Source organism: Arcobacter rhizosphaerae (assembly GCF_049472155.1).
Classification (GTDB): Bacteria; Campylobacterota; Campylobacteria; order Campylobacterales; family Arcobacteraceae; genus Arcobacter_B.
The window spans coordinates 1-57,671 of record NZ_JBMOVW010000003.1 but is presented as its reverse complement, the minus strand read 5'-3'; the positions used below and the strand labels follow the sequence as shown (position 1 = coordinate 57,671).

Sequence of the window (57,671 nt, the reverse complement as noted above, 5' to 3'; positions counted from 1 at the left end):
TGCTAAAAAGTTCAGATAGACCACTGCTTAAAACAGCTGCAATAGTAGCACATGAACATCATGAAAAGTGGGATGGTTCAGGATACCCAAGAAAACTAAAAGGTGAAGAAATTCATATTTATGGAAGAATCACCGCTGTAGCAGATGTATTTGATGCACTAGGAAGTAATAGAGTTTATAAAAAAGCTTGGGATGATGAAGAAATATTCAAACTATTTAAAGAAGAAAAAGGAAAGCACTTTGACCCAAAACTTATAGATATATTCTTTGAGAATTTAGATGAGTTTTTAGCAATAAGAGATAGATTTAAAGATGAACTTTAAGACTTATTCATTTTATCTAAAATCTCATTTATAAACTTAGTGGCTTTTTTCTTTTGTAAATATGTGAAAAGTATCACTAAAACTACACCTATCCCATAAGTAAGTAAAATAGCTAAGATAATCAAAATAGTAAGTATCAAAGTATCATGTAACTGCCCTTCAAGATGAAATGAAGTTGCTTTTTTTTGTTTGTCTAAAGTGATTTTACAGTTGTACTTCAAAAGTGTATCAAGATGAAGTTTCTGTATTTCAAGTGAGCTTTTAACTAGTTTTGTTTTATACTCTTTGTCTTGAATAAGTGAAGTCTTTAACTCTTCTAAAAACTCTTGTTTTGAAAGTGTAGAGGGTAACTCTTTTTTTATACTTATATCAAATAGTCCCATAAATAGCCTTGTTTTATTTTTAGTATAGCAAAACAAGATAGTAAGAACTCAAAAAAACTGAACATAAAATATACAGCTGTATAAAATATGAAAGCGTGAAAACTTTAAGTTTATTATGTAGTTATTTAAAATAAATTTAAGTTTAAACACTTATATGTTATAGTTTACTTAAATTAATATTAACTATATACATAATAAGCTTAAGGGATAAATATGATAAAAACTAGACTTGAAATAAGAATTATTGAAATATTAAAAGATGAAAATAAACCCCTTAGCTTAAAAGAAATATCAAGTAAAATTAAATTAAGAATAAACCAAAGAACAGTTTTAAATGAACTTAATAAACTTATAAAAAATAATAGAGTAGAAAAAGAGGGCAACACTAATAGTGCTAGATATTTTCTTGATGATGTATTAAGATACTACAAAAAATATGAATTCATTTATGTTCATAAAAAAGATGAGGTTGCAGGATATTTTATAAATATGAAAGAGTATTTTAGATTTATTTACTCAACTGATTTTTTAATCAATCTAAGTGAACCTATTGCAACAATAGATTTAACTACAGATAGCATTGATTTTAAAGAACTACCACCAATATTTGAAGAAAATATTCCTGAGGGTATCAATAGAGAAATATTAGAAATAAACTCTAAAATATCAAATGAATTTGAACTACTACTAAAATTAGAAGATAATGTAGGGGATTTAAGATTTTCTAAAACAGAAGATAATATAGACTCTAAACTGAAAAATGGACAATCATATTTAAGTTTATTAGATGAAGTATTAGGTTCTAATAATAAGATAGAAGTTTTAAATGGTTTTGATATTGAGCTAGATGATAAAACTTTATTCCCTGAAAATTATGATTTAACGAAACTAGCAATAAAAAAGTCAGATGGTATTTCTGGGTTTCAATATAAAAAGTTAGTACATATAGATTTTGAACAAAAAAAAGTTATTGTAGATGAAAACTATTCAAAAGATTATATTTTAAAGCCATATAGTAAATTAAAAGCTGATCATAATAATGAACACTACTTCCCTCATATTTCTATCAATGAACATTTATTTATGTCATTTGCTAAAAATGAATTGGGCTTTAGAGTTCCATATAGTGCAGTAATAAAAAGAGATAAGGATGAAGAGTATCACTATGTAGTAAAAAGATTTGATAGATATAATACTTATAAATTTAACAAAGCTACATTTGCACCATTTTTAGGATTAACAAGTGAAAAAAAATATGATACTTCTTCTGAAAAGTTATTTAAAAGAATTGCTCTTGAGTTAAAAAGCAATAAAGAAAAAATGGAACTTTTAAAGCATTATGTTTACTCAGTAATAATCGTACATGAAGATATGCATACAAAAAATCTAAGTTTGATTTTTGAAAAAGAAAAAGTTTTCTTTGCTCCTTTATATGATATTACATGTACTGGAATATATGATACATCTAAAGGGTATGATTCTCATATCTCAATAAATGGTAAGCAAACAAATATAAGACCCAATGATTTTAGACAATTGTGTAAGATACTTGATATAAAGTTTAGTGATTTTAAGAATGAAGCTCAAGAAATTGCACTGAAATATGCCGAAAAATTACCTGAATATTTTGATGAGTTAGATAAGATAGACTTTTATAAGTCAAAGATAAAAAAGAAAATAGGTCAAGAAGCTGACTGGATTAGAATAGGTGAACCTTTATCTTTTGTTGATGTATTGAGAGACTTTCATCAAAATCAAGTTGAGAGGTTGAAACAGCTTAATTGGATTGATGTTTAGATTAGTAAAAAAATAAAGCAAAACTAAATAACACTTTTACTACCATATAAATAATATAAAATAATGAAAGTAAAATATGGAACTAGTGTATCTGTGGGTAGAAGAGTATAAAAATATAAATAGACAAGGGTTTAATTTCTCTCCTAGGTTTAGGTGTGAGTTTAAAGCAGAGTATGAAGAAGATGAAGATGGAAATGAAGTTTTAAAAGATGATTGTGAACTTACAATAGAAGAAAATGAAGATTATGTGAGTATCTTTCCTGAAAATATTAATATAACTGCTATTGTTGGTGAAAATGGAAGTGGGAAGAGTAATATCACTGAAGCAATTATTAGTATAGTTGATATTTTGAAAAACTATAATATAAATTATGAAAAAGAAAAGTTATTTTTAATCTACTTTTTTAACAGCAAATTTTTTATAAAAAATATTAACATGGAATTAAAAAAAACTAATCAAAAAATAGAAGATTTATCTTTAGAAAAAAATAAATGTTTTTCTATTTTTTTTAATTATACATTAGATGTAATTAGAAATAAAAAAACAAACTTCAATAATTTGTATCATAGAAGAGATAATTATGAAATACCTATAGTACTGATACCTAATAAAACAAATAAAATAATTGATATTAATAATATGGATTATCATACTCAAAATGCAATTATTGACTTTGCAATCAGAAATAATATAGATTTTTCTGAAATAAAAGAGTATTTTATGCCTAATAAAATTAAAATTTCACTTGATAAAGAAAAGATTATAGTTAAAAAAAATGAAATAGAAGTTGTTAGATTTTATGGTAGAATTTATGAAAATATTAATAACTTGAATTTACAAAAAGAAGAGTTAAAAAAAGTAAAATGTGTTATTAGTAAATCATTTAATGACACTAATACCACTTCAACTTTTATAATAACTAGTTTAAAATATGATATAAATGATTATTTAAAAAAAGAGAGAAAAGATTTATTAGAAAAGAATATTGAAAATTACTTAATACAAGATTGGAAAGATATTACTAAATTGTATTTGATAAGTAAGTTAGAATTAATAAGTAGAATTGGAGAAGATTCAAAAGTAGAAAATAGAATAAAATTATTATTAGAAAATGATGAAGAATTTATAAATGAGATTATAAAAAAAGGAAAGCTAAATAATCAAAAAGCAAATGTTGCATTTAAGTTCTTTAAAAAAATTCACAATGAAAATAAATTACCTTTTGAATTCAATAATAGTTATATAAATATAAAAAAAAATAAAGATTATGTTAGATTATTACCAGCTTTCATGAAAGCTGAAATATTTAATGAAAAAAATGTTAATTTTGAATCTTTAAGTTTTGGACAAAAATTTATGATGAGATTTTCATATAACTTAATTTATCAGCTAAATAAAATAAAAGAAATAAAAGATAATGAAAAACATCAAAAATATACAAATATTAGTTTATTATTAGATGAGATAGAGCTTGGGTTACATCCTAATTGGCAAAAAAGTTTTATTAGTTTTCTTGTAAAAATATTGAATAAATTTGAAGATATTTTTAATTTTAATATTATTGTAACTTCTCATTCTCCTTTTATTCTTTCAGATATTCCAAAAGAAAATGTAATATTTTTAGAAAAAGATGAAAAAACTGGAAATTGTATAAATGCAACTGAAAATATGAAAGATTTTAATACTTTTGGAGCAAATATACATACTTTACTTTCTCATGGGTTTTTTATGAAAGATGGACTTATGGGTGAGTTTGCGAAAAGTAAGATTGAGCGAATAAAAAGGTTTTATGATTTTACAACTAAATATAAAGATAGGATATTTTCAAAAGAAAAAATTCATTTAAGAATTGAAGAATATTACAAATCAAATAGAAAAGAATTTGAACATATCTCTTCTATCATAGGTGAACCATTTTTACAAAAGGTTATAAAAAACTATTTAGATGAACTTGAAGAGATATTTGATAAAGAAAACTATAAACAAAAAAGATTGAAAAAGTTAATTGAAGAGTTTGGAGAAGATACTTTGAGAGAGTATTTAAAGTAATGACAAGTTTAAATTATAAAAACTATATGATAAATAGAAAGTTAAATTTTGAAGAGGCTTTTTATAGAAGAGTTCTTCTTTCAAAATTTAAAAAACCTAGAAAAGATAGTAAGAACAAGACTCTTTTAGAACTATACAATAATACAGAAATATTTAAAAGAAGATGTGGAAAAGAAAGAAAAAATTTAAGTATTCTCAGAATGTTAAGTTTTTTTATATCAAAAAAAGAAATACCTTTTATTGATTTAAAAGAATTGATTTTATCAAATCCACAAGAATTAAAAAAGTTAATTGATAGATATGGAAAGGTTGATAAAAAAAGTACAATCTACAAAATACTTAGGGATATATTTGCTTATGAAAGTAAGTTCCAAAGTGATGTAATCACACCATTTTTTACAGACAACTTTGATTTTAAAACTTGCTTTTATTGCAACAAGGATTTTATTACAAACTTTGAAAAACAAAAGGGTGTATATACTTCTACTTTTCAGTTAGACCACTTTTATGATAAGGGAACTTATCCTTATTTAGCATTGTCTTTTTATAATCTTATTCCTTCATGTGCTACTTGTAATTCTAAAAAAGTAAAAGGTAGTGAAAGTATGATAAATACTATTGCTCCAAATAGTGAAGAGTTTAAATTTCATGAAAAAGTAAAATTCAAATTATACTTAGATAAAAACTGCAAAGATTTACATGTAAAAGATAAAGATGATATAGATATAAAACTTAAAGAGCAGTTCTCAAAAGAGTATGAAAAATATATAAAAGTTTTCAAACTAAACGAAAGATACAAAGCCCATAAAGATATAGTTTATGACATGATAGAAAAAGCAGAGCTTTACCCCGATAGTAGACTAAAAGAGTTACAAGACCTAACAGGTATTCCATATCAACAAATAAAAAAAGATATATTTAACTTAATAGATGAAGATGAAGACCTATCAAAAAAGCCATTTTCAAAACTTATCAAAGACATAAGTGAAGAGCTAGACTTAATCTAGAGTTTTACATTATAATATAAAATAAAAGCTATATTTAAGTTTATGTAAATTAAATTTATGATAAATTATATTATAGTATAAAATAAAAGCTACTATTAAGTTTATTGGAGAAATTTATGTTATTAAAAGATATAGGTAAAAAAATCGCAATAAGAAGAAAAGAACTTAAACTAAATATTGAAGATTTAAGTGAATACAGTGGTATAACAGAAGCAACAATATCAAGAATTGAAACAGGAAAGGCTAACCCAACTATCAAAACTATCGAAAAACTTCTAATTCCTCTTGGATTAACACTTGATTTAGTCATCATAAAAAGGACTAACTAATGCAAATAGGAAAAGTGTATCGCAATAATAAATTCGTAGGTCTTATAAAAAGAGATAAAGATAATAAATACTATTTTAAATATGATAAGAATTATCTAAATAGTGATAATACAAAATCTATAAGTATAAACCTAAAATTGCGTGAAGAAGAGTATGTATCTGATTATTTATTCTCTTTTTTCTCAAATATGCTTTGTGAGGGTGATATGAAAGATCTTCAATGTAAACAGTTAAGATTAGATAAAGATGATGATTTTAGTAGATTATTAAAAACAGCAAAAGAAAATACCATAGGTTCAATTACCATAAAAGAAGTAATAAAAGGAGCAGACAATGCCTAAATGTTATGCTTGCTTAGAAGAAAAAAAACTAAAAAGTCAATTTTATTGTAAAAAATGTATTGATGAGGTATTTGGAGGAGTTACCCCTGAGCCATTAGATTTTGATAAAAAAGATTTTTATATACAAAGAAATGAACTAGCTCATAGAATGTCAATTTCTGGTGTACAAGATAAACTTTCATTAACTTTCAATGATAATAGACTAAAAGTAACTGCTACAAATGGAAGTTATATTTTAAAACCAGTTCCTATGAGTCATCAAATAAAAAACCAAGAAGATGTAGCTGCAAATGAACATCTTTCAATGTTAATATCAAAAAAGATTTTTAAGATAGATACTGCAGATTGTGCAGTTATACCTTTTAGAGATGGTGAACTTGCATATATAACAAAAAGGTTCGATTATACAAAAGATGGGACGAAATATGATCAAGAAGATTTTGCATCAATATTAGATGTAAATTCTGCAAAAGATGGTGCTGATTATAAGTATGATGCTAAAACTTATTTAGATTGTGCAAATGCAATAAAGCTTAATGTCCCTGCATCAATAGTTACATTAGAAGATTTTTTTAAAAGAATATTACTTAACTATCTCATAGCTAATGGCGATGCTCATTTAAAGAACTTTTCATTATATAGTTTACCAGATAGTGTTGATTATCGATTGACTCCAAATTATGATTTACTAAATACAAGATTTCATGTAAATGAAAAATATGGAGATACTGCATTAGCTTTACTTGATGATTACTCAGATGTTTTTGAACAAGTTGGATATTATACTTTTTATGATTTTAAATTGTTTACTACTTATCTAGGTATAAGTGAAAAAAGATTTAATAAAATCCTAACTCAAGTAAATTCAAGTATAACTAAAGTAGAAGATTTGATAAATGCTTCCTTTTTGTCGGATGAAGGTAAAGTATTCTATTTAGAAAAATATAAAGAGAGATTAAAAAGAGTTAACTACCAAATAAATAAATGACAATCTAATCCTTCAACCGCTTAGCAAAAATAGGTGCTATATTCATCACTATAAAAAGTCTTACTATATGGTGTAGGGTTATATAAGGTACATTTGCACCTACTAGTATTGCTATTAGGTTTAGTTCGGCTTGTCCTCCTGGGCTAAAAGCTAGGATTGTAGAGATGATAGGAAAACCAAAACTAAAGTAAGCGATACTTATAAAGATACTTGATATTAAAGCTAGTATGATAAAGTGTCCAAAAGTTCCTATTAGTGTTGAGATGATAGTCTTCATCCTTACACCTCTAAAAGTAAACCCTATGATTGTACCAAATACTACTTGTACAAACTTCAAAAACTCATCAGGTACTGTTGTTGTGATAACTCCTGTAGAGTGAACAGCTATACTTGCTATCATAGGGCCTATTAGAAAAGCAGCTGATAGTTTTATCTTTTTAGCTATTACTCCACCTGCAACACCTATAAAAACCAAAGCTAAAAACTCAGGGATATTTATAGAAGTGATTGGTTGTGTGATTAGTTTGTTTCCACTTATATCAACTTTGAAAATATACTGTATTACAAAAGGTAAACTTACAACTATAAAAAAAAGCCTTGAGGATTGAACCAAAGTGATTTTTGAGATATTTGCTTTTATCTCTTCACCTATGATTACCATCTCTATTACGCCACCAGGCATAGAGCTTAGATAAGCAGTCTTTTTATCAAAACCTTGAAATCTATAATAGTAATACATCCCACAAAGTATAGTTAAAATAGTAAAAGGTATCACAAGAAGTAAACTATAAAAATATACATCAATATACTGCAATATCTCAGGAGTAAAAGCACTTCCTATAGTAAGACCTATAAGTATTCTAGCAGGAGTTGAGAAAGGCTTAGGGCTTAGTATAGGAAGGTTTTCAAATCTCATAGCAACAGAAGAAGCAAAGATAGCTCCCAAAAGCCAAGGCAAAGGTAAACCCAAATAAATAAAAACAATAGAACCACAAACTCCAATACTCAATGCAAATAACATACGTAAGAAATTTTGTGAAGTAAACATATTGCTCCTATTTCATAAATGAAAGTATTATAGAAATTGTAGTAAATAAAAACTTCAATTCCCAAGAAGGAAGCAGGGTTTAGGAAAAAGTTTTTATATTCAATCACAGAATAGGTTGGAGGTATGGGCTTAAATACTTAATTATCTATAATACTCACAAAGCAATTATATATTAGAAAAATGTAAGAAAAATGAAATTCTAAATTTCTATACTAAAAATTGCTCCAAGTTGTGAATTTTCAACTTCTATAACTCCATTCATTTTCTCTTCAATAATGAGTTTTGTCATATATAATCCAATCCCCGTTCCATAGTCAAACTTAGTAGTAAAGTAAGGATCAAATATTTTGTCTATAATCTCTTTATTTATTCCACCTGCATTATCTTCAATACATAGAGTATTTTTATCTTTCATATAGATTTTTATCAAGGGGTCTTTTATTTTTCTCTCAATTAAAATATCTTTTGCATTTGAGATTATATTTATTATGGCTTGAGCATATTCATTTTTGTAGCCATTTATTTTAAGCTCTTGATCTATTTGTATTTGTATTTGTATATTATGATAGTTTAAAGTTGAGTTTACTATCTTCACTGCATTTGTAATTGTTTCTTTTATATTAAACTCTTCTCTTATTGAGTTTGGATTGAAGAAATTTCTAAAATCATCAATTGTTCTTGACATATACTCAAGTATATCATTTGCTTCATCAACTCTCTTAGTAAGGTATTTTTTGTCAAGTTCTTTAAAGTCATAAGCTGATTCTATATCGAAGAAAAGTCCTGATATTTGAGATAGAGGCTGTCTCCATTGATGAGCGATATTACCTATCATCTCACCCATAGCAGCCATTTTTGATTTTTGTATTAGTAATTTTTCTTGTTTTAGTTTTTCTTCTTTTAATAAAGTTCTTTCTGTAATATCACGAAGTGATGCGAAGATTAGTTTTTTATCTTCATACAAATACATCATGGCATTTAGTTCAATAGTTCTAGGTTTATTCTCTTTTGTGAATAATTTCACAGTTCTAAACAATGATTTCTCTGCAATAATATCATCAAGTGTTAAGTTCTCAAATAAGTTGAAAAAGTCTTGATATAAAATCTCTTTTGTTTCGTATCCTATAGTTTTTAAAGCTGTACTATTAAGACTTAGAATATTAGTAGAGCTTTTATTTACTTCTGAGATAATAAAGCCATCATTACTATAGTTAAAAAGTAGAGCGTATTTTTCTTCATTTTCTTTTACTATTTTTTTATATTTATTAAAAAGAAATTCAATCTTTTTTGTAAATAATAGTGAAAAAATAAAAAATATAATAGTCATAATACTTATGATTATAAAAAGTTTGATGATGTTTTTATACATATTATCTAAAGATATAACTCTTTCTTTTTCTATTAAATTATATATTTGTGATAAATCAACTCCTACAGCTATAAAGTATCTAAGATTTGTAAGAAAAGTTCCATAGAAAATTTTTTGTTTATTATCATAGATGAGGTAGTCGTTTCCTTTGTAGTTTGATTTTATCATTAGTTTCTCAACTGCTAGAAGCTCATCTTTTGAGGTTTGTATATTTTTTTCAATAAGTAAATTACTTTGAGTGGTGATATTATTTAAACTGTTTAGTTTGTATATAAATAAAAACTCTTCTTCATTAAAGTTTTGAAGTATTATTTTTTTTAGAAGTTTTTCTTTTAATTCCTCTTTTCTACTCTCTAAAAAAGAAGCAGAACCTATGATAAGACCAAGTTCTTTTATATGTCTTGAGTAAGTGATTCTTTTGTTTGGTTTGTACCAAAAATACTCCACATAGTTTTGTTTATTTTGCTTTGCATTAATCATCTCATTTATAAACTTTACCCCATTTATATCTTCAAAATCTAAAAAATTCACTCCTTCATTTCTTGGATTTTCAGTATTTAAAAGTAAATTTCCATTTATATCATAAATAAAATAGTGAATGTTATTTTGTTTTTGAGCTATTTGTCTAATAGAAGAGATAATTAACTTTTTTTGTTCTTCTTTGGATAGATTTTTTGAGTTTTCATAAAGAGAAGTGGCAAGATTATGGGCAATAATTGATTGGTTTTTTATTCTTTGTTTTTTGCTATTTAAAATGGAAAGTCTTTCAAATTCAATATCATTTTTTAGATTTTCAATAGCTGTCTTTATATAAAATTTTTCTCTATGGATTATTGTATTCTTGAAGTTTTTTATATGATTCTTGAAGTTATTATATTCTGTTTTTATTAGATTTGAGCCTATAATAGTAGCAACAAGTAGTATAATAATAGTAGAACTAAGAAGTGTTATTTTCTTTATTCTTTGTTCTACGTTTTTCTTATAGTTTTTTTTCAAGATTTAATTTATACCCCATATTTGATATATTTTTTATACAATTAAAAGGAATCTTTTTTCTTAGAAAACCAATATTTGTACGAAGCGAATTTAAACTCATAGGTTCATCTTCCCATACATACTGTTCAATCTCTTCATAGTTTACAACTCTATTTTTATTTAAAACTAAAAGTTTTAAAAAAAGTAGTTCTTTTTTTGTTAAATCAAGAACTTTCTCATCTACATAAAAAAGAGATGTTGTATTATCAAAATAAAAATTTTTATCTAAATATATTTTTTTCTCTTTAGTTTTTTCTAATGTTTCAACTACTTTTGTAAGGACAGGAAGTAGGTTTCTACTTGTAAGTGGTTTGATTATATATTTCTCTAAATTAAGTTCAATAGCTTCAAGTAAATAGTCTTTATCACTAAAGGCTGTTGAAATTATAATCTTTGTGTCTTTATCTGTTTGTCTTATTTTTTTTGCTAATTCTAAGCCATTTAGTTTTGGCATGTTTATATCTGTTAGAATTATATCAGGTTGATGTTTTTCGTATAATTCTAATCCTTCTTTTCCATCACACGCTTCATAAAGTTTATAAAACATACGATTTAAGAATCTTGAATTTATAGTTCTTACACCTTCATCATCTTCAATATATAGTATTGTATAATCTTTAAAGTTTTCCATGATAAATCCATATAAAAAAGAAGCATTACGCTTCTTTTCTCTTTTCTTTCATTTTAGCAAAAAACTCACTAATTAGTGGCATAAATAAAATTAGAACAGTAATTATCAAAATACTTAAAGTAATAGGTCTTTCCCATAAAAATGACAATGAACCATCACTTATCGTAAGTGCACGTCTTAGATTATCTTCCATCATTCCACCTAAGATAAATCCTAAAATCATTGGAGCCATAGGATAATCAATAAGTCTTAAGAATAATGCAACAACAGCAAAGATAGTCATCATATAAATATCAAAGTTGTTAAATGTCACTAAGTAAACTCCAATCAATGAGAAGAATATAATAAGTGGTAACAACAGCTGTCTTGGTAATGTTAATAACTTAGCTATATAAGGAATTAACGGTAGATTTAAAATCAAAAGAACAATATTTCCAATATACATAGAGATAATTACTGACCAAAATAGAGCAGGATTATCCACATACATTGTAGGTCCTGGCTGAATTCCATAAGAAATTAATGCACCTAAAATAATAGCAGTTGTTCCAGACCCTGGAATACCAAGAGTTAATAATGGTACAAACGAACCTGAACACGCTGCATTATTTGCACTCTCTGGGGCTGCTAAACCTTTTACATTTCCTTTTCCAAAAGTAAGTTTTTCTTTTGCTTTTGCAAAACTTCTTTCCATTCCATAAGCTAAAAAAGAAGCAATAGTAGCACCTGCACCTGGAAGAACTCCAACAAAAAAACCAAGAACAGAAGATCTACCAACAGTTGGAACCATCTCCTTAACTTCTGATTTTGTAAGTTTTAATGAACCTATATCTTTTTTAAGTTCTTCTTTTTCTTTATCACTAGGTTCTTTATTTTCAAGTACATTCATAAGTGCTTCTGATAAAGCAAAGGCTGCCATAGCTAAAAGCAAAAATGAAATACCATCAATTAAATCTAATCTACCAAAAGTAAATCTAGCAATACCTGAATCACTATCTGTTCCAACAGTTGCCAACATAAGACCAAATATTGTCATAATGGCAGCTTTTAAAAACTTCCCTTTACCAGCAAAAGCAGCAACGGCAGTTAAACCTAATACCATTAAAGCAAAGTAGTCAGATGATTGGAAACTTAAACTTACACTTGCTAGTGCTGGTGCTGCAATTAGCAAAAATACAGCAGCAATTGTTCCACCTGTAAAAGAAGCATAAGCAGCAATTGCTAAAGCTTTACCTGCTTGACCTTTTTTAGCCATTGGATAACCATCAAATGAACTAGCAACAGTTCCTGCAACACCTGGGGCATTGATTAGAATTGATGAAGTTGAACCTCCAAAAATAGCACCATAATAAACACCAGCAATTAAGATAAGTCCAGAAGCTGGATCCATACCATAAGTTATTGGAATCATTAAAGCAATAGCTGAAATAGGCCCAAGTCCTGGAAGCATACCAATAAATGTACCAGCAAAACAACCAACGGCAACCATAAATATATTGTAGCCTGAAAGAGCAGTACTTACCCCTTGAAATATACCATCCATCATGATTCACCTCCTGCTAAACTATCAAAAATCATTCCAGGGTCTATATATACACCTAAAAGATTATTTAGAATTAGGTAAAACCCTACAGATACACCCACTGAGATTAAAAAAATTCTTTTTAAATTTTTCTCTTTTAGTATAAAAAAACCAATTGCTAAGAAGATAATCGTAGCTAAGATAAAACCTAAGGTTCTAATAGTAAAGCCATAGAAAATCATTGCTACTATAAATAAAGTAGTTGTTTTAAAGTCTAAAGTTTTAAGATAAGATAATGATAATACATCTTCATCTTTTTTTACTATTGAAAAAATCAAGATAATACCTGAAATAACAATACCTGAAATTCCTATATAAAAAGGAAAAGTAGATGCTGTCATTACTTCAAATTGTGAACCTGGCATCTTTTTTATATTAAATACATTAAAAAAATAAAAACAAGAAAAACCTAAAAAGAATATTGAACCAATAATATTTTTTGTCATAATAAATCCTTTGTCAAAGTAGAGAATTTTCTCTACTTATCCTATAAAAATCCCATTTCTTTCATAAGAGAAGAGATGATTTTTTCTTGTTTTTCTAAAAATGTATTAAACTCTTCTTTTGGTTGATAAAGATTTGTCCATCCATTTCTTTTTCTTACGTCTTCCCACTCTTTAGTATCATACATTTTTCCTAAAGTAGCAGCGAATGCATCAACTTTTTCTTGTGGTAAGTTTGGTGCAGCAAAGAATCCTCTCCAGTTAGCAAAGTAAGCATCTACACCCATACCTTTAAAGCTTGGGATTCCATCGATATCTTCATTTGCAGTAATACCAATAATTCTTACTTCACCTTTTTTATGTTTTTCAAGAACCTCTCCAAGTCCAGTTGATAATACATCAACTTCACCTGTTAACAGTCCTGCTAAAGCTTTTCCACCTGCATCATAAGCTACATATCTTACACTAGTTGGGTTTCCTCCTGCTGCTTTAAATATTTGTGCAGCAACTAAGTGATCCATAGAACCTCTTGAACTTCCACCTGCAATTTTTACTTTTCTTGGATTTTTATCGAATGCAGTTTTTGCATCTGCCCATGTTTTATACTTAGAATCAGTTTTAACAACTAAAGCACCATAATCAGCAACAACTGATGAAACTAAAGTTAAATCTCTAAAAGATTGAGGGAAAACACCTTGAAGTGATCGAATTACAATAGGAGTAGAGTTAACCATTAAGGTATTTTTTTGTTTTTTAGCAGTTTCTATTAAATAAGCAATGGCTTTACCACCTCCACCACCAGACATATTTTCAAATGATGTTTCTTTCACTAATCCAGATTTTTTAAGTGCCTCTCCCACACCTCTAGCAGTTCCATCCCAACCACCACCAGCTCCACCTGGAATTAAGAAATGTACTTTTTCAACATTATTAGCGAAAGTTGATGAGGCAGAACCTGCAACTAGTAAACCTGCAATTGTTAAACTTTTACAAAATTTTGTAGCTATATTTTTCATTTTTCTATCCTTTTGTTTATATATTTTAAGTTTAGGTAAAAAAAATGTAAGAAAAATAAAAAAGATTTAGAATTTATAAAAATCTAGCTTTATCTATATTGACATAATTCTGGTTTTTGAGTTGAACCCCATTCACACATTGCATCTAAGATTGGAATCAGTGTTTTTCCTCTTTTACTTAAACTATATTCAACTTTTGGAGGAATAACTGGATATTCTTTTCTTTTTATAAGATCACATTCTTCTAGTTCTTTTAATTGAGAACTTAACATTTTATAAGTGATTGAACCAATTTTTCTTTGTAATTCGTTGTATCTTATTACTTTGTATTCATCTAATAAATATAAAATTACCATTTTCCATTTTCCTGAAATTAAAGATAAAGTATATCCAAAAGGTGTGTCTATTAGGGGTTTGAAGTCAGTTTTTTTCATTTATTGCTTTCCTTTTTGATAGTATATTACATAAAAGTACATACTTACATTATATTCATATTTTAACTACAATTCTATAAATCTAATGAAAAAGGAATAGAAATGAAAAAAATTTTAATAAATTTGGTTCATCCAAATATTGAAGAGTCAGTTGTAAATAAAAAGTTGTTAAGTAGTGTTGAAAATATACCAAATGTGACTGTAAATAATTTATATAGTAAATATCCAGATTTTAAAATAGATGTTAAGCTTGAGCAAAAATTGCTTTTAGAAAATGATATTATTCTTTTTCAATTTCCTATGTATTGGTTTAGTTCACCCTCACTTTTAAAAGAATGGTTTGATGTAGTATTTGAACGTGGTTTTTCCCATGCAGGTAATTATATGTTAGAAAATAAATCTCTTGCTATTGCTATTAGTTGTGGAGGTACAAAAGAAGCATTTTGTGAAATAGGTAAAGATAAAAAATATGTTGAGGAGTTTTTATTTCCTTTTGAAATCACTGCTAATTATGTAAAAATGAATTATCTAAAACCTTATATAACTTATAATACAGAAACTGTTTTGAGTGAAGAGACTCTTGATATTTATGGAAAAGATTATATAAAATATATAAAAGCTTTGTAGTTTAATATATAAACCCTATACCCATGGAAGGAAGCTAAATAGGGTAAGGGTTTATATTATTTCATGTTAGTATTAAGTCAATATTGTAATAATATTTATGTTTTATGCTGCCCTAGAAAAAAGGAGCCTTCCTAGAGCAAGCATAGAAAAATTACATTCTAATTTCTTCTCTTTTTTGTAAGAATGCCCATCTTTCGTCAATTCTTTTTTGCCATTCTTCAATTAAATATTCATTTTCTGGTTTGAATAAGTGTTTGAATCTTGGTTGTGCACCTAGGTAATCTCTTACTGGTACAATATTTTTTGGTCTGTAAGTGATGTTTAATTCTCTACCATCAATAATTTCATATAATGGGAAAACTAATGAATCAACTGCTAAATCAGATACTTCAATAGTTTGGTTTGGTGCGAATTTCCACTCAGTAGTACAAGCAGACATTGCATTGATAAATACAGGACCTTCTGTATCAAATCCTCTTTGGATTTTTTTAACCATATCTTTCCATTTATTTGGAGCAACTTGTGCAACATAAGGAGCACCGTGAGCTGCCATAATAGATACGATATCTTTCTTCTGTCTTCTTTCACCATAAGAGTGAGATCCAGCAGGAGCTGTTGTTGTTGAAGAACCAATAGGAGTTGAAGATGATCTCTGACCACCTGTATTTGCATATACTTCATTATCTAAACAAACGTACATGAAATCATGTCCTCTTTCAAAACAACCAGAAATCCATTGGAAACCAATATCATAAGTAGAACCATCACCACCAAATGTTACAAACTTTGGTTGTGGTTCATCTGCTGCAATTCTACCTTTATTTCTTAAGGCTTTGTTCATAGTTTCAACACCTGCCATTGCAGTTGAAGAGTTTTCAAATCCAATATGAATCCAAGAACAGTCCCATGAAGTATGAGGATAAATTGCTGTACAAACTTCTAAACATCCAGTAGAAGCAGATACAACTAAGTTATCATTAGTTGCATTTAAAACTTCTCTTACGATAATTGAGTGAGCACAACCAGGACATAAAAGGTGTGAACCTTCAAATCTCTCTGCTGCTGTTGAAAATGTTTTTAAGTTTTTAATTACTTTTTGTGTACTCATATTTATTTTCCTTCCACATTGTAGAAGCTTAATTCAGGACCTCTAACACCAATTAATCTTTGGATATTACCTGATAATTTACCATCTTTTGCTTCTTTATCTAATGTTCTAAAGATATCTTTTAATCCTGCAACTGTCATATCTCTACCACCTAATCCATAGATTAAGTTAGACATTAAAGGTCTTGCAGGTGTATTGAATAATGCACCAGAAACTTCGTTGTATAATGCACCAACAGTTCCACCAGGAGCAGATCTATCCATACAAGCTATAGCTTTAACCTTTTGTAACTCATGTGCTACTTCTTCTAATGGGAAAGGTCTAAATAATCTAGGTGCAACAACACCAGCATTAATACCTTCTTCTTTTAATTGATCAATAGCAAGCATAGCAGTTTCATAAGTTGAACCTAAACATACGATAGCTACTTCTGCATCTTCCATTCCATAAGATTCAACTAGTTTATATTCTCTACCAGTTAATTCTTTGAATTCAGCAAAAATTTCTTTTACTACATCTTTAGATGCCATTAATGCAGCGTGTTGTTTAGCTTTATGCTCAAAGTGCCAATCTTGTTCAGTTTGTACACCATGTGTTACAGGTTTGTCAAAATCTAATAATGCATTTACTTTAGTGTATTCACCAACAAATTTCGCAGCAACTTCGTCTTTTAAAGGAGTCACATTTTGTGCAGTATGTGAAGTCATAAATCCATCTTGGTTAGATATTACTGGTAATCTAACAGCTGGATGCTCAGAAATTTTAAATGACATTAAAGTCATATCATAAGCTTGTTGTGGGTTAAATGCGTCAATTGATACCCATCCTGAATCTCTTGTTAAGTAAAGGTCAGAGTGATCTCCATTTACGTTAAGAGGTGCAGCTAAAGCTCTATTTACAAGACACAATACAACTGGAATTCTCATACCTGATGCTTGGTATAAAGTTTCAATCATAAGTGCTAAACCTTGAGAAGAAGTTGCAGTAGCAACTCTACCACCAGCAGCTCCAGCACCGATACATCCTGACATTGCAGCATGCTCAGACTCAGTCATAATAACTTCACCATCAATGTATCCGTTTGCATGGAACATTGCATAGTTTTCTACTGTTGCAGTTGAAGGAGTAATAGGATAAGCAGCAACTACATCAACGTCGGCTTGTCTAAGAGCCTGAGAGTTTGCCATGTTACCATCCCAAACTTCTACCTCGTTTAATTCCATTTCTCTACTATTCATTACTTTTCACCTCTTTTCTTCTTTTCTGGCCATTTAGCAAGTGCATCTTCAACAGTTTCATATTCGTTGAACATTAATAAAGATTTTGGATTAGTAGGACATACACTTACACATAGACCACATCCTTTACAGTGTTCGTAATCAACACCTTTCATCTCTTTATTTCTAGCAATAATTGAAGTATCCGGACAGAATACCCAACAGTTTTGACAATCAATACATGTTTCAGAGTTCCAAACTGGTTTAATAATTCTCCAGTCTCCTACTGACATACTTTTTGAACTTGTCTCAGAATAATTTCTTTCTTCTGGTTGAATATCAGCAATGTTATAATCAACATCACCTTCGAATGTATATAAAGCAGCACCTGGTACTAGCTCATCCCATCCCATTTCATTAATTGGTTTACTCATATTTTATCCTTTAGTGAACTTCGTCGTAAGCTCTTTGGATTGCAACCATATTAGCATCAATAATATTTTGAGGTAATTTTTTTAATACCCCTTGCATTGCCTCTTTAAAGAACTCTAATTCATACATTCCGCTAACTTTCATAAATGCACCAAGCATTGGTGTATTTGGAATAGCTCTACCAATAGTATCTCTAGCTATTTGTAGACAGTCTAAAATGTATACTCTGTCTTCAATCCCTTGTAATTCAGGAACTGAGTCTATTAACTCTTGTTTGCTAAGGTGTGTAGTAATAATATATTTTGTAGTATCTTTACCATTAGCAGTAAAATCATCAGTAAATGCTAATCCTGGATCTAGTATAAATACAAAATCAGGACTCATAAATTTTTCATGATTTAAAATAACTTTATCATCAATTCTATTGTAGGCAGTCATTGACGCACCTCTTTTTGCTGAACCATAAAAAGCGAAAGCTTGAACTTCTTTTCCAGATTGTGCAACAATAGAACCAAGTCCTTTTGCTCCAGTAACAGCACCTTGACCTGCACGGCTATGCCATCTAATTTCTAACATAGTGGCTCCTTAATTATTAAATTTGACTTAAAAAATTTAATTAGTCTTAACTATTATACATACTTTTAACTTAGAATGTACTTTCATTAAGTTTTTTAAGTGTAGATATGTAACTTTTCTTAACACAATTAAATTAATTAAATACTAGTATTTTATAAGAAAAAAGTTTTTTAAAATAATAAAAACAATCTTATTTAATTAGTTTACTAAGACATAAAGTCTTAATTTATGGTGTTTATTAATAAATTTTTAATTATTATTAATTCACATATTTACTATAGGGTTTGTGTCTTAAAAATATATAGGAAGCTGTTATTAATATTAAAAAATAAGTTTAGATTAAGCTTTTTTATTTAAGAAATTGAGTCTCTTAGAGCAAAAAGTTTTAAATTTTTTGCTCTTTTATAAATTTTACAGCTTCATAAGCATTATTTTGAATTTTATCTGTATAAAGTAGTAATTCTTCTTTTTTTCCATAGCCACATAAAACTCCAATACTATTTACCTTTGCTTCTTTTGCAGCAATTAAATCAAGTTTTGTATCACCTATCATCCATACATCATGTTTATCTTTGTCATAATTCATTTGTTTTAATGTTATATCAATAGGTTCTGGATGTGGCTTTGGATTTTGTACATTTTCTCTTCCTGTAACTATCTCAAAGTGCTTGTCTATATTTAAGTTTTCTAAAAGAGGCATTGTATACATTCTTGTTTTTGTTGTAACTACTGAAAGTCTTGCATAAGATGAAGCATATTGTACTGCTTCTATTGCATTTTCTAAAAGGTATGTCTGCTCTTTTGAAATTTTTCTATATTGGTTTTTGTATGAATCTACAAAATTCCATTTTTTACTATCTTCAACTCCTAGATTTACATACATTACATCAAGGGGGTATCCAATAAGGTTTTTAATATCTTCTGTTGTTCCTTTAAATTCAAAGTTTAATTCTTTAAATGAGTGATAAAAACATGAAACAATTGCATCTGTTGAGTCTATTAGTGTTCCGTCTAAATCAAATAGTATTATTGTATCTTTATTCATTTATCTTTATTCCTTTATCCAATCTTTTTGATTATATGTTATACCTAAAAAAGCAGGTTTAATATTTTTTATATCTTTATTTACAACTGTAATAGAATTTGGTATATATAAAAATACATAAGGCAAGTCTTCTGCTATTTTTTTATAAATTTTTTTATAAATAGTACTTAACTTTTCTCTATTTACAGTACTAGCACCTTTTTCTATTAGTTCATCAACTTCTTTATTTCTGTATCCTACAAGATTAAATCCGCCAAGCTTATCTGAATCACTATGCCATAAAGGGTAAGCATCAGGCATTAAAGCAAGACTCCAAGCAAGTAATATAGCTTCAAAGTTTCTTGGATTTACAGCAGTATTTAAAAATGCTTGCCATTCCATCACTCTGATTTTCATTTTTATATCAGCTTTTGCTAACTGATATTGAAGTATTTGAGCAGCATTTACTCTTATGTCATTACCTGTATTTGTAATAATTTCAAAAGTAAAAGGATTATTTTTATTAAACCCAAGTGATTTTAAAATTTTTTTTGCTTTTAAAATATTTGTTTTTGTAGTTTTAACTTTATCATTGTATGCAAAACTTCCTGGTAAGAAAGGTCCATTAGCAACTTTAGCATGACCAAAAAAGAGAATGTCAATTAATTCTTGTTTATCAATTGCTAGTGCAATTGCTTCTCTAACTTTTTTGTTTTTAAATTTTTCATTTCTTAAATTAAAACCAAGATATGCATAACCAAAACTTTGTTTTTCAATAATTCTATAATTTTCTTTAAATGTTTCATTTATTTGTCTATCAACTTGCATAGGAGTCAACCCTCCTAAATCAAGCTTTTTTTGTTTTAAAAATAAAAAAGATGTATTGGGATCTGGTAAAAACTTAAAATTTATTTCATCGATTTTAGGACGACCATCAAAATAATCGTCATTAGCATATATCTTGATATCAGAACCTGTTTTAAAACCGTCTATTTTATATGGACCCGTACCAATTGGTTTTTTATTAAAATCACTTGTCATTAAATTTTTTTCATCTTTTAAAATATGATAAGGAAGAATTCCAACCATCCAAGTCTCTAAAGCTTTAAAATAAGGTTTTTTATAAATCACTTCAATAGTATATTCATCTAAAGCTTTTACACTTTCTACAAGTTTAAAGTTAGATTTTATTGAGTTAAAGACTTTTGGAGAAACTATTTGTTCATAAGTAAAAATTACATCTTTTGAAGTAAACTTTTTTTTATCATGCCATAATACATTTTTTCTTAGTTTTATAAGAAGTTTTGTAGGGCTTATGAACTTATAAGACTTTGCTAAAGCAACTGTTGGATTACCATTTTTATCATATTTAAATAAACCATTGAAAAGCCAACTAGATACTTCTGTACTTGCTGTATCATTTGATAGAATAGGATTTAATCTACTAGGACTTGAACTAATAGACATATTTAGAGTACTAGCAAAAACAGTACTTACTAATATTGATAAAACAATTAAAATTTTGATTAGTGGTTTTATATTTTTCATAAGGTATTGTAGTAAAATTGACATAAAAAAAAAGGAAGCAATTTCTTGCTTCCTTTTTGATTTTTGTAAAAACAAAGTATATAAAGATAAAATATTGATTATCTTTTTGAGAATTGACCGCTTTTTCTTGCTTTTCTTCTTCCGTATTTCTTTCTTTCTACTGCTCTTGCGTCTCTTGTTAATAATCCGTAAGGCTTTAAGATAGTTCTGAATTGCTCATCATAAGCAACTAAAGCTCTTGAAATTCCGTGTCTAATAGCATCAGCTTGTGCAGAGTAACCACCACCTAAAGATTTAACTACGATGTTTACAGAAGTTTCTTGTTTAGATACTTCTAATGGTTGCATAACTCTTTTTTTAATTGCTTCGTGTCCACCTAACCATGTGTCTAAAGATTGACCATTGATTGTAAGTTGACCGTTACCATTTTCTAGCCATACTTTAGCTACAGCTGTTTTTCTTCTTCCTGTTGCGTAAACTTTTGCCATTAGTCTTATCCTTTAATTTGCGCAGTGTGAGGGTGCTCTGAACCTGCGTATACTTTTAATTTTTTTAACATTGCTTTACCTAAAGTAGTTTTTGGTAACATACCTCTAGTTGCAAGTTTATATAACTTCTCAGGGTTATTAATTAACATATCAGACATTTTATGAGTCTTAGTAGAACCAAAGTATCCTGAGTGAGTGAAGTAATTCTTGTCTTCTAATTTAGCACCTGTAAATTTTGCTTTAGATGCGTTAATGATTACAACGTAATCTCCACAATCAACATGTGGTGTAAAGCAAGGTTTATTTTTACCTCTTAAGATAGTTGCAACTTCAGTAATGATTCTACCAAAAACCTTACCTTCTGCGTCTACTACTATCCAATCTCTTTCGATTTCGTTAGCTTTTGCCATTTGAGTAAATTTCATTTATTTTCTCCGCTTTTATTAATGAGGTGGAATAATAGTGTAGTGATACTTAAAAAATACTTAAATTAAGTAAATTTTAAAATTTTATTGAAAATTCAGAACCTTTATTGTGAATTGATTCTATTTCAAGTTTAAAATTGTGTAAATTTAATATGGCTTGAACTATAAATAAACCTAGACCTAAAGAGTTATTCCAACCATTTTTAGAGACTCTGTAGAATTTTTGTTTAATATTTTCTAAGTCTAATTCTTCTATTCCTATTCCACTATCAATTATTCTTATTTCATCACTATTTATCTTTACAATTACTTTATCTTCTGAATATTTTAAAGCATTTTCTATAAGGTTTGAAATAGCCATACTAATTAATGTAGAGTCAACTTTTAATTGTATATCTTCTCCTATTAATTCAATCTCTCTATTTTTATAGTTATCTTGTAAATCAGAAATAATTTCTTTAATTAAAACTTTCATAGAAGTAGGAAGTAGTATTATCTCTTGTTTTCCTTCTTCAAGTTTAAGTGTCAATCTTAATTTATCAATTATATTTGACATTTTTAAGGAGTTTGAATGTATTTTTGCTAAAAACTTATTTTTTATACTTTGGGGCATTGCATCATCATTTAAAATAGTTTCACTATATCCAGAAATGATAGCAATGGGATTTTTAAATTCATGGGACAAGGCAGATATAATTTCGTCTTTTTGTCTATTTGCTATTTTTAATTTTGCATTTTGTTTAGCTTTTTGTTTCTCTTTTTTCTTTAATTTTATAGCAACTTTATTTAGAATTTTTGTAATTTTATGAAATTCCAAAGTAAAATTTGATTCTAATTCAGGAGTTGTTTTCTTAGAAGCAAGTTGAGTTAAAAAATCTAAAATATTTTCAGTTTCATCTTTGATTTTTAAACTAATAAAATAAGAAGCAAGAAATGCAATAATTATAAAAAAACTAATAAATGCAAAAATTTGAAGTGATAATTTCATAAAATTGTCTGTAATATTATCAGTGTAGTCAGACATTCTAATAAAATATATTTTTTTATTGATAGTAACTTTTTTTGCTATGTAAAGTAGTTCTTTGTGCATTGTAGTAGAATATCTTATAACTTTTCCAATTCCAAAATCTTTAGCTTCCAAAATCTCTTTTCTATTTGCATGATTTTCTAATAACTCTTTATTTTTATCACTTTCAGCTATTACATTTCCTTTTTCATCAACTATAGTAATTCTAAGATCAATTTGTGAATGTAAGTCTTTGATAATATTATCTACATTATCTAAATCATTTAATACAATAGATAAGGTATCAATATTTTGAATTAGATTTTTCTCAATTTGATCTAAATAGATATTTTTAGACCAAAAATAAGTAACTATACTTAAACTAATTAGAATTGCTATAAAAATAAGACTAAAGGTTCTTAAAAAAAGTTGATGTATTTTTAACAAAAAATGTAACCTTCCCCTCTGATTGATTTAATATAGTTTTTTTCTCCATCAGGATCAATCTTTGCTTTTAGTCTTTTTACTGCAACATTCACAGTTTTCATTTTTTTATCAAGGGAATCTTCCCAAACAGAATTTAGTAAATGCTCTCTTGTCATCAAAATATCTTTATTTTTTATAAACTCTAAAAGTAAATCATGTTCTAAGTGTGTTAATTCTAACTCTATATTATCAATAAAAAATTTTTTATTAGAAGCTTTATAGACAATATCTCTTATTTTTAAGATATCAATGTCTTTCGTTGATCTTTTTATTACAGCTTTTATTCTTGCTATTAATTCTTTAATATTAAAAGGTTTTGTAATATAGTCATCAGCATGAGATTCAAATCCTTCAAGAATATCTTCATCCTTGTCTTTTGCAGTAACATAAATAACTGGGTTATTATAACCTTTTTTTCTAATTTCATCTATAAAGTGTGTACCTTCGCAACCAGGAAGGTTTCTATCCATCAAAATTAAATCTATTTTTTCTTCATCAAAGATTTTTTCTAAGTTTTTATCAACATTTAAAAAGCCAATTGTTTCAAAACCTTCTTTTTGAAGTGTATATTCTAAAAGTTCTAATATATCTTCTTCATCTTCTACTATTAATATTGTTTTGTCTTCCATTTTATCTCTTTTATATTTACATTGATATTTTACTTGTTTTTTTATTTCCACCAGGAGAGAATTTAATTGCCAAAATTCTAAAAATAAAGAATATAAAAATAACTATAAGTAAAAAACTAATATCAAAATAGTCTTTATTAACATTTGTTGATAATATTATAACATCACGAATTAAAAAAATGATAAAAATATCAATAACAAATCTAAGTCTTAGTTTTTCTTTTTTTATAAAGTCAGAAATCATCTTTACAACTTCCATAATAACAATAAATTCAAGCATTAAAATAATTGCCTTATAAAACTCTAATCCCGTTGCTAAAATAGTTGTAAAAATAATAGTTGCTGCTAGTACCTCAAAGTTTGAACTGAAGTATGCTTTTATCTTTAAAATTGCTTTTTTCATAAAATAAGAACAATCCTTAAGATTGTTCTATATCTCCCCCTTTTTCAGCAAATAATAATAAATTAGCGATTGAAGCTGCTCTATCAGCAGTTTTTTCTAACTTTCTTAAGGCACTTAAAACTTCAAAATACTCTTTTGATAATTCTAAATTCTTTGAAATTAGTTTTAAAATATTTTTTTCAATCATTGCATATAAATCATCAGTTTTACTCTCTTCAACTACAACTCTTTGATACTTTTCTTCTATATGTTTAGAATTAGACTCTTTTAACATACTCATTGAAGTTTGTAGTGCAAGAATAGATGACTTTTGTAAAGGAATAGCATACTCTAAAATAGTTTTTGTATTTAAATCATCACTATATGCCTTTCTAAACAGTTTGGCAAAAGTTTTAGTATTTGCTCCTGCCCTTACTAATTCATTAGTGATTTTTAAATAAGAAACAAGCTCTCTTAAATCTTTAGCTTCTGGTGAATATAAGGCTAATGTTGTAACTATTAAATTATCAATTTCATTTGATTTATTGGCTATTTTTTTTATAGATAAGTCAATTTCTTTTAATTTTGATAAATCTTCATCTTTTAGTCCCATAAGTGTAAGCTCTAAAGCCTCAACTACATTGTTTCCAATTTCTAATATTTCATCTTCTATTTTAACTTTTTTTTCTTCGTAAGTTTTTAACATTTTTATCCGAACCTTCCTGTAATATAATCTTCTGTTTTCTTATTATTAGGATTAACAAAAATAGTTTCTGTTTCATCATATTCTATTAGTTTTCCTAAATGGAAAAATGCAGTATAATCAGCAACCCTTGCTGCTTGTTGCATATTGTGTGTAACTGTAATGATTGTATAATCTTTTTTAAGCTCTAACATTAAAGCTTCAATTTTTTCAGTTGAAATTGGATCAAGTGCTGATGTTGGTTCATCCATTAAAATAACCTCTGGTTTAACAGCAATAGTTCTAGCAATACATAACCTTTGTTGCTGTCCTCCTGAAAGTGAAGTTCCTGGGTCATTTAACTTATCTTTTACTTCATCCCATAATCCAGATTTTTTAAGAGAAGTTTCTACTAATTCATCACACTCTTTTCCTTTTTTTACAATCCCGTGTTTTAGTGGAGCATAAGCAACATTGTCATAAATTGATTTTGGGAAAGGGTTTGGTTGTTGAAATACCATACCAATTCTTTTTCTCACACTTACTTCATCAACATCTTTATCGTAAATATTTTTTTTATCAATAACAACTTCACCATCAATTTTAACAATATTAATTAGATCATTCATTCTATTTAAGCATCTTAAAAATGTAGACTTACCACATCCAGAAGGCCCAATAAGTGCAGTAATTTTATTTTCAAATAAATCTACACTAATATTATGTAAAGCATGGTTATCTCCATACCAAAGGTTTAATTCTTCTACTTTAATTTTTACTTTATTATCTTTTGACATTTTTGTTCTTCCTTTTCCCGAACTCATTGGCGCTTATGCACATCAATTTCGTTTGCGAAGCTCTTGTGCTCGCACTCTCTTTGAGCCAAAAAGCCAAGCAGTTGGCTTTTTTAACGCTTCTTACCATTTAACTTCGAATTTTTTTCTTAAATATATTGCTAATGCATTAAGTGAAATAAGTACTGATAAAAGTACCATAATTCCTGCTGCTGTTTTTTCAATATACATTTTCTCTGGCATACCTGCCCATGTAAATAACTGTGCTGGCATAACTGTTGCTGCGTCTGTAACCATACCTGGGGCATCAGGAATAAATGCAATCATTCCAATGATAATTAATGGAGCAGTCTCACCCATAGCTTGTGCTAAACCTATAATAGAACCTGTTAAAACTCCTGGAAAAGCAAGAGGTAAAACATGGTCTCTTGTAACTTCAATTTTAGTTAGACCTAAACCATATCCAGCTTGTCTAATACTATCAGGAACTGCTCTTAGGGCTGCTCTTGAACTTACAATAATGATTGGTAAAGTCATAAGAGCAAGAGTTAAACCTCCAACTAAAGGTGAACTTCTTGGCATTCCAAAAAGATTAATAAAAATAGCAAGTCCTAAAAGACCAAATAAAATTGAAGGAATTGCTGCAAGATTATTGATATTTACTTCAATAAATCTTGTAAATTTGTTATCATCAGCAAACTCTTCAAGATAAATTGCAGTCATAACTCCAATAGGGAATGCAACTAACATTGTAATAATAAGTGTTAAAATTGAACCTACCATTGCTGAATATAAACCAGCATATTCAGGAGTTTTTGAATCTCCTTGTGTAAAGAAAATCGAGTTAAATTTTAATTCAACTAAATCATGGGCTTTCATATCATCAATTAAAGCTCTATCTTTTCTTTTAAGTCTATAATGATGACCTTTGATATATTGATCAACTTGATCATCAGCTAAAACCCACTGAGTTTTTTTAGTATTAAGTAATGAAGGGTTATCTTTAATTATTAAAGGTAATTCTCTAAGCCAAGCTCTTGATATGATATTTCTGTATTTTCTATCTACAGCTTTTCTATAATCTTTTACAGCAGCTTCACTATAATTAACTTCTACTTTTACATAAGTAATGTTAAAAGCTGGAATTCCTTTTCCAATAATATCAAACAAAAAGAAAGCTAAAAATGCAATTGAAAAAATTAAAGATGTAAGTGTAAACTTTTTAAATCTTTTTGCACTTGAATGTCTTCTTTTTAATGAAGGATCATAAAACGGATTGTTTTCTTGTTTTTTCTTATTTTTTCTACTAATCATAATGTGTTCACTTTATATTTTTCTTTGAATTTTCTAATTAATGACAATGAAATCATATTTAATATTAATGTAACTACAAACAGCACTAAACCTAAAGCAAAAGCTGATAAAGTTTCAGGAGAATTAAACTCAAAATCACCAACTAAAGAGTTTACAATTGTAACTGTAACAGTTGTCATATCTTCAAGTGGATTCCACGAAATATTTGGTCTTAAACCTGCTGCCATAACAACAATCATAGTTTCCCCTAAGGCTTTTGATAAACCAAGTAGTGAAGCTGAAATAATACCTGGCATAGCAGATGGTAAAACTATATTTTTAATAACCTCACCATGAGTCATACCTAAACCATAGGCAGCCTTTCTTTGACTATCTGGAACAGATCTAATAACATCATCAGATAAAGATGAAATAACAGGAATAATCATAATTCCCATCACAACTCCTGATGCTAAAGCTGAATTAAATGTAGCTTCTAATCCAAAAACAGCTGCAGCTTTTACAATAAAAGGAGCTACTGTAATAGCAGCAAAGAAACCATAAACAACAGTAGGAATACCAGCAAGTACTTCAAGTATTGGTTTTAAATAGTCTCTTAATCTTGGACTGGCATATTCACTCATGTAAACTGCACTTCCTAAACCAATAGGTATAGCAACTAATAAAGCAATTATTGTAATTACAAAAGTTCCTGCAAAAATTGGAACAGCTCCAAATTTACTACCTGTAACTCCAGGTGACCATTCAGTTCCTGTAATAAAATACCAAAAACTTCGCATTTGGAAAAATTCAATTGCTTCAAAAAGAATTGAAAATAAAATACCAAATGTTGTAAGTATAGCGATAACAGAAGCAGTGATTAAAGCAAGTTTAATTAGCTGTTCATAAACTTGCGTTTTTTTGTTTTTTGATTCAAAAGTGCTCAAACATTTGCCTTTTTGTATAAAATTTGAAGAGATTGTATAAAAAGATGGTTACACAATGGTTACAAATGTTAAATAGAAGCACATAGTGGGAATGGATATTTCTTTGAATGTTTTTTTAGTAGGCTAATCGTATAATCAAAGTTTTCAATTTTTGAATTTTTTGATACTTCAATAATTGCACATGAAGTTGAAAGAAGATTAAATTTTCTTTTTTGATCAAATCTATCTTTTGTAATAATATAGCCATTTTTTTTATCACTATTACTATATAAATTTTTTACACTGTCTTTAAACTCTTTAAGAACATTGCTTGTAAGTTCAAAAAGTTCCTCAAAGTTTTTATTTTTTGCTCCAATAAAAAAATCATCTCCTCCAATATGAGCTATAAAAAAGTCATTGGAATATTTTTTTTGTATAAGTTCTGAAAAAATTAAAATAGCCCTATCTCCTTGCCTAAAACCATAATAATCATTGAAAGGCTTAAAATCATTAAAATCAAAATACAACATATATGAAGTTTGAGACTTTTTATTGATTGAAGCCTCATAAATAAAATTCTCAATTTGTTGATTACCTGGAAGTTTCGTAAGAGGATTTTGATTTGAAGCAATTTCTATATTTCTTTTATGAGATAATTCAAGTAAGGAGTTTAATCCAATAAATCCTTTGTATTTATTTGCATTTGTTATAAAAATTCCCATAGAGTTTTTAGAGTTATGATTAAATCTATCTAAAGTTTTATCTATTCCCCATGAAGACTCAACAGAAATAACTTCTTTTATATATTTTTTTAATGTAGAAGAAATATTTTTATTCTTTGCTAAAGACAATCCATATTGAGAATAAGATATTTTTTTTATATCAACTTCATAAATAACTCCTAATAGGTTTTTATGATCATCAATAATAGGTACAAAAATGTTTTTAGTTTGGTTTTTAAAGTAAACAAATAAGTCATGTAATGAACTATTTATATTCAAAGGTTCTATATTTTCAATATATTTTTTTTCTATGATATGAATATTATCATTTCTTTTGTCGTTATGAATTAGGTCTATAACTTTTTTATATATAGTTTTAATCTCTTTAGTTTTTGTAGTAGGTTTTTGGATTAAATACCCTTGAATAAAATCAACTCCCATATCTTTACATGTCAAAAATTCATTTTTAGTTTCAACTCCTTCTGCAATTACTTTCATTCCCATTACGTGAGCCATTTCAACAATTGAGCTACAAAAAAGCTTTTTCTTAGAGTCTGAGTCTATATTAGTAATAAAAAATCTATCAAGCTTTATGATATTAGCTTCTGAAAAATATAAAAGTTTTAGTCCAGAAACTCCAATCCCAAAATCATCAATGGCAATTTGATAACCACTTTTTTTATATGTTTGAAGCATACTAGATAAAGCACTTTGTTCAATTGTACTACCTTTTTCACTTAATTCAAAACAAATAGTACTTTTTGAAAGATTGTATTTCTCTAATATTTTTGATGTATTTCCAGCTTTATAAGATCTATTATAAATAATTCTATTATCAAGATTGTAAAATAATCTAATATTTTCTACTTCAATTAAAGAAAATTTTTTTATAGCTTTTTCTCTTAATATCAAATCTACTTCATAAAGCAGGTCTTCTTGAAAGGCTAAATCAAATAGTTCTTGAATAGAGTTTATATATTCTGTATCTGTTACATTTCGAAGTAAGGCTTCAACAGCAAATACTTTTCCCGTATGTGTATGAATAATAGGTTGGAAGGCATAATCTAACCTTCTTAAAATTGTATTCCATTTCTTTGTCATTTCATAATCCTAAGAGAGTTAGAAAGAGGAGAGAGTATTCTCCTCTTTATTAAGTAAGGTTGTTTAAGTTGAAATTAGTGTTTCTTTTTTAGAGTGTCTAAAGTTAGCTTTTCTCTTTTTGAAACAGAAGCTCTAATAGCATTTCTTGTTGCATCAGGTAAAGCAATTAATCCAATTTCTCCTAAGATTCCATCTTTTCCAATCATTTTCTCACTCATAAATAAATCTACATATTTGTTCATTGCAGGAACTTCTTTTGCATGAGAGTTTTTCACGTAGAAGAATAATGATCTAGATACTGGATAATCTCCTGAAGAGATTGTATCAGGAGTTGGAGCAACACCATTGATTGTAGCACCTTGAATCATATCATCATTTTCTACTAAGAATGAGAATCCAAATACACCAAATGCATTTTTATTTTTATTTAATTTTTGAACGATTAAGTTATCATTTTCACCAGACTCAACATAAGCACCATCAGTTCTCACTACAGAGTATTTTTTATATTTTTTATTTGCTTTTTTGTCAGCTTTGTAAAGATCAGTATAAACTGGCATTTTTTTGAATACTTTTTGCATTACTAATTCTTCAAATGCATCTCTTGTTCCTGATGATTTTGGTGGTCCATAAACAATGATTTCTCTATTTGGTAATGAAGAATCAATATCAGACCATTTTTTGTAAGGGTTAGCAATTAATGATTTTCCATCTTTTGATGGAACTTCTTTAGCTACTGCTAATGCTAAATGTTTTCTTGAAATATCAAAAGCTGCATTTGATTTTGATTGTGCAAATGCAATACCATCATAACCAATTACTGATTCTGTGATATCAGTTACACCATTTTCTTGACACATTTTAAACTCTTTTGTTTTCATTCTTCTTGAAGCATTAGTAATATCAGGAGTATTTAATCCATTACCAGCACAAAATAGTTTCATTCCTCCACCTGAACCAGTTGATTCTACTACAGGAGTAGGATATTTAGTTGTTGCTCCTAATTCTTCTGCAACTGATGAAGCAAATGGATAAACTGTTGATGAACCTACGATTTTGATTTGATCTCTAGCACTTAAACTAGTAACTAATAATGCACTTGCCCCTAGAGCTAAAAGTGTTTTTCTCATGTTTATTTTCTCCGTTAAATAAATTTTATGATGAAAGTATAATATGAGAAGGTTACATTTTGGTTACTATACTAATTAGGCTTTATAATGTAGAGTATGATTAATAAAGAAAGTTATTTATTTAAAGTAAATTTATTTTTGAACTCTTCAAGAGATCTTACAAATAGTTCGTCACAATCTGTTGGTTTATAAATTATTGCTTTAACCCAAAGATCATTTTCTTGTATTTTACAAAAGTTTATAACTTCGTAAGTATGGTTATTTTTGTAGTGTTTGTAAATAGTGTTTTTTAAAATAGTCATTTATAAAAAAAGCAAATGGATTATAGTCCATTTGCTTCAATAAGTTTTGCTTGATGATCAGCAATAAGAGGATCAATTACTTCATCAAACAATCCATCATTCATTATTGCATCCAGTCTGTATAGAGTAAGATTTATTCTATGGTCACTAATTCTTCCTTGTGGATAATTATATGTTCTAATTCTTCCACTTCTATCTCCAGTACCAACTTGTTCTTTTCTATTGGCACCTTCTGCTTCCATTTTCTCATTCATTTGCACTTCATAAAGTCTAGCTTTTAAAACTTTCATTGCTTTGTCTTTATTTTTATGCTGTGACTTTTGATCTTGGTTTGTTACAACAAGACCTGTAGGAATATGTGTAATTCTTACAGCAGAATCTGTAGTATTTACAGATTGCCCACCATTCCCACTAGCTCTCATTACATCAATTTTTAAATCATTTGGATCAATTTGAACATCAACGTCATCAACTTCAGGCATTACAGCTACAGTAATAGCAGATGTATGGACACGGCCTTGAGATTCAGTTGCAGGTACCCTTTGAACTCTGTGTGTACCACCTTCAAATTTAAGTTTTGAAAATACGTGGTCACCTTTTACTAAAATTACAATCTCTTTATATCCACCTGATTCACTCTCAGATGAGTTCATGATTTCAACTTTCCAATTATTATTTTCTGCATATCTTATATAAGCTCTAAAAAGATCTCCAACAAAAATTGCAGCTTCATCACCACCTGTACCAGCTCTTAACTCTAAATAAATATTTTTATCATCATTAGGATCTTTTGGAATCATTAAAAATTTAATTTCTTCCTCTAGTTCAGGTTTTTTTGATTCAAGTTCTTTAAGTTCTTCTTTTGCAAGTTCACCTAATTCTTCATCATCTAAAAGCATTTTATTTTCTTCAATGTCTTCTAAAGTTTGAATATATTCTTGTGCTTTTTTAACAATTGGTTCTATATTTGACTGTTCTTTTGAAAGTTCAGTCATTTTTTTGATATCACTAGTAATATCAGGAGAGATTAATAAATCATTAATCTCATTATACCTATTAATAAAGGGTTGTAATTTTTCTTGAGTCATATTTACCTATATTCTGTTTACTATAAATTATATAGCGTTAACTTTTGTTTGTAATCTTGATACTTTTCTAGCAGCATTACCTTTTTTAAGGATACCTTTAGATACACAATGGTGGATATATTTGTTTGCAGTTTTCATTGCTTCAGTTGCTTTTTCTTTATCAGAAGCTTCTACAGCTGCGATTACATTTTTAATTACATTTTTGATTCTTGTTTTGTAGAATCTATTTCTTTCTGTTCTAACTTTAGTTTGTCTAGCTCTTTTTTCAGCAGATTTATGGTTTGCCATTTTATTTAACCTCTTTGTAAAATTTTTAAGGGTAGAATGTTATCTAAAATAACTTAAACTTAGTTTAATTTTAGGAAGATTTAATATGAAGCTATTTGGAACTGACGGTGTTAGAGGTAAAGCTGGAGAGTTTTTAGATGCAATTACAGTGCTTAAATTAGCAAAAGCTGCTGGTATCTATTTTAGAAAACATTCGACTACTAAAAAAATTCTTGTAGGAAAAGATACAAGAAGAAGTGGATATATGATTGAAAATGCCTTAGTATCAGGATTAACAGCTGTAGGATATGATGTAATTCAAATTGGGCCAATGCCAACACCTGCAATTGCATATTTAACTGAATCTATGAGATGTGATGCAGGTATTATGATATCAGCTTCACACAATCCCTATGAAGATAATGGAATAAAGTTTTTTGATAATCATGGTAATAAACTTGGGGTTTCTTGTGAAAAGAAAATTGAAGAGATTTTTAATGATGATGAACTAATGACTAAAGAGCAAGTTACAGGTAGAAAAATTGGTTCTTCAAAAAGAATTGACGATGTTATTGGAAGATATATTGTTTCAATAAAAAGCTCTTTCCCTACAGATTTAAATTTAAGTGGTTTAAGAATTGTACTTGATTGTGCAAATGGTGCTGCATATAAAGTAGGCCCTACAATCTTAGAAGAGTTAGGTGCAGACGTAATTACTATAAATGACAAACCAAATGGTTACAATATAAATGAAGATTGTGGTGCAATGCATCCTGAAAATGTAGGAAAACTTGTAAGAGAATTTAGAGCGGACATTGGACTTGCATTAGATGGTGATGCTGATAGACTTGTAGTAATTGATGAGAATGGTGATGTAGTTGATGGAGATAAATTAATTGGAGCTTTATGTAAATTTTTAAATGATGAAAAGTTACTAAAAGGTAATGCTTGTGTCGCTACTATTATGTCAAATAAAGCTTTAGAAGACTTTTTGGAAAAAGATGGGATTAAACTTTTTAGGTCAAATGTTGGTGATAAATATGTTCTTGAAACAATGACAAAAGAAAATATTAACTTTGGTGGTGAGCAAAGTGGTCATATTATTTTTTCAGATGCTGCTAAAACAGGTGATGGACTAGCTTCTGCACTACAAGTTTTAGCACTAATTTTGAAATCAGGAAAAAAAGCTAGTGAAATTTTAAATGCTTTTGATTTATATCCACAAGCACAACACAATATGAAAGTTGATGAAAAAATACCTTTAGAAAAAATAGAAGGTTATGAAGAGTTAATCTCTAAAATTAGAGCAAAGGGATTAAGAGAAGTTATTAGGTATTCAGGAACAGAAAATAAAATAAGACTACTTTTAGAAGGAAAAGATAAAAAAGTTGTTGATGAGGAAATGGAAGAATTAATTGCATTCTTCAAAAAGGCACTATGAAAAAAAAGTTTAACATAGCATTATTAATATTTATAGTTATATTTATTATTGATCAAGTCGTAAAATATGGCTTTGCTAATTTTAGTTGGGATGTTCAAGGTCCAATAATGTCCTTACAACTTGCATATAATTATGGAGTTGCATTTTCAATGTTTGCTTTTTTAGCTGAATATTTAAAATATATTCAGCTACTAATCTTAGCAGGTGCAACTATATATCTTTTTAAAAATAAAGATGTATTTAGTGACTACTATATATCAGTTGCATTAATTTATGCAGGTGGACTATCAAATATTTTAGATAGATTTACTTATGGTGCTGTTGTTGATTATTTTTATTGGCATTATGGCTTTGAGTTTGCTATATTTAATCTTGCAGATGTGATTATTAATTTGGGTGTAGCAATAATTATATTTATTCAAATTAAAAAAGCAAGAGAAGAGAAAAAACAAAAAGAGTTAAGCTCTTAAGCTATTTGGGAGCTTAAAATAAATTTAGATATAATCGCAAAAAATTATATAAAAAAAGTATAGGAAGAGTATAAAATGGGTCAAACGATTACAGAAAAAATTTTTAGTGAACACGTAGGAAGAGAAGTAAAAGCTGGAGAGATTGTAAGAAGTCCAATTGATATGGTAATTGGTAATGATATTACAACTCCTATTTCTATTCGAGCATTTGAAGAAAGTGGTAGAGAAAAATTAGCTAACCCAGATGGTTTTGCTATTGTATTAGATCACTTTATTCCAGCAAAAGATATTGCCTCAGCAAACCAAGCAAAAATCTCAAGAGATTTTGCTATGAAACATGATTTAAAACATTTTTTTGATGAGAAAGATATGGGTATTGAACATGCTTTATTACCAGAAAAAGGTTTAGTATTACCTGGTGATGTTATTATTGGGGCTGATTCACATACATGTACTCATGGTGGATTAGGAGCATTTTCAACTGGTATGGGTTCAACTGATATTTCATTTGGTATGATTACAGGTGGTAACTGGTTTAAAGTTCCTGAAACTATTAAAGTTGTAATGACTGGAAAGCCAACTGAGTATTTATCTGGTAAAGATATTATTCTTGAAGTTATTAGAATTTTAGGTGTTGATGGTGCTTTATATCAAGCTTTAGAGTTTACAGGTGACACAGTACAATACTTATCGATGGATGATAGATTCTCTATTTGTAATATGGCTATTGAAGCTGGGGCTAAAAATGGTATTTTTGCTTATGATGAAGTAACAGAAGAGTTTTTAAATAAAACAGCAGAACTAAATGGTGGTTTAAGAGCTGAACCAAAAATTCATTACTCAGATGAAGATGCAAACTATACAAGAGTTATTGAAATTGATGTAGCTAATTTAGAGCCAGTAATTGCATATCCATTTTTACCTGATAATGGACACTCAGTTTCTCAAGCTGTTGCTGATGAAATTAGAGTTGACCAAGTATTTATTGGTTCATGTACAAATGGAAGATTATCAGATTTTAAAGTAGCTGCTGAAATTTTAAAAGGTAAAAAAGTAGCTAGACACGTTAGACTTATTTTAACTCCAGGTACTCAAAAAATCTTAAGAGATGCGACAAAAGCTGGATACATTGATGATTTAGTTGATGCAGGTGCTGTAGTATCAAATCCTACTTGTGGAGCATGTTTAGGTGGATATATGGGAATTTTAGGTGATAATGAAGTGTGTATTTCTACAACAAACAGAAACTTTGTAGGAAGAATGGGATCAAGGTCATCTAAAATTTATTTAGCAAACAGTGCAGTTGCTGCAGCAAGTGCTATTTCTGGTTATATTACAGACCCAAGAAGTTTATAATGAAAAATCCTTCATTTGAAATACCATGTGTAATTTTGTGTGGAGGTAAAAGCTCTCGAATGGGAGAAGATAAAGCTCTTCTTCCTTTCAACAATTCTAAAACATTAGCAGAATATCAATATGATAGGCTAAAGCCTTTTTTTAAAAATATCTATCTTTCATCAAAAGAGAATAAATTCGATTTCTTAGATAAAAATAATCTTTTGTTAGATGAAAGTAAAACTTATTCACCTATTGCTGCTCTTGATTCAATTTTAACTAAATTAAATGAAAAAAAAGTTTTTATTATTACAGTTGATACACCTTTAGTATCTATAAAAAGTATAGAAAAAATTATTAATGCTTCAAAAGAGTTTGATATTACTGTTGCCAAGACAATAAGAACACATAATCTTTGTGGAGTTTTTTCTTCAAATATAAGTTTGACTACTAGAAAAATGTTACAAGAAGACTTTCATAAAGTTGGCTTTTTACTACAAAATAACAAAACTAATATCCTACAACTACCAAATGATGATGAATTTATAAATTTAAACCATAAAGAAGATTATTTTAAGTCCTTAAAAATGATAAGTAATACTTATAATTAATATTTTAAAATACCTAAATATATAAGTCTTTATTTATTTCTTTTTAGATATTCTTTTCTCAAAAGATTAATAAGAAATATTAATAATAATATTAGAAGGAAAACTTATGTCAAAAAAAGAGTTTGATGAAGCTTTAGAGATAATAGATGAAGAGATTAAAAAATCAGGAATAAGTAGAAGGGATGCTTTTAAACTTGCAGGTTTAGGAACAGCATCTTTTTTACTTAATCCTTCAGAAGTTGAAGCTTCAACAACAGCAAACGCAAGTGAAGTAAAAGGAAAAATTTTAATTATAGGTGGTGGTCTAGCTGGAATTGCAACTGCTGCAAGATTGTCAAATACTTTAACTAACCCAAATATAACAATTGTTGAGCCAAATCCTAAATCAGTTTCATATCAGCCAGGTAATACTTTAATTGCTGCAGGAATTTATGAAAAATCAGATGTAATGTATAATACAAGTGATTATTTGCCTGATGGATGTACTTTAATCAAAGATAAAGCTGTTGAATTTAATCCAAATGATAATAGTGTTATTTTACAATCAGGAAAAAAAGTAGAATATGATTTTTTAATTGTTGCAGCTGGATTAAGTTTAGATTTTGGAGCTATTAAAGGTTTAGAAGAAATAGGTGAAAAGTTTTCATTAGAAAATGGAAAAAGTATTATTGATAAGTTTGCTAATAGTGGTGTATGTTCTATTTATAATACTGATTCAGCAGTTGCTGCTTGGGGTCAAATGCAAAAGTTTGTTGAAGAAGCAAAGAGTGGTAAGAAAGTAAAAGGTGTATTTACACATCCTAATACTTCAATTAAATGTGGTGGTGCACCTAAAAAAATCATGTATTTAACAAATGCAAGATTAGAAGAAGCTGGTGCTAGAAATAATGCAGAGCTTACTTTTTATCCAAATGGAACAACTATGTTTGGAGTAAAAGAATACCATGAGGCTATTTTAGAACAATTTAAAAAAAGAGATTTTAAATGGCATTATAAACATAATTTAACAGCAGTAGATTTAGAAAAAAAAGTAGCCACTTTTGATAAAAGATGGGATGAAAAAGGTGCTTGGGATGAAGATTTAGAAGAGTATGAAATGCTTACAAAGCATCAAAATGTAGAAGTTCCATTTGACTTTTTACATATTACTCCTCCAATGAAAGCACCTACTGAAATAGGAAAATCTGCAATTGGTTCGTCAAAAGGTTGGGTTCCTGTTAATAAAGAAACTTTACAGCATGTAAAATATGATAATATTTTTGCAATTGGAGATATTGCAGCAGTTCCGATGGGTAAAACAGGTGGAAGTGTAAGAAAACAATATAAAGTATTAGTAGATAATCTAATTTCAGCAATGGAAGGCAAAGAGTTAAAAGCTAAATATGCAGGATATACAGTTTGTCCTTTAATTACAGACATTGGAAAAGTAATGTTAGCAGAGTTTAACTGGTCTAAAAAACCAACTCCTACTTTCCCCCTTGATCCAACACAAGAAAGATATATCTGGTGGTTAATGAAAGTTTATATGTTAAAACCTATGACTATGTATGGTATGTTATCAGGTAGAGCATAATTTATGAAAAAAGAGTTATTTATTTTTCTTACTATTTTGATTTTATTATCAATTAGTTTCCATTTTGAAGAATGGATAACTTATCCTCTTTTACATTTAAAGAACTTAAGTCAAGCAGGAGCTTTAGGCTTTGGTTCTTTTCATCCCCTTATTTTTTCATTTTTTATATATTTATTTTTACTTATTCCAAGAGCTTTTATACTTTTTATAACCAAGAAAATTCTAAAAAAACAATAAAGATAATTTAAACTTATATATAATATTTTATTCTCTTATTTATTGTAAATTACTTGTAATTTATATAAGCTAAAATAGCATACAATAATAAAAACATGAATATAATTTATTTAAAATTTCTATTAAAAGGTAAATTGTGAAAAAAGACTTGATAGAAGAATTTGATATTGAATTAAGAAAAAATGGAATAAATAGAAGAGAAGCTTTAAAGTTAATGGGAATATCTGGAAGTTTATTATTGATGAACAATAAAGCTTATTCTACTAATTTAAATGCAAGTGATGTAAAAGCTAAAATAGTTATTGTAGGTGGAGGATTAGCTGGGATATCTACAGCTGCAAGATTATCAAATAGTTTGACAAATCCTGATATTACAATTATAGAACCAAATGCAAAGTCCGTATCTTATCAAGCTGGAAACACATTAGTTGGAGCTGGAATATATGATAAAAATGATGTCATTTATGAAACAAAAGAGTTTTTACCTAAAACAGTTAAACTTATAAAAGATAAAGCAGTACAATTTGATCCTAAAAATAATAAGTTAAGAGTTCAAAAAGGGGATACTATTGAGTATGACTTTTTAGTTATTGCTGCTGGATTAGTGTTAGATTTTGAAAAAATAGAAGGACTTGAAGAGTTAGAATATTTATACACAATGCAAGATTCTCAAAAAATGAATAAGTTTTTTAAAAATACAAATGCAAGTACAATTTATAATGTTGATGGGGCAGTTCAAACATGGGAAAACATGCAAAAAACTATTTATGAAGCAAATAATGGAAAAAAACAACAAGCAATCTTTTCTCATCCAAATACACCTATTAAGTGTGGAGGTGCACCTAAAAAAATTATGTATTTAATGAATTCTAGATTAAATGAAGTAAGTGCAAAAGCAAGACAAAATGTAAATATGCATTTTTATACAAATAGTTCAAAAATGTTTAGTGTAAAAGAGTATGAAGATGCAATAATTCAGCAATTTAAAGTAAGAGATATGAAATATAGTTTAAACCATAATCTTACGAAAGTGGATTTAAAAAATAAAACAGCAACATTTGATAAATTTTGGAATGAAAAAGGTTCATGGGATCCTGATTTAGAAGAGTATAATAGAATAATTAAGCATATAAATTTAGAAATACCTTATGATTTTTTACATATTACTCCTCCCATGAAAGCAGCACCTGAAATTGCAGATTCTGAAATAGGTTCATCAAAAGGATGGGTTCCTGTAAATAAAGAAACCTTGCAGCATGTTAAATATGATAATATATTTTCTTTGGGAGATATAGCAGCCATTCCTTTAGGAAAAACAGGTGGAAGTATAAGAAAACAGTATAAAGTAGTAGTTGATAATATTTTATCTCTTATGGAAGGAAAAGAGTTAAAAGCTAAGTATGATGGATATACAGTTTGTCCTATTATTACTGATATTGGTAAAGTAATGCTTGCTGAATTTGATTGGTCAATGAAACCTAAACCATCATTCCCTTTAGATCCAACACAAGAAAGATATATTTGGTGGTTACTTAAATCATATATTTTAAAGCCAATGACACAATATGGAATGTTATCAGGAAAAATATAATTTGTAAAATAGGAGAATTTATGAAAGCTAGTTTATTTTTAGTTTATATAATAACAGTAATACTTTTATTTACTGGATGTACAACAAATCAAGCATCCATAGATAATACAAGTTCTAAGGTTAAAATGCTAATTGAAAAAAAAAGTCATTTAGATGTAGATTTAAATACTATAAAAACAGCTCAAGCTAAAAATAGTGCTTTATTAATTGATGCAAGACCTTATTCCAAATATATAAAAGAGACAATTCCTGGAGCTATTTCTATTCCTGATACAAAGTTTAAAACTTTATTGGGAAGATTACCTATAAATAAAGATGAAAAAATCATCACATTTTGTGGTGGATATACATGTTCAAAGTCTCATATAGTAGCAAATAAACTTTTAGATTTAGGATATAGTAATGTTTCTGTTTTTGCAGCAGGAATACCAGCATGGAAGAAAGCTGGATTAGCTACAACTAAAAGTATTAATTTAGTAAAAAAAGAAAAAATTAGCTCAAAAGTTCAGTACAGTAAAAATGGATTAAAAAAAGGCCTTGATAAGGGGAGTGTTGATGGGGTATGGTTTTATAATTTAATCAAAAACAATAAAGTACCAAAATATATTCAAATTGTTGATGTAACATCACCTATTGAGTTTAGAAAAGGCCATTTAAAAGGTGCAATAAATATTGAAGCTGAAAAGTTAAAAGCAAATGAGTTTTATTCAAAACTCCCAAAAGATAAAACTATTGTGTTTAATTGTACAGCTGGTGGAAGATCAATGGATGCATGGGTGAAACTAAAAGATGCAAAAATTGATATGGATGAAATTTATTACTTTGATGCAAATATAGATTGTAAAGGTGATAATTGTAAAATTGAGGTCAATGAACCTTTAGGTATATAAATAAAAAAAGGGACTAAGACAAAGCCTTAATCCCTTTTAATTTTTTATGATTTGCAAATTTATTAGTTAAGTGCTTCTTTAGCTTTTACTACTAATGAAGCAAATGCAGCAGAATCATTCATAGCCATATCAGCTAAGATTTTTCTATCTAATTCAATTCCAGCTAATTTTAAACCGTTCATGAATCTTGAGTAGTTGATATCATTTAATCTACAAGCTGCATTGATTCTGATAATCCAAAGTCTTTTGATATCTCTTTTCTTTTGTTTTCTATCTCTGTAAGCATATACTAAAGAGTGCTCTAATTGCTCTTTCGCTTTTCTAAAGTGTTTTCTTCTACCACTAAAGAAACCTCTAGCTTGCTTTAATACTTTTTTGTGTCTTCTTCTTCTAACTACACCAGTTTTTACTCTAGGCATTCTATTTTTCCTTTACCGTATATTATATTGTTAATATTAGGTGTCAACATTATAGTTGAACTTGTCCACATAAGTGGAGGGACTAATAATCATTTATATGAAATAAATAATTACGCTTTGTTTAACATTCTTTTAATTCTAGTTGCGTCAACTGCAGCAACTGTTTTAGGACCTCTAAGATTTCTTTTTCTCTTTTGAGTCATTTTAGTTAAGATGTGGCTTCTATAAGCTGATCCTCTTTTGATAGAACCATTTTTTTTCACTTTAAATCTTTTTAAAGCGCCACTGTTAGTTTTCATCTTTGGCATGGAAGAATCCTCCTTTTAAATTTGCATTTTCAAATAAACTGAAAAAGTTCGTGATTTTACTTAAAAATTACTTAAAAAATGTTTAAAGAAGGATTTTTGAGAGCAGAAGAGAGTAGAGTCTCTTCTTTTTTTATATTAGTGTTTATCTTCTTTTTTAGGAAGAACCATCATATTAACAAATCTTCCCTCTTGTTTAGGCTTACCATCTCTTACACCATATTCTTCAAGCATTGGCCATACTCTTTCAAGTACATCTGCACCAGCTTCTGGATGTGCCATTTCTCTACCTTTTAAGAATACTCTACATTTTACATGGTATCCTTTTTCTAAGAATTCAATAGCGTGCTTAACTTTATAATTGATATCATTTTCTGCAATTTTTACAGAAAATTTTACTTCTTTTACTACGATAACTTTTTGTTTTTTCTTAGCTTCTTTTTTCTTTTTTTCTTGTTGGTATTTAAATTTACCATAATCCATAATCTTCGCAACAGGTGGTTTTGCATCTGCTGAAATAAGAACTAAATCTAGTCCTAAATCATCTGCTGTTGATTGTGCATCTCTTGTAGGGATGATACCATAGTTTGTGCCATCATCTCCCATACATCTTACTTCTTTAGCAGTAATGTCCTCATTCATTATTGCTTCATTTTTTTTACCTTTTCTCATACTACTCAAATTCTACTCCCTTTTTTTATTTCATTTAACATTAAGATAAATTCATCTTTAGTCATATTTGACTGCTCTCTTTTTCTTCTATCTCTTAATGCCACAGTTTTATTTTCAACTTCTTCATCTCCAATAACAACAATCATTGGTACTCTTTGTTTTTCTGCCATTCTGATTCTTTTATTTAAAGATTCATTCATATCAAATATTTTTGAATCCATTCCATCTCTTAAAAGCTCTTTTTCTAACTCTTTCGCATACTCTACATGAGTATCTGCAATTGGTACAAAAATTACCTGAGTAGGAGCAATAGCAAATGGGAATTCACCAGCACAGTGTTCAGTTAAAATACCAATAAATCTCTCAAATGAACCTAGAATTGCTCTATGTATCATAACAGGTTGCTCTTTTTCACCTTCTGCATTAATAAATTCAGCATTAAATCTTGACGGTAAGTTCATATCAACTTGTACTGTACCACATTGCCATTTTCTTCCAATTGCATCAAGAATTTTAATATCGATTTTTGGACCATAGAATGCTCCTCCACCTTCATCAATTCCATAAGGTATATTATTTTCATCTAAGGCATCCATAATACCTTTAGTTGTAGTTTCCCAAAAGATGTCATCACCAATTGCTTTTTTTGGTTTAGTTGAAACTTCTATTTCATATTTAAAATCAAATAGTTTAAGTAAAGTATCTACAAATTCTAAAACTTCAAATATTACATCTTTTATTTGTGCTTGTGTACAAAAAATATGTGCATCATCTTGAGCAAACTCTCTTACTCTAAATAATCCATGCATTGCACCACTCATTTCATGTCTATGAACAACACCATATTCAAATAGTTTCATTGGTAAATCTTTATATGAAACTAATTTATTTTTAAAAATTTGAATATGACCAACACAGTTCATTGGTTTCATTCCATATTTTTGTTCATCAATAGTAGTATAGTACATATTTTTACCATAGTTAGCATTATGTCCTGAAATATCCCACATAGTAGATTTTAATAATTCAGGACCTCTTACAGGTTCATATCCTCTTACTCTATGAGCTGTGTATAAAATATGTTCTAATTTAGATCTAAGTCTTGCACCATTTGGTAACCATAAAGGTAGCCCAGCACCTACATCATCATTGAATGCAAACAATTCTAATTCTGTTCCAAGTTTTCTATGGTCTCTTTTTTTAGCTTCTTCAAGCATTCTAACATAGTCATTTAATTCTTTTTTATCAAAGAATGCAATACCATAGATTCTAGTAATCATTTCATTTTCTTCGTCACCACCAAGGTATGCACCAGCAACTCTTGTTAGTTTAAATGCTCTAATCATTCTAGTATTAGGTACGTGAGGCCCTCTACATAAATCTTCAAAGTCACCTTGTTTATATAGGGTTAATGTGTCATCAGTGATATTTTTTAATACAGCTTGTTTTAGTTCATCGTTTGCAAACTTAGATAGAATTTCTTCTTTTGAAGTTTCATATCTTTCAATAGGTAATTTTCTATTTGCAATTTCTTTCATTTTCTTCTCAATAGTTGGAAGATCTTCATCTGAAATTTTCGATTCAACTTTAAAATCGTAGTAAAAACCTTCTTTAACAACAGGCCCTACGAAAAACTTAGCTTCAGGATATAATTCTTTAATAGCTTGTGCCATCATGTGAGCACATGAGTGTCTAAGAATCTCTAAAGACTCACTAGAGTTATCAGCCTTAATATCCTCTCCCTGAATGTTTAAAGCTTCAGCAGTTTGAAGGTCATATATTTGACCATCTTTTAATACACCAATAGGTTCCAATAAATTCCTTTTTATTATGTTTTTTTATTAAATTTAGCTTATTTTATCGCAAAGCTTCTTAAAGTTAATTAGATATTTCGTAATTTAACAAAGTTTTGTTACAATTAAGTATGATTTTAAACCTATCAAAGATAAAAACAGAAAGCCTATTATTATTTTGTAAAGACTTGATTCTTTCTTATAAAGATAAGGAAGATACTAATAGTTATGGACTAGATAAAGAAGTAGTCGAAAAATTTAATAAAATTAGTGATGATATGCTTACACAAATAAATAGTGTAACTTTATCTTCAAGTTATTATTTAAAAAATGCAAAGCATTATAGAATCAAAGCAATACTAAATGCTTATAACTTTATAAACCAAGAACTTTCAAAACTTTTAAAGCAAAATCAGTCATTTAATCCTTCTATGCTTTATTTTGCTATGTTAGCACTTTGGTTTAAAGAATTAAATAAAGAAGCAAAATCAAAAGAGTATATTTATTTTATTTTATATCCTTATGGAAATGTTTATGATGATTTTATTGTTAATATTAAAAATAATGATTTTAAAAAATTGAATATTGAGATGTTAGAGTTAGCAGAGAAAATTATTTATAAGTTAGATAAAGTTTCCCTATCTTAAAGACTTAAGGAAGAGAAACTTCCTTAAAATCTATATCTTATATTTGCTGTAACATTTTGTGCTTCTTTTACATTATCACCTGTAACTTTAGTAGGTGCGCCTAACTCTCCAAAGAAACCATTACTTCCTGTATAATCATATTTAATATTTGTATATCTCATAGTTAAACTTAAAGCTTTTGTTAATTGTTGATGTCTATATACTTCCCAAGCAGTACCTCTTGCTGCTATTTTACTACCAGCCATTGTATCCTCACCATAAGTCATAGATCTCCAGTATTTACTTCCTTTATTCCATTCAACTCCTATTTTTGCATCATCTGGACTTAAAGGACATGGAGCATTAACTCCTAACCAAATAGAGTGACCTGTTTTAGAATTATTTGAACCTAACATACTCATACCTTCTTTTGGATGAGTTTTACTCATAGCAAATGAAGCAAAAACAGTTGTATAGTCTAAGATATCGTTGATTCCATTACCAATTCCATCAGTTTTTAACATAATAGTTGCTAAATCTATTTTTCCAAAATCTTCAAATGTAGAACCACCATTTTTCATTCCTATTAAATTCCAAGCTCTTGCATAATTTGTATGAATAGAGTATTGACCATCATCATAAGGTACATAAATTAACCCTGCCATATCAATATTTTCACTACTTGAATCTTTTGTATACGCTGGTTTTCCATCCATAGAGAATCTTAGTCTTGCATTTGTTAAACCTCTACCCATACAAACTTTAGCCCAAGAACCTGTCATTCCTGTAAGTTTATCTATATTAAATCTAGCACTTGCTCCATCAAATTCTACATTTACAGTATGAGCTAAGGCTGATTTTCTTTTCTGATCCGCTCTATAGTTTATTCCTAAACCATCAGTTGATGGACGTCTACCAATACTTGCTGTCCATGAAATATCTTCATTTCCTAAAAATGAATCATTTGAGTATAACCAGTAGGCTTCTTTTACTTTTAGTTCATTATCATTTGTAGCACTTTCATTTGTAATCCAATCAAAATTTGCATTGTTATTTACATTTGAAGAATTATCACCATAAAGTTTATTGTATGAAAGCATTCCATAAAATAGTGAGTTTTCATCTGCTTTAAACTTCATACCTAAATTTAATCTATTAGACATAACAGCTTCATTTTTAAGTTTTTTCCCATTTGCTAGTTTATAGTTTAGATTATCAACTTGTGTTCTAAAATCAACATTCCATTTTATATTGTCACCAGCGTCATGAGCTTTTACTTTTTGTATTTTTTTAGAATTGCTTTTTAATTTTTTTTCTATTTTAACAATTCTTTTTTCATCTAATTTTGGAGCTTTATTCTGTTTTTGCATTTGTTTTTCTAAAGCTTCAATTTTAGCTTTTAAGAGTTGTATTTGTTTAAACATCTCTTTATTTATATCATTTGCAAAAGAAGTAGTTGTAAGTGCTGTAATAGTAGCAAAACTTAATAATACTTTTTTCATATTAAAATCCTTGATTTATATTTTCCGTATTATAAGTTTTATTAATTTAATTTATAGTTAAACTATTAGTTTAAATTATATTAAATTAGAAATAAAAAAAGCTTGGTTTTTTTCCCAAGCTTTTAAAAAGTATTTTTAGCTTAACAAGAAGGAACATTTCCTGAATCATTTGCATACTCATAAGAGAATTCAAAAATATGCTCAACCCAGCTATCTTTAATATCTGATTCTTTTACATTTGGACAAATTTTCACAAACTCTTTTTTAAAATTTCCATTATCCATAATCTCTTGCCATTCATCTTGTGAGTGTTTTGCAGCAAATTTTGCTCCATTCATTCCGCAAGAATTTTTAAATTTTTTGATAAATAGTTTTTGTCCTTTTACCGAACTTGCACTTAATGTTGTAGTAGATACACCTAATACTAAAGTAGCAGCTAAAAGTAACTTTAATAACTTCATATTATACTCCTAATAATTGTTTGGGTACAATTATAGCAAATACAGATAAATATTATCTTAGAAATATTAGAAAAGCGAATACTATATGAAACATTTTTTATTAAAACAAATAACTGAATACTTAGCCAATAATTCCCAAAAAATAAGGCTTTGTAAGAGAATAGACAATAATACTATTATAATAGAATTTAATAATACAAATATATTATATTTTGATATGACAAAAGGAAATAGTATAGTTTTTAAATCAAAAGAGCTTTTAAAATCTAAAAAAGATTTTAATGCTCCTTTTGATGTTGTTCTTCAAAAAAGACTTAATAACTCTAAAATTGAAGATATTTGTCTTTATCAAAATGACAAAGTGATAAATATAAAAGTAAATTCATCCTCTTCTTATAAAAAGTTAACAACAATTTTACAGCTTGAATTTACAGGTAAACATACAAATATAATTTTATTAGATGAAAATAGAATTGTTTTAGAAGCATTAAGGCATATTGATGAGTTTTCCTCTAGTAGAATTGTAAAGGTTGGGCATAAATTAGATGAGATACCTAAACAAAATTTTATTCCGAAAATTGATAAGGTAAAAAATATTGAAGAATATTTATACGATGTTTTTTTAAAAAAAGAAGAGAAAAACTTAGAAAATTTAAAAAAACAAAAAATAAGCCAAATTGATAAAAAAATAAAAAAATTAGAGAAAACAATAAATGCCTTACCCAAAAAAGAAGAGTTAGAAAGTCAAGCACTTAACTTATATGAAAAAGCTAATCTAATTTTAGGAAATATACATAATATTAAGCCATATCAAAAAATCTTAAAAACTTATGATTATGAAGGGAAAGAAGTTGAGATTGATTTAGAAGAAAATGCTTCTGCTTCTAAATATTCTAATGATTTATTCAAAAAAGCAAAAAGAGCTAAACAAAAAGCAGAAAATATATCTCTTGAAAAAGATAACTTAGATGAAAAATTAGCTTTTTTATATAGAATGAAACAAAATATTCAGAATGCAAAATCAATTCAAGAGTGTGAGTTCTTATACCCTAAAAAAGAAAGAAATCAAGCAAAAGTGAAAAAAGCACAGCCTTATGAAAGCTTCTTTTTTGAAGGATATAAAATTATGTTAGGAACTAGTGAAAGAGAGAATATCTATCTTCTTAAAAATTCAAAAGCAAGTGATTTTTGGTTTCATTTAAAAGATAGAACATCAGCACATGTAATAGTACAAAATTCAAAGAAAACAATTCCCGATTCTGTAATAAAACAAGCAGCAACACTTTGTGCTAAATTTTCTATGGATAGTTCAGGTACTTATGAAGTAGATTATACACAAAGAAGAAATGTAAAAATACAATCAGGATCAAATGTTTTATATAACCCATACACAACAATAATAATTAAAACATAATATATTAATATTTTAAAGTTTGTATTATTTTTAATCAATCAAGCTAAAACAATGTAAATCCAGTAGATTTAATAGAAGATATATTTTTTTATAATAAAAAAATAATTTTATATTAAGAAATAATAATATAAAATATCGTTCATATTAACACAGGAGACAAGATGAAAAGTTATGCAAAATTAATTTTACTTTCAATAAGTACAATTTTTGTAGTATCACTATTTAATGGATGTGCAATTTCAACTGCAATTGAAAAAAGAAATTTAGAAGTACAAACTAAGATGAGTGATTCTATATTTTTAGAACCAGTTGAACCAGAAAAACAAGTTGTGTACGTTAGAGTAAGAAATACTACAGACAAAGATATAGATATTGAAAATGAAATTAAAAAAGCATTTATTAATAATGGATTTGTTGTTACAAAAAATCCTAAAAAAGCTGAATTTATGGTTCAAGCTAATCTTTTACAAGTAGGAAAATCAAATGCAAATAGTGCAAGAAGTGCACTTCAATCAGGATTTGGTGGAGCTGTACTTGGAGTTGGTGTTGCTGCTGCATCAGGAGCATCTTCAGGTAGATCGTATGGAACAGCAGGTTTAGTAGGGGCACTTGTTGGAACAGTTGCGAACTCTTTAATAAAAGACGTTTATTATACAATGATTACAGATGTAGAAATTAGACAAAGAGCTGCAAAAGGTGAAGTTATTGAGCAAAATGCAAAAGGAAGTTCAAAGCAAGGAATGAGCTCTTCTGTAAATCAAACAATTAAATATGCAAATGCACAGTGGAAAATCTATAGAACAAGAATAGTAAGTACAGCTAATAAAGTAAATTTAGAGTTTGAAGAGGCTAAACCAGTCCTAACAAAAGGTTTAACTAAATCTTTATCTGGAGTTCTTTAAGACTCTTAAGTATTTATAGTTAAAACTCTTAACTATAAATACTTTTTAAAAATTTAATCAAAAGCCAAACTTTAGTATAATCTTGTAATTTTAACAAACACAAGGTTTACTTTATGGCTAATATTATAAAAGATAGTTCTACTAGAATTAAAACAGGTTTAGTTCTAATTATTGCAATGGTAATAATTGGATATATTGATTCATTTTTCTTAATGTGGCTTCTATTTGGTACAATGCTTATGATTTCAATTAGTGAGTCAAAAAAACTATTTCAACTAAAAGGTGATAGTATTTATGTATATACTGCACTTTTATGGTTTGCTGCTTATTTTCATCCAAATCCAGAAGATTTAATTTTTATTGTCGCAATTGGATATGCTTCTCAATTAGCATATAAAAAATCACTTGATAAAAAAATGTTTTTACCATTACTTTATCCAACAGCTTCATTTTTATTTTTATTATCACTTTATGCAGAGTATGGAGTTATGACTCTTTTATGGTTATTAGTAGTTGTAGCAGGTGCTGATACAGGTGCTTATTTTGTAGGAAAAAGTATTGGAAAAACTAAATTTAGTGAAACTAGTCCCAATAAAACATTAGAAGGTGTAATAGGTGGAGTTATAACAGCAGGGATTTTAGGTACAATTTTTGCTCATGAAAATTTAAGTATAATAATGGCAATCACAATATCTATCATAGTAGCTTTTGCATCTGTATTTGGAGATTTATTTGAATCTTATTTAAAAAGAGAAGCAGGAGTAAAAGATAGTGGAAATATTTTACCCGGACATGGAGGTATTTTAGATAGAACAGATGGCTATCTTTTTGGTGCAATTGTTATGTTAGTTCTTCTTAGGGTTGTAATGTGATTGTATTAGGAAGTACAGGTTCTATTGGTGTAAATACTTTAAATATTGCTAGAAAATTTCACTTAGATATTGAAGTTTTAGTAGCAGGTAAAAATATTGGAATATTAAATAAACAAATAGAAGAGTTTAAACCTAAAAAAGTTGTTATAGCTTCAAAAGAGGATTTTCACAAAGTAAACCATGAAAATGTATCTTTTGGAGAAGAAGCAATTTTAGAAGCAATAGAAACTAGTAATTCTAAAATTGTAGTAAATGCTCTTGTTGGCTTTCTTGGATTAAAACCAACTTTAAAAGCTATACAATGTGGTAAAAAAGTTGCCTTAGCAAATAAAGAGTCTTTAGTAGTTGCTGGAAAATTTATAGATAAAAGTGCTTTAAGTCCAATAGATAGTGAACATTTTGGACTTTGGTATTTACTTCAAGATAAAAAAATTGATTCTATGCTAGTTACTGCAAGTGGAGGGTCTTTTAGAGATTATCCTTTAGAATCATTAGCAAATGTATCAATAAAAGAAGCCTTAAATCATCCAAACTGGTCTATGGGTAATAAAATTACAATAGATAGTGCAACAATGACAAATAAAATATTTGAATTAATGGAAGCTGCTTGGTTATTTGATATTAGAAAATTAGACGCAATAATTGAACCAAAATCACTTATTCATGCTTTAGTAAACTTTAAAGATGGAAGTACAACAGCTCATATTGCAAATGCTTCTATGCAACTTCCTATTGCTTATGCAATTTTAGGAAAATGCGATGAAGAAATATTAAAACCTGTAGATTTATTAGAAGTAGCCTCTTTAGAGTTTAGAAAAATAGAAAAGTCACGTTATCCTATTTGGGAAATAAAAGATGAGATATTAAATAATCTTGATTTAGGTGTTATTTTAAATGCAGCAAATGAAGTTGCAGTATCTAAATTTTTAAACAATGAAATAGGCTTTTTAGATGTATCTAAAATTAGTTTAAATGCATTAAATAAGTTTAATAATGTAAAAGCACAAACAATAGAAGATATATTTGAGATAGATAAGGAAGTGAGAACATATTATGGGTCTTGATATGTTAATTCCTTTTTCAATTTTACTAGTTTTAGTTATTTATTTAATCTACACAAGAAGTAAATTTGAAAAAGATATAGTACAATTATATGAGAAGAAGTTTGAAGAATGGAAAAATAACTCATCTTTAGACACAAAAAAAGATTCAAATAATGAATCACCAAAACTTTTAGCAGGTTTAGTTTATAAACAAGGGTATAAGCTAAAAATTGAGCTTCTTGATGAAAGTGTAAAAGACAATCTTGAAAAAGGGAAGTTTAAAATAGATAACTTAAAAGGATAAGTTATGAAATACATAGTTTTTATGGTTTTAATTTGTACGTTATTACAAGCTCAAACTTTCAGAAAAAATAGTTTAAAGGTGGTAATTGATACAAATACCAATTTAATGTGGATAGATACTATTGATGTTCTTAAAATAAAAAAAGAGCATGAAAAAGCAATTGAATATTGTAAAAACTTAGTTTTTGCAGGATATTCAAACTGGCGAATTCCAACTATAGATGAATTTAAAACTATAGTAAATAAAAAAAATCATAAAAACTATATAAATTATGCTTTTAAATATAATGTACCAGATGGTTACTGGGCTTTTAAAGCTCATTGGCGAACTTTATGGTTTTATGCTGATTATATGCACTTTATAAGTGGTACACCATATTATGACAGTAGACATAAAAAGAAATATGTTAGATGTGTTAGAAGTATTTAAATAGGAGAATGAATGCAGAAAATTTTAATATTACATGGTTTAGGAGGTAGTGATTATCCCCATTGGCAAGCTGTATTAGCAGGAGATTTAATAAAACAAAATTACACAGTATCATTTCCTGCTTTTCCTAAAAGAGATAATCCTCAATTAAAAGAATGGAAAGAGTTTTTAAAAAAAGAGATTGAACATTTTAAACCAGATACTATTATATGTCATTCTTTAGCAAATGTATTATGGTTTCAAACTTGTAATGAATTAGATATTAGTTTAGAAAAACTAATGTTAGTTGCGCCTGTTTCAAGAACAAGAGTAGTTGAAGCAGCAAAAACATTTTATCCATACACACCGCCAAAAGATTTAAAAGCAAAAGAAGTTATTATTTTAGCCTCAACAAATGATCCTTATATGACAGAAGAAGAAGCAATGCTTTTAAAAGAAGATTTAAATGTAGAAATTAACATTATGCAAAATGCAGGACATATAAATGCCGAATCGGGATTTGGTAGTCATGATTTTGCACTTGATTGGTTAACAAAAGATAAAAATGAAAAGGGTTACTTGTAAATGTCAAAAGAGTTAATCTTAAGTATAGAATCAAGTTGTGATGACAGCTCAATTGCCATTACAGATATAAATAGCCTAGAATTAGTTTATCACAAAAAAATATCCCAAGAATTACAACATAGCATGTATGGAGGAGTAGTTCCTGAACTTGCAGCAAGACTTCATGTGGAAGCTTTACCTAAGATACTTGAAGAGTGTAAAGAGTTTTTTCCTTTACTAAAAGCAATTGCAGTTACAAATGCTCCTGGTTTATCTGTAACACTTATGGAGGGAGTTACTATGGCCAAAGCTTTAAGTATTAGTTTAAATCTTCCTTTAATTGCAGTAAATCATTTAAAAGGTCATATCTATTCACTATTTATAGAAAAAAAAGAAGTTCTTCCTATGACTATACTTTTAGTATCAGGAGGACATACTCAAATAATAGAAGCAAAATCTTTAAGTGATATGAATATCATTGCCTCAACAATTGATGATAGTTTTGGTGAGAGCTTTGATAAAGTAGCAAAGATGATGGGCTTGGGCTATCCTGGTGGACCTATAGTTCAAGAGTATGGACTAAAAGGTGATGAAAATAGATTTGATTTTCCAGTTCCATTAAGACAAAGTCCAAATATACAGTTTAGTTATAGTGGTTTAAAAAATGCAGTAAGAATGCAAATAGAAAAGTTAGAAAACCAAGAAGATGGTATAACTGAACAAGACAAATATGATGTATGTGCCTCTTTTCAAAAAACAGCAGTTGCTCATATAATGCAAAAACTAAAGAAACAATTTAAAAAAATAGTTCCAGAAGATTTTGCAATAGTAGGTGGAGCTAGTGCAAATATACATTTAAGAACTCAAATAGAAGAACTATGTAAAAAGCATAAAACAAATTTACATTTAAGTGAACTGAAATACTGTTCTGATAATGCAGCTATGATTGGAAGAGTTGCTGTTGAACAATATAAACAAAATGATTTCACAGATGTAAATAAAATAGATGTTCAAACTAGATTAAAAGGAATGTAAAATGATTTTTGAAATGGGTGCAAAATTAGAAGGTGATAGTTTTGATACTTCTAAAAATGATAAGAAAAATAAAAAGAAATCAAATAATGAAATTATTCCAAAAAATCAACATCAGTTAGTATTTACTTATGAAAAAAGAAAAGGTAAACCTGTAACATTAGTAGGAAGATTTTATTTAGATGAAAAAGAGAAAAAAGAAGTTCTTAAACTTTTAAAGAAAAAGCTTGCTTGTGGTGGAGCTATAAAAGAAGAATGGATAGAATTACAAGGTGATGTAAAAGAGAAAGTAAAAGTAGTATTACAAGCAAATGATTGGAAGTTTAAAAAATAAGGAATAACTATGAAGAGAATATTTGATGAGGTAAACTCTTTAGATAAAAGATGTTATGAAAAGTTTGCATTAACAGAAGATATCTTGATGGAACATGCAGCTTCTTCAATGGCTTCATATATTCAAAAAAATCATAAAGATAAAAAATCTATTTTGATTGTTTGTGGTTCAGGAAACAATGGTGCAGATGGAATGGCCTTAGCAAGACTTCTATATAAAGCTTATGAAGTTTCTTTATATTTTTATACTAACCTAAAATCTCCAATGGCAAAACTTCAGTTCCAAAGAGCAAAAGCTTTAAATATAAATATCATAGAAACTTTATATGAAGCTGATATTATTGTTGATTGTATCTTTGGTAGTGGATTAAATAAACCTTTAAAAAATGATGCAATAAGTTTAATAAATAAATTAAATGACATTAATGCTTTTAAAATTGCTTGTGATATTCCTAGTGGGATAAATAATAAAGGACAAATAATAGATGTTGCTTATGAAGCAGACATTACTATTACAATGGGAGCTTTAAAAACATCTTTATATACAGATTCAGCAAAAGAGTTTGTAGGTGATATTAAAGTAGCTAATTTGGGAGTACAAAGAGAAGTATATGAAGGTAATAGCAATAAGTATCTTTTAGAAAAAGAGGATATGATACTTCCAAAAAGATCTAAAAAACAAAATTCTCATAAAGGTACTTATGGTCATTTAAATGTAATTGCAGGTTGTAAAAAAGGTGCAGGAGTAATAGCAGCAAAAGCAGCTTTTGGTTTTGGTGCTGGATTAGTAAGTGTTGTATGTCATGAAGAGTTAGATTTACCTTATCATATAATGCAAACACACTTTCTAAGTCAGAACTGTACAGCAATAGCAATTGGTATGGGACTTGGTAAGTATGACAAAAAAGAAATTAAAGAAATTTTAGATAATGACCTTCCTATGATAATCGATGCTGATTTATTCTATGAAGAAATTATTTTAGATATATTGGATAAAGATATAGTATTAACTCCTCATCCAAAAGAGTTTTGTGCATTATTAAAATTATGTAAAATTGCTGATATTTCAATTATTGAATTACAAGAGAATAGATTTTTTTATGTAGAGTTATTTAGCAAAAAGTATCCAAATATTACTTTATTACTTAAAGGTGCAAATGTGTTAATCTCAAAGAATAAAGAAATCTTTGTTAATCCATACGGAAGTTCTGTTTTGAGTAAAGGTGGCAGTGGAGATGTATTAAGTGGATTAATAGCATCCCTATTAGCACAAGGGTATAAGAGTATAGAAGCTACAATAAGTGCAAGTTTGGCACATACATTTGCAGCAAAAGCTTATAAAAAAAATGATTACTCTTTAATCCCATCAGATTTAATTGAAGAGGTAAAAAAATTATGAATGCAGTAATTATTCAAACAACATGTGCTTCACAAGTTGAAGCAAAAAATTTAGCAAAAGTTCTAGTTCAAGAAAAGCTTGCTGCTTGTGTACAATTACATGAAGTAGAATCAGTATATGCGTGGGAAGATGAGTTATGTTGTGATTTTGAAACAATACTTAATATAAAAACAAGAAAAGAAAATTTTGAAAAAGTTAAAAGCAAAATTAAAGAATTACATAGCTATGATGTCCCGGAAATTATCCAAATAGATATAACGAATTCAAGCAAAAAATATATAAAATTTATAAGTGATTGTTGTTAAATAATCACACTATATAAAGCATTATAAAAGGAAAATTATATGAACAATGATATTTTAAAAGTTGGTGAATATGAATTTAATAGTAGACTAATTGTTGGTTCAGGTAAGTATGATTCTTTTCAAACAACAAAAGATGCTACATTAGCATCAGGAAGTGAATTAATTACAGTTGCAATTAGAAGAGTAAATATTACAAATCCAAATGAAGAAAATTTATTAGATTACTTTAAAGACACGAATGTAAAACTACTTCCTAACTCAGCTGGATGTTTTACAGCAGAAGAAGCAATCACTACTTTTAGATTAATGAGAGAAGCAACAGGAATTGATATTATTAAATTAGAAGTTATTGGTGATGCAGTAAAAACACTTTATCCAGATGTAATAGAAACTATTAAAGCTTGTGAAGTATTGAAAAAAGAAGGTTTTACAATTATGGCTTATACTTCTGATGATCCAATTGTTGCAAAACAATTAGAATCAGCAGGGGCTGATGCAATTATGCCATTAGCTGCACCTATTGGTTCAGGACTAGGAATTCAAAACCCATACAACATTGCATTTATTAAAGATGCAGTAAAAGTTCCAGTATTAGTAGATGCAGGACTTGGTTGTGCAAGTGATGCTTCTTATGCTATGGAATTAGGAGCAGATGGAATTTTAGCAAATACAGCAATAGCTCAAGCACAAAACCCAATGGCAATGGCAGAAGCATTTAAATATGCTACAATTGCAGGTAGATTATCTTATAAAGCAGGAAGAATTCCTAAAAAACCTTATGCAACAGCAAGTTCTCCAATAGACGGATTAATCCAGTTTTAGGGCTTTTAAGAAGAAAAAATGAAAATTTTTCATTTTTCTTCTAAAAACACTTGACAAAGTAAAAAAAATATATTATAATTCCGTCCACTTTTTGAGAGAAACATCTTAAAAAGAGTTGAGTGTCGGGGCGTAGCGCAGTCTGGTTAGCGCACCTGGTTTGGGACCAGGGGGCCGGAGGTTCGAATCCTCTCGCCCCGACCATTTTAAAATTCATGTGGTAGGTATAGCTCAGTTGGTTAGAGCATCTGGTTGTGGTTCAGAGGGTCGTGGGTTCGAATCCCATTACTTACCCCATTTTTATATTATTGCCTCCTTAGCTCAGCTGGATAGAGCAACGCCCTTCTAAGGCGTAGGTCAGACGTTCGAATCGTCTAGGGGGTACCACTAGTTTACAAAGGTAAACTATTTTTAGTTTTTTTGTGAAAAAACATTGCGGATGTGGTGAAATTGGTAGACACGCCAGACTTAGGATCTGGTGCCTCACGGTGTGGAGGTTCGAGTCCTCTCATCCGCACCACTTTTTATTTTATTGCGGGAGTAGCTCAGTTGGCTAGAGCCTCTGCCTTCCAAGCAGATTGTCGCGAGTTCGAGTCTCGTCTCCCGCTCCATAAAAGCCTTAAATAAATTGTTTTTTAACTTTTTATTTAAGGCTTTTTATCTTTATATTATTGCCTCCTTAGCTCAGCTGGATAGAGCAACGCCCTTCTAAGGCGTAGGTCAGACGTTCGAATCGTCTAGGGGGTACCACTTAAAAAAAGCTTTTAGCTAAAAGAACTTAAGTTCTTCTAGCTAAAAGCTTTTTTTTTGCCAAAAATTTATCTCACTAAATACTAATATAAATCTAAAAACCTAAAAAAACTAAATAGTTACTAAGATAGAAATCATATAAATATAAAAACTTGATATTATATTAAATAAATGAAAATACTATCTTATTAAATATAATGAAATTCCTTTAATCTATAAGATTAATATTGTTTACTTATTATATAAAAGAGAAAATAAACAAATGAAGAATATAAAAATACTGTCCAATTAAAATAGAACAATAATGAAATAAACTATAAATAAGAGTAAGTAAAATAAACAAAAATCTAATAAAGATAAACAAAAAATAAAAAAAGTTGAAAAAGAGAAGTAAAAACCCAATAAAAGCATAGTAAAAAGCAGAAAAAAAGACAAAAGGATTACAAATTGAGCAATTTAAGTTAATATTTAGGAAAACTTCTTGACAAAGGGAAGAAATTTGTCTATAATTCCCGTCCAATTTCAGAGGAACGACACAAAGTTCTAAAGAGATTAAGATCTTTAAAAACGA

At 28.1% G+C, this 57,671-nt stretch carries 62 protein-coding genes and 6 tRNA genes (1 of these 68 running past the window's edge); 34 read left to right on the top strand and 34 right to left on the bottom strand.

Going from position 1 to position 57,671, the window contains the following annotated elements:
- Positions 1-323, top strand: the 3' end of a protein-coding gene (locus tag ACH5BH_RS06240) for an HD domain-containing phosphohydrolase (RefSeq protein WP_423297782.1). It extends 1,675 nt beyond the left edge of the window; the window shows 323 of its 1,998 coding nt (coding positions 1,676-1,998); its start codon lies beyond the left edge, outside the window; it ends in the stop codon at positions 321-323.
- Here the strand turns inward: ACH5BH_RS06240 and ACH5BH_RS06235 are convergent.
- Positions 320-706, bottom strand: a complete 387-nt coding sequence (locus tag ACH5BH_RS06235) for a hypothetical protein (RefSeq protein ID WP_423297781.1) — start codon at positions 704-706, stop codon at positions 320-322. The genes ACH5BH_RS06240 and ACH5BH_RS06235 overlap by 4 nt on opposite strands.
- 213 nt (positions 707-919) lie before the next feature.
- On the opposite strand from ACH5BH_RS06235, the gene ACH5BH_RS06230 reads away from it, so the two are divergent.
- The 6 genes from ACH5BH_RS06230 to ACH5BH_RS06205 all read left to right on the top strand — a co-directional run bounded on the left by ACH5BH_RS06230 (position 920) and on the right by ACH5BH_RS06205 (position 7,218).
- A complete protein-coding gene (locus ACH5BH_RS06230; protein ID WP_423297780.1) occupies positions 920-2,503 on the top strand; it encodes a type II toxin-antitoxin system HipA family toxin in 1,584 nt (527 codons plus the stop codon).
- A gap of 76 nt (positions 2,504-2,579) precedes the next feature.
- A complete protein-coding gene (locus ACH5BH_RS06225) occupies positions 2,580-4,553 on the top strand; it encodes an AAA family ATPase (RefSeq protein WP_423297779.1) in 1,974 nt (657 codons plus the stop codon).
- Entirely contained in the window at positions 4,553-5,560 is a 1,008-nt protein-coding gene (locus ACH5BH_RS06220; RefSeq protein ID WP_423297778.1) for a hypothetical protein, read from the top strand. The genes ACH5BH_RS06225 and ACH5BH_RS06220 overlap by 1 nt, the downstream gene beginning before the upstream one ends.
- 116 nt (positions 5,561-5,676) lie before the next feature.
- Positions 5,677-5,889: a helix-turn-helix domain-containing protein gene (locus tag ACH5BH_RS06215; RefSeq protein ID WP_423297777.1), complete on the top strand. Its 213-nt coding sequence runs from the start codon at positions 5,677-5,679 to the stop codon at positions 5,887-5,889.
- A complete protein-coding gene (locus ACH5BH_RS06210) occupies positions 5,889-6,230 on the top strand; it encodes a HipA N-terminal domain-containing protein (protein ID WP_423297776.1) in 342 nt (113 codons plus the stop codon). The genes ACH5BH_RS06215 and ACH5BH_RS06210 overlap by 1 nt, the downstream gene beginning before the upstream one ends.
- The gene (locus ACH5BH_RS06205) at positions 6,223-7,218 is read left to right on the top strand and encodes a type II toxin-antitoxin system HipA family toxin (RefSeq protein ID WP_423297775.1); all 996 of its coding nucleotides are present in this window, start codon (positions 6,223-6,225) and stop codon (positions 7,216-7,218) included. The genes ACH5BH_RS06210 and ACH5BH_RS06205 overlap by 8 nt, the downstream gene beginning before the upstream one ends.
- 4 nt (positions 7,219-7,222) lie before the next feature.
- On the opposite strand, the gene ACH5BH_RS06200 is transcribed toward ACH5BH_RS06205, so the two are convergent.
- From ACH5BH_RS06200 to ACH5BH_RS06170, 7 genes are all read right to left on the bottom strand, one after another.
- Complete coding sequence (locus ACH5BH_RS06200; protein ID WP_423297774.1) at positions 7,223-8,266, bottom strand: AbrB family transcriptional regulator; 1,044 nt, start codon at positions 8,264-8,266, stop codon at positions 7,223-7,225.
- Between the two features lie 199 nt (positions 8,267-8,465).
- The gene (locus ACH5BH_RS06195) at positions 8,466-10,631 is read right to left on the bottom strand and encodes a cache domain-containing protein (protein ID WP_423297773.1); all 2,166 of its coding nucleotides are present in this window, start codon (positions 10,629-10,631) and stop codon (positions 8,466-8,468) included.
- Positions 10,615-11,301, bottom strand: a complete 687-nt coding sequence (locus ACH5BH_RS06190; RefSeq protein WP_423297772.1) for a response regulator transcription factor — start codon at positions 11,299-11,301, stop codon at positions 10,615-10,617. The genes ACH5BH_RS06195 and ACH5BH_RS06190 overlap by 17 nt, the downstream gene beginning before the upstream one ends.
- A 25-nt stretch (positions 11,302-11,326) precedes the next feature.
- The gene (locus tag ACH5BH_RS06185; RefSeq protein ID WP_423297771.1) at positions 11,327-12,844 is read right to left on the bottom strand and encodes a tripartite tricarboxylate transporter permease; all 1,518 of its coding nucleotides are present in this window, start codon (positions 12,842-12,844) and stop codon (positions 11,327-11,329) included.
- Positions 12,844-13,329, bottom strand: a complete 486-nt coding sequence (locus ACH5BH_RS06180) for a tripartite tricarboxylate transporter TctB family protein (RefSeq protein ID WP_423297770.1) — start codon at positions 13,327-13,329, stop codon at positions 12,844-12,846. The genes ACH5BH_RS06185 and ACH5BH_RS06180 overlap by 1 nt, the downstream gene beginning before the upstream one ends.
- 41 nt (positions 13,330-13,370) lie before the next feature.
- Entirely contained in the window at positions 13,371-14,342 is a 972-nt protein-coding gene (locus ACH5BH_RS06175) for a tripartite tricarboxylate transporter substrate binding protein (protein WP_423297769.1), read from the bottom strand.
- Positions 14,343-14,431: 89 nt separating this feature from the next.
- On the bottom strand, positions 14,432-14,776 hold the full coding sequence (locus ACH5BH_RS06170; protein ID WP_404304754.1) for a winged helix-turn-helix transcriptional regulator: 345 nt from the start codon (positions 14,774-14,776) through the stop codon (positions 14,432-14,434).
- A gap of 102 nt (positions 14,777-14,878) precedes the next feature.
- Between ACH5BH_RS06170 and ACH5BH_RS06165 the strand changes: the two genes are divergently transcribed.
- On the top strand, positions 14,879-15,403 hold the full coding sequence (locus ACH5BH_RS06165) for an NAD(P)H-dependent oxidoreductase (RefSeq protein ID WP_423297768.1): 525 nt from the start codon (positions 14,879-14,881) through the stop codon (positions 15,401-15,403).
- 151 nt (positions 15,404-15,554) lie between these two features.
- Here the strand turns inward: ACH5BH_RS06165 and ACH5BH_RS06160 are convergent, their stop codons facing one another.
- From ACH5BH_RS06160 to rpsT, 20 genes are all read right to left on the bottom strand, one after another.
- The gene (locus tag ACH5BH_RS06160; protein ID WP_404304750.1) at positions 15,555-16,511 is read right to left on the bottom strand and encodes a thiamine pyrophosphate-dependent enzyme; all 957 of its coding nucleotides are present in this window, start codon (positions 16,509-16,511) and stop codon (positions 15,555-15,557) included.
- Positions 16,512-16,513: 2 nt separating this feature from the next.
- Positions 16,514-17,749 (bottom strand): 2-oxoacid:ferredoxin oxidoreductase subunit alpha, encoded by a 1,236-nt coding sequence (locus ACH5BH_RS06155; RefSeq protein WP_423297767.1) that lies wholly within the window; start codon positions 17,747-17,749, stop codon positions 16,514-16,516.
- Positions 17,749-18,162, bottom strand: a complete 414-nt coding sequence (locus tag ACH5BH_RS06150) for a 4Fe-4S dicluster-binding protein (protein WP_404304747.1) — start codon at positions 18,160-18,162, stop codon at positions 17,749-17,751. The genes ACH5BH_RS06155 and ACH5BH_RS06150 overlap by 1 nt, the downstream gene beginning before the upstream one ends.
- Positions 18,163-18,172: 10 nt before the next feature.
- The gene (locus ACH5BH_RS06145) at positions 18,173-18,736 is read right to left on the bottom strand and encodes a pyruvate flavodoxin oxidoreductase subunit gamma (RefSeq protein ID WP_404304745.1); all 564 of its coding nucleotides are present in this window, start codon (positions 18,734-18,736) and stop codon (positions 18,173-18,175) included.
- A 385-nt stretch (positions 18,737-19,121) separates the two neighbouring features.
- A complete protein-coding gene (locus ACH5BH_RS06140) occupies positions 19,122-19,781 on the bottom strand; it encodes an HAD family hydrolase (RefSeq protein WP_404304744.1) in 660 nt (219 codons plus the stop codon).
- Positions 19,782-19,787: 6 nt separating this feature from the next.
- Positions 19,788-21,308: a peptide-binding protein gene (locus ACH5BH_RS06135; RefSeq protein ID WP_423297766.1), complete on the bottom strand. Its 1,521-nt coding sequence runs from the start codon at positions 21,306-21,308 to the stop codon at positions 19,788-19,790.
- Between the two features lie 98 nt (positions 21,309-21,406).
- A complete protein-coding gene (gene rpsI, locus ACH5BH_RS06130) occupies positions 21,407-21,796 on the bottom strand; it encodes a 30S ribosomal protein S9 (RefSeq protein WP_404304740.1) in 390 nt (129 codons plus the stop codon).
- Positions 21,797-21,801: 5 nt separating this feature from the next.
- Positions 21,802-22,221, bottom strand: coding sequence for a 50S ribosomal protein L13 (gene rplM / locus ACH5BH_RS06125; RefSeq protein ID WP_404304738.1), 420 nt, complete (start codon positions 22,219-22,221; stop codon positions 21,802-21,804).
- Positions 22,222-22,297: 76 nt separating this feature from the next.
- Positions 22,298-23,674: a sensor histidine kinase gene (locus tag ACH5BH_RS06120; protein ID WP_404304736.1), complete on the bottom strand. Its 1,377-nt coding sequence runs from the start codon at positions 23,672-23,674 to the stop codon at positions 22,298-22,300.
- Complete coding sequence (locus tag ACH5BH_RS06115; protein ID WP_404304734.1) at positions 23,668-24,342, bottom strand: response regulator transcription factor; 675 nt, start codon at positions 24,340-24,342, stop codon at positions 23,668-23,670. The genes ACH5BH_RS06120 and ACH5BH_RS06115 overlap by 7 nt, the downstream gene beginning before the upstream one ends.
- Positions 24,343-24,358: 16 nt before the next feature.
- Positions 24,359-24,745 carry a phosphate-starvation-inducible PsiE family protein gene (locus tag ACH5BH_RS06110; protein WP_404304732.1) on the bottom strand — a complete coding sequence of 129 codons (387 nt, stop codon included), beginning with the start codon at positions 24,743-24,745 and terminating at the stop codon, positions 24,359-24,361.
- A gap of 16 nt (positions 24,746-24,761) precedes the next feature.
- Complete coding sequence (locus ACH5BH_RS06105; protein ID WP_404304730.1) at positions 24,762-25,430, bottom strand: phosphate signaling complex PhoU family protein; 669 nt, start codon at positions 25,428-25,430, stop codon at positions 24,762-24,764.
- A 2-nt stretch (positions 25,431-25,432) separates the two neighbouring features.
- Positions 25,433-26,203 (bottom strand): phosphate ABC transporter ATP-binding protein PstB, encoded by a 771-nt coding sequence (pstB, locus tag ACH5BH_RS06100; protein WP_404304729.1) that lies wholly within the window; start codon positions 26,201-26,203, stop codon positions 25,433-25,435.
- Positions 26,204-26,323: 120 nt separating this feature from the next.
- Positions 26,324-27,514: a phosphate ABC transporter permease PstA gene (pstA, locus tag ACH5BH_RS06095; protein ID WP_404304727.1), complete on the bottom strand. Its 1,191-nt coding sequence runs from the start codon at positions 27,512-27,514 to the stop codon at positions 26,324-26,326.
- The gene (pstC, locus tag ACH5BH_RS06090; protein ID WP_404304726.1) at positions 27,511-28,440 is read right to left on the bottom strand and encodes a phosphate ABC transporter permease subunit PstC; all 930 of its coding nucleotides are present in this window, start codon (positions 28,438-28,440) and stop codon (positions 27,511-27,513) included. Before pstC ends, pstA begins: the two co-directional genes overlap by 4 nt.
- A gap of 68 nt (positions 28,441-28,508) precedes the next feature.
- Positions 28,509-30,242 (bottom strand): GGDEF domain-containing protein, encoded by a 1,734-nt coding sequence (locus ACH5BH_RS06085; protein ID WP_423297765.1) that lies wholly within the window; start codon positions 30,240-30,242, stop codon positions 28,509-28,511.
- 74 nt (positions 30,243-30,316) lie between these two features.
- Positions 30,317-31,372, bottom strand: a complete 1,056-nt coding sequence (locus ACH5BH_RS06080; protein ID WP_404304723.1) for a PstS family phosphate ABC transporter substrate-binding protein — start codon at positions 31,370-31,372, stop codon at positions 30,317-30,319.
- Positions 31,373-31,485: 113 nt separating this feature from the next.
- Positions 31,486-31,674, bottom strand: a complete 189-nt coding sequence (locus ACH5BH_RS06075) for a DUF1653 domain-containing protein (protein ID WP_404304721.1) — start codon at positions 31,672-31,674, stop codon at positions 31,486-31,488.
- Between the two features lie 20 nt (positions 31,675-31,694).
- On the bottom strand, positions 31,695-32,762 hold the full coding sequence (gene prfA, locus ACH5BH_RS06070) for a peptide chain release factor 1 (protein ID WP_404304719.1): 1,068 nt from the start codon (positions 32,760-32,762) through the stop codon (positions 31,695-31,697).
- Between the two features lie 27 nt (positions 32,763-32,789).
- Positions 32,790-33,050, bottom strand: a complete 261-nt coding sequence (gene rpsT, locus ACH5BH_RS06065; RefSeq protein WP_404304717.1) for a 30S ribosomal protein S20 — start codon at positions 33,048-33,050, stop codon at positions 32,790-32,792.
- Between the two features lie 85 nt (positions 33,051-33,135).
- On the opposite strand from rpsT, the gene glmM reads away from it, so the two are divergent.
- From glmM to ACH5BH_RS06030, 7 genes are all read left to right on the top strand, one after another.
- A complete protein-coding gene (gene glmM, locus ACH5BH_RS06060) occupies positions 33,136-34,470 on the top strand; it encodes a phosphoglucosamine mutase (RefSeq protein ID WP_423297764.1) in 1,335 nt (444 codons plus the stop codon).
- A complete protein-coding gene (gene lspA, locus ACH5BH_RS06055) occupies positions 34,467-34,940 on the top strand; it encodes a signal peptidase II (protein ID WP_423297763.1) in 474 nt (157 codons plus the stop codon). Before glmM ends, lspA begins: the two co-directional genes overlap by 4 nt.
- A gap of 75 nt (positions 34,941-35,015) precedes the next feature.
- Positions 35,016-36,296 carry a 3-isopropylmalate dehydratase large subunit gene (locus ACH5BH_RS06050; RefSeq protein WP_404304712.1) on the top strand — a complete coding sequence of 427 codons (1,281 nt, stop codon included), beginning with the start codon at positions 35,016-35,018 and terminating at the stop codon, positions 36,294-36,296.
- A complete protein-coding gene (gene mobA / locus ACH5BH_RS06045; RefSeq protein WP_404304710.1) occupies positions 36,296-36,886 on the top strand; it encodes a molybdenum cofactor guanylyltransferase MobA in 591 nt (196 codons plus the stop codon). The genes ACH5BH_RS06050 and mobA overlap by 1 nt, the downstream gene beginning before the upstream one ends.
- A 106-nt stretch (positions 36,887-36,992) precedes the next feature.
- On the top strand, positions 36,993-38,459 hold the full coding sequence (locus tag ACH5BH_RS06040) for an NAD(P)/FAD-dependent oxidoreductase (protein ID WP_423297762.1): 1,467 nt from the start codon (positions 36,993-36,995) through the stop codon (positions 38,457-38,459).
- Between the two features lie 370 nt (positions 38,460-38,829).
- The gene (locus ACH5BH_RS06035) at positions 38,830-40,287 is read left to right on the top strand and encodes an NAD(P)/FAD-dependent oxidoreductase (RefSeq protein ID WP_423297943.1); all 1,458 of its coding nucleotides are present in this window, start codon (positions 38,830-38,832) and stop codon (positions 40,285-40,287) included.
- A 20-nt stretch (positions 40,288-40,307) separates the two neighbouring features.
- Positions 40,308-41,177 carry a rhodanese-like domain-containing protein gene (locus tag ACH5BH_RS06030; protein WP_423297761.1) on the top strand — a complete coding sequence of 290 codons (870 nt, stop codon included), beginning with the start codon at positions 40,308-40,310 and terminating at the stop codon, positions 41,175-41,177.
- 62 nt (positions 41,178-41,239) lie between these two features.
- Here the strand turns inward: ACH5BH_RS06030 and rplT are convergent, their stop codons facing one another.
- The 4 genes from rplT to thrS form a co-directional block, all read right to left on the bottom strand.
- Entirely contained in the window at positions 41,240-41,596 is a 357-nt protein-coding gene (gene rplT, locus ACH5BH_RS06025; protein ID WP_404304704.1) for a 50S ribosomal protein L20, read from the bottom strand.
- A gap of 110 nt (positions 41,597-41,706) precedes the next feature.
- Positions 41,707-41,904 carry a 50S ribosomal protein L35 gene (rpmI, locus tag ACH5BH_RS06020; protein ID WP_254576932.1) on the bottom strand — a complete coding sequence of 66 codons (198 nt, stop codon included), beginning with the start codon at positions 41,902-41,904 and terminating at the stop codon, positions 41,707-41,709.
- A gap of 135 nt (positions 41,905-42,039) precedes the next feature.
- Positions 42,040-42,573, bottom strand: coding sequence for a translation initiation factor IF-3 (gene infC / locus ACH5BH_RS06015; RefSeq protein WP_404305270.1), 534 nt, complete (start codon positions 42,571-42,573; stop codon positions 42,040-42,042).
- A gap of 5 nt (positions 42,574-42,578) precedes the next feature.
- Positions 42,579-44,387 carry a threonine--tRNA ligase gene (gene thrS / locus ACH5BH_RS06010; protein ID WP_423297760.1) on the bottom strand — a complete coding sequence of 603 codons (1,809 nt, stop codon included), beginning with the start codon at positions 44,385-44,387 and terminating at the stop codon, positions 42,579-42,581.
- A gap of 95 nt (positions 44,388-44,482) precedes the next feature.
- Between thrS and ACH5BH_RS06005 the strand changes: the two genes are divergently transcribed.
- Positions 44,483-45,013, top strand: coding sequence for a hypothetical protein (locus tag ACH5BH_RS06005; protein WP_404304699.1), 531 nt, complete (start codon positions 44,483-44,485; stop codon positions 45,011-45,013).
- 23 nt (positions 45,014-45,036) lie between these two features.
- On the opposite strand, the gene ACH5BH_RS06000 is transcribed toward ACH5BH_RS06005, so the two are convergent.
- Both ACH5BH_RS06000 and ACH5BH_RS05995 read right to left on the bottom strand, forming a co-directional pair.
- Positions 45,037-46,494, bottom strand: coding sequence for a DUF3373 family protein (locus ACH5BH_RS06000; RefSeq protein WP_423297759.1), 1,458 nt, complete (start codon positions 46,492-46,494; stop codon positions 45,037-45,039).
- Positions 46,495-46,634: 140 nt separating this feature from the next.
- Complete coding sequence (locus ACH5BH_RS05995) at positions 46,635-46,955, bottom strand: cytochrome C (RefSeq protein ID WP_404304695.1); 321 nt, start codon at positions 46,953-46,955, stop codon at positions 46,635-46,637.
- An 85-nt stretch (positions 46,956-47,040) separates the two neighbouring features.
- Here ACH5BH_RS05995 and ACH5BH_RS05990 point away from each other — a divergent pair, with 85 nt between their 5' ends.
- From ACH5BH_RS05990 to ACH5BH_RS05905, 18 genes are all read left to right on the top strand, one after another.
- Positions 47,041-48,369 (top strand): NFACT RNA binding domain-containing protein, encoded by a 1,329-nt coding sequence (locus ACH5BH_RS05990; protein ID WP_423297758.1) that lies wholly within the window; start codon positions 47,041-47,043, stop codon positions 48,367-48,369.
- Between the two features lie 161 nt (positions 48,370-48,530).
- On the top strand, positions 48,531-49,271 hold the full coding sequence (locus ACH5BH_RS05985) for a complement resistance protein TraT (RefSeq protein WP_423297757.1): 741 nt from the start codon (positions 48,531-48,533) through the stop codon (positions 49,269-49,271).
- A gap of 113 nt (positions 49,272-49,384) precedes the next feature.
- Positions 49,385-50,143, top strand: a complete 759-nt coding sequence (locus ACH5BH_RS05980) for a phosphatidate cytidylyltransferase (RefSeq protein ID WP_404304690.1) — start codon at positions 49,385-49,387, stop codon at positions 50,141-50,143.
- The gene (dxr, locus tag ACH5BH_RS05975; RefSeq protein ID WP_423297756.1) at positions 50,140-51,207 is read left to right on the top strand and encodes a 1-deoxy-D-xylulose-5-phosphate reductoisomerase; all 1,068 of its coding nucleotides are present in this window, start codon (positions 50,140-50,142) and stop codon (positions 51,205-51,207) included. Before ACH5BH_RS05980 ends, dxr begins: the two co-directional genes overlap by 4 nt.
- A complete protein-coding gene (locus tag ACH5BH_RS05970; protein WP_404304686.1) occupies positions 51,197-51,490 on the top strand; it encodes a hypothetical protein in 294 nt (97 codons plus the stop codon). Before dxr ends, ACH5BH_RS05970 begins: the two co-directional genes overlap by 11 nt.
- Positions 51,491-51,493: 3 nt before the next feature.
- On the top strand, positions 51,494-51,919 hold the full coding sequence (locus ACH5BH_RS05965) for an Lcl C-terminal domain-containing protein (protein WP_423297755.1): 426 nt from the start codon (positions 51,494-51,496) through the stop codon (positions 51,917-51,919).
- 12 nt (positions 51,920-51,931) lie between these two features.
- On the top strand, positions 51,932-52,483 hold the full coding sequence (locus ACH5BH_RS05960; protein WP_423297754.1) for an RBBP9/YdeN family alpha/beta hydrolase: 552 nt from the start codon (positions 51,932-51,934) through the stop codon (positions 52,481-52,483).
- The gene (tsaD, locus tag ACH5BH_RS05955; RefSeq protein WP_423297753.1) at positions 52,484-53,497 is read left to right on the top strand and encodes a tRNA (adenosine(37)-N6)-threonylcarbamoyltransferase complex transferase subunit TsaD; all 1,014 of its coding nucleotides are present in this window, start codon (positions 52,484-52,486) and stop codon (positions 53,495-53,497) included.
- Position 53,498: 1 nt separating this feature from the next.
- Complete coding sequence (locus tag ACH5BH_RS05950) at positions 53,499-53,828, top strand: translation initiation factor SUI1 (RefSeq protein ID WP_404304679.1); 330 nt, start codon at positions 53,499-53,501, stop codon at positions 53,826-53,828.
- Positions 53,829-53,837: 9 nt separating this feature from the next.
- A complete protein-coding gene (locus tag ACH5BH_RS05945; protein ID WP_423297752.1) occupies positions 53,838-55,226 on the top strand; it encodes an NAD(P)H-hydrate dehydratase in 1,389 nt (462 codons plus the stop codon).
- Positions 55,223-55,531 (top strand): divalent-cation tolerance protein CutA, encoded by a 309-nt coding sequence (gene cutA / locus ACH5BH_RS05940; RefSeq protein ID WP_423297751.1) that lies wholly within the window; start codon positions 55,223-55,225, stop codon positions 55,529-55,531. Before ACH5BH_RS05945 ends, cutA begins: the two co-directional genes overlap by 4 nt.
- Before the next feature lie 39 nt (positions 55,532-55,570).
- Entirely contained in the window at positions 55,571-56,353 is a 783-nt protein-coding gene (locus tag ACH5BH_RS05935) for a thiazole synthase (protein ID WP_423297750.1), read from the top strand.
- Positions 56,354-56,476: 123 nt separating this feature from the next.
- Positions 56,477-56,554: transfer RNA gene (locus ACH5BH_RS05930), tRNA-Pro, on the top strand.
- Positions 56,555-56,570: 16 nt separating this feature from the next.
- A tRNA-His gene (locus tag ACH5BH_RS05925) sits at positions 56,571-56,647 on the top strand.
- 13 nt (positions 56,648-56,660) lie between these two features.
- A tRNA-Arg gene (locus ACH5BH_RS05920) sits at positions 56,661-56,737 on the top strand.
- A gap of 48 nt (positions 56,738-56,785) precedes the next feature.
- Positions 56,786-56,870 (top strand) — tRNA-Leu (locus ACH5BH_RS05915).
- A gap of 14 nt (positions 56,871-56,884) precedes the next feature.
- A tRNA-Gly gene (locus ACH5BH_RS05910) sits at positions 56,885-56,961 on the top strand.
- 62 nt (positions 56,962-57,023) lie between these two features.
- Positions 57,024-57,100: transfer RNA gene (locus ACH5BH_RS05905), tRNA-Arg, on the top strand.
- Positions 57,101-57,671: the final 571 nt, after the last annotated feature.

Bases quoted from the DNA above. Each gene is read 5' to 3' on its own strand.
- ACH5BH_RS06235 (WP_423297781.1), bottom strand. From the start codon at position 706: ATGGGACTATTTGATATAAGTATAAAAAAAGAGTTACCCTCTACACTT.
- ACH5BH_RS06230 (WP_423297780.1), top strand. From the start codon at position 920: ATGATAAAAACTAGACTTGAAATAAGAATTATTGAAATATTAAAAGAT.
- ACH5BH_RS06225 (WP_423297779.1), top strand. From the start codon at position 2,580: ATGGAACTAGTGTATCTGTGGGTAGAAGAGTATAAAAATATAAATAGA.
- ACH5BH_RS06220 (WP_423297778.1), top strand. From the start codon at position 4,553: ATGACAAGTTTAAATTATAAAAACTATATGATAAATAGAAAGTTAAAT.
- ACH5BH_RS06215 (WP_423297777.1), top strand. From the start codon at position 5,677: ATGTTATTAAAAGATATAGGTAAAAAAATCGCAATAAGAAGAAAAGAA.
- ACH5BH_RS06210 (WP_423297776.1), top strand. From the start codon at position 5,889: ATGCAAATAGGAAAAGTGTATCGCAATAATAAATTCGTAGGTCTTATA.
- ACH5BH_RS06205 (WP_423297775.1), top strand. From the start codon at position 6,223: ATGCCTAAATGTTATGCTTGCTTAGAAGAAAAAAAACTAAAAAGTCAA.
- ACH5BH_RS06200 (WP_423297774.1), bottom strand. From the start codon at position 8,266: ATGTTTACTTCACAAAATTTCTTACGTATGTTATTTGCATTGAGTATT.
- ACH5BH_RS06190 (WP_423297772.1), bottom strand. From the start codon at position 11,301: ATGGAAAACTTTAAAGATTATACAATACTATATATTGAAGATGATGAA.
- ACH5BH_RS06185 (WP_423297771.1), bottom strand. From the start codon at position 12,844: ATGGATGGTATATTTCAAGGGGTAAGTACTGCTCTTTCAGGCTACAAT.
- ACH5BH_RS06180 (WP_423297770.1), bottom strand. From the start codon at position 13,329: ATGACAAAAAATATTATTGGTTCAATATTCTTTTTAGGTTTTTCTTGT.
- ACH5BH_RS06175 (WP_423297769.1), bottom strand. From the start codon at position 14,342: ATGAAAAATATAGCTACAAAATTTTGTAAAAGTTTAACAATTGCAGGT.
- ACH5BH_RS06170 (WP_404304754.1), bottom strand. From the start codon at position 14,776: ATGAAAAAAACTGACTTCAAACCCCTAATAGACACACCTTTTGGATAT.
- ACH5BH_RS06165 (WP_423297768.1), top strand. From the start codon at position 14,879: ATGAAAAAAATTTTAATAAATTTGGTTCATCCAAATATTGAAGAGTCA.
- ACH5BH_RS06160 (WP_404304750.1), bottom strand. From the start codon at position 16,511: ATGAGTACACAAAAAGTAATTAAAAACTTAAAAACATTTTCAACAGCA.
- ACH5BH_RS06155 (WP_423297767.1), bottom strand. From the start codon at position 17,749: ATGAATAGTAGAGAAATGGAATTAAACGAGGTAGAAGTTTGGGATGGT.
- ACH5BH_RS06150 (WP_404304747.1), bottom strand. From the start codon at position 18,162: ATGAGTAAACCAATTAATGAAATGGGATGGGATGAGCTAGTACCAGGT.
- ACH5BH_RS06145 (WP_404304745.1), bottom strand. From the start codon at position 18,736: ATGTTAGAAATTAGATGGCATAGCCGTGCAGGTCAAGGTGCTGTTACT.
- ACH5BH_RS06140 (WP_404304744.1), bottom strand. From the start codon at position 19,781: ATGAATAAAGATACAATAATACTATTTGATTTAGACGGAACACTAATA.
- ACH5BH_RS06135 (WP_423297766.1), bottom strand. From the start codon at position 21,308: ATGAAAAATATAAAACCACTAATCAAAATTTTAATTGTTTTATCAATA.
- rpsI (WP_404304740.1), bottom strand. From the start codon at position 21,796: ATGGCAAAAGTTTACGCAACAGGAAGAAGAAAAACAGCTGTAGCTAAA.
- rplM (WP_404304738.1), bottom strand. From the start codon at position 22,221: ATGAAATTTACTCAAATGGCAAAAGCTAACGAAATCGAAAGAGATTGG.
- ACH5BH_RS06115 (WP_404304734.1), bottom strand. From the start codon at position 24,342: ATGGAAGACAAAACAATATTAATAGTAGAAGATGAAGAAGATATATTA.
- ACH5BH_RS06110 (WP_404304732.1), bottom strand. From the start codon at position 24,745: ATGAAAAAAGCAATTTTAAAGATAAAAGCATACTTCAGTTCAAACTTT.
- ACH5BH_RS06105 (WP_404304730.1), bottom strand. From the start codon at position 25,430: ATGTTAAAAACTTACGAAGAAAAAAAAGTTAAAATAGAAGATGAAATA.
- pstB (WP_404304729.1), bottom strand. From the start codon at position 26,203: ATGTCAAAAGATAATAAAGTAAAAATTAAAGTAGAAGAATTAAACCTT.
- pstA (WP_404304727.1), bottom strand. From the start codon at position 27,514: ATGATTAGTAGAAAAAATAAGAAAAAACAAGAAAACAATCCGTTTTAT.
- ACH5BH_RS06085 (WP_423297765.1), bottom strand. From the start codon at position 30,242: ATGACAAAGAAATGGAATACAATTTTAAGAAGGTTAGATTATGCCTTC.
- ACH5BH_RS06080 (WP_404304723.1), bottom strand. From the start codon at position 31,372: ATGAGAAAAACACTTTTAGCTCTAGGGGCAAGTGCATTATTAGTTACT.
- ACH5BH_RS06075 (WP_404304721.1), bottom strand. From the start codon at position 31,674: ATGACTATTTTAAAAAACACTATTTACAAACACTACAAAAATAACCAT.
- prfA (WP_404304719.1), bottom strand. From the start codon at position 32,762: ATGACTCAAGAAAAATTACAACCCTTTATTAATAGGTATAATGAGATT.
- rpsT (WP_404304717.1), bottom strand. From the start codon at position 33,050: ATGGCAAACCATAAATCTGCTGAAAAAAGAGCTAGACAAACTAAAGTT.
- glmM (WP_423297764.1), top strand. From the start codon at position 33,136: ATGAAGCTATTTGGAACTGACGGTGTTAGAGGTAAAGCTGGAGAGTTT.
- lspA (WP_423297763.1), top strand. From the start codon at position 34,467: ATGAAAAAAAAGTTTAACATAGCATTATTAATATTTATAGTTATATTT.
- ACH5BH_RS06050 (WP_404304712.1), top strand. From the start codon at position 35,016: ATGGGTCAAACGATTACAGAAAAAATTTTTAGTGAACACGTAGGAAGA.
- mobA (WP_404304710.1), top strand. From the start codon at position 36,296: ATGAAAAATCCTTCATTTGAAATACCATGTGTAATTTTGTGTGGAGGT.
- ACH5BH_RS06040 (WP_423297762.1), top strand. From the start codon at position 36,993: ATGTCAAAAAAAGAGTTTGATGAAGCTTTAGAGATAATAGATGAAGAG.
- ACH5BH_RS06030 (WP_423297761.1), top strand. From the start codon at position 40,308: ATGAAAGCTAGTTTATTTTTAGTTTATATAATAACAGTAATACTTTTA.
- rplT (WP_404304704.1), bottom strand. From the start codon at position 41,596: ATGCCTAGAGTAAAAACTGGTGTAGTTAGAAGAAGAAGACACAAAAAA.
- rpmI (WP_254576932.1), bottom strand. From the start codon at position 41,904: ATGCCAAAGATGAAAACTAACAGTGGCGCTTTAAAAAGATTTAAAGTG.
- infC (WP_404305270.1), bottom strand. From the start codon at position 42,573: ATGAGAAAAGGTAAAAAAAATGAAGCAATAATGAATGAGGACATTACT.
- ACH5BH_RS06000 (WP_423297759.1), bottom strand. From the start codon at position 46,494: ATGAAAAAAGTATTATTAAGTTTTGCTACTATTACAGCACTTACAACT.
- ACH5BH_RS05995 (WP_404304695.1), bottom strand. From the start codon at position 46,955: ATGAAGTTATTAAAGTTACTTTTAGCTGCTACTTTAGTATTAGGTGTA.
- ACH5BH_RS05990 (WP_423297758.1), top strand. From the start codon at position 47,041: ATGAAACATTTTTTATTAAAACAAATAACTGAATACTTAGCCAATAAT.
- ACH5BH_RS05985 (WP_423297757.1), top strand. From the start codon at position 48,531: ATGAAAAGTTATGCAAAATTAATTTTACTTTCAATAAGTACAATTTTT.
- ACH5BH_RS05980 (WP_404304690.1), top strand. From the start codon at position 49,385: ATGGCTAATATTATAAAAGATAGTTCTACTAGAATTAAAACAGGTTTA.
- ACH5BH_RS05970 (WP_404304686.1), top strand. From the start codon at position 51,197: ATGGGTCTTGATATGTTAATTCCTTTTTCAATTTTACTAGTTTTAGTT.
- ACH5BH_RS05965 (WP_423297755.1), top strand. From the start codon at position 51,494: ATGAAATACATAGTTTTTATGGTTTTAATTTGTACGTTATTACAAGCT.
- ACH5BH_RS05960 (WP_423297754.1), top strand. From the start codon at position 51,932: ATGCAGAAAATTTTAATATTACATGGTTTAGGAGGTAGTGATTATCCC.
- tsaD (WP_423297753.1), top strand. From the start codon at position 52,484: ATGTCAAAAGAGTTAATCTTAAGTATAGAATCAAGTTGTGATGACAGC.
- ACH5BH_RS05950 (WP_404304679.1), top strand. From the start codon at position 53,499: ATGATTTTTGAAATGGGTGCAAAATTAGAAGGTGATAGTTTTGATACT.
- ACH5BH_RS05945 (WP_423297752.1), top strand. From the start codon at position 53,838: ATGAAGAGAATATTTGATGAGGTAAACTCTTTAGATAAAAGATGTTAT.
- cutA (WP_423297751.1), top strand. From the start codon at position 55,223: ATGAATGCAGTAATTATTCAAACAACATGTGCTTCACAAGTTGAAGCA.
- ACH5BH_RS05935 (WP_423297750.1), top strand. From the start codon at position 55,571: ATGAACAATGATATTTTAAAAGTTGGTGAATATGAATTTAATAGTAGA.